The following is a 56398-nucleotide window of genomic DNA, read 5'->3' as shown; positions in this document are numbered from 1 at the left end:
TGTGCGAGTAGCCCTGGACGATTTCGGCACCGGTTATTCGTCGCTGAGCTTTCTGCAGCGGTTCCCCTTCGACAAGATCAAGATCGACCGCAGTTTCGTCAACGAGCTGTCCAGCGCGAGGGCAGATGCGCACCATCTCGCGCGAGCCGTCGTTCGTTTCGCAGTCAGTCTCGGCAAGACCACGACCGCCGAAGGCGTCGAAACGAAGGAGCAGCTCGACATTCTTCGCGAAGAGGGGTGCGTCGAAACGCAAGGCTACTACTTCAGCCGGCCGATGCCCGCATCCGATGTCGCCAGAATGCTGCGGCGAGGTGCCGGAGCAGTGGTCCGCGCCGCCTGAGCATTCGGACCCTCATTGCAGCGGCGGATCGCCGCTGGTGCGCTTCTTGGCGAGGTCCATCTCCGTGACGGCGATCAGAATCTCGGCGCGGGTCTTCAGGTCAGGCGCCTCCAGCATGGCCTGCTTCTCCGCGGGGCCATAGGGCGACATCATCGCCAGCGCATTGACGAGCGCTTCGTTGGGCGCGCTTTCGACGCCCTCCCAGTCGACCTTGAGATTATTGGCCTTCAGAAAGTCTGCCAGTACGGCCAGCAGCGCCTCGCGGTCGACCTGGTCCTCGCCCGTGCGCGCGGTGAAGTCGTCGACGAAGGCGAAGAAATCCACCTTGCACTGCCGGTAGGCGGTGAGCACTTCGAGCTCCTCGACCACCTTGAAGCGCGAGACGCCGGTGAGCTCGAGAATGTAGCGGCCGTCGCCGGATTCGGCGAGCTGGGTGATGCGGCCGACGCAGCCGACGCTGAACAGCGTCGGCTTGTCCGAATTTTTCGGCGAGTGCGCGACGTCAGGCTGGATCATGCCGATCAGGCGATGGCCGTCGCGGAAGGAATCATCGACCATCGCAAGGTAGCGCGGCTCGAAGATGTTGAGCGGCATCTGGCCGCGGGGCAGCAGCAGTGCGCCCGGCAGCGGAAAGACCGGAATGATCTCCGGGAGGTCGGCGGGTCCGCGATATTCGATGTTGATCGGCATCTGCCCGGTCCCCCTGGCCTTGCCAGCGCGGCTTACGAAAACAGGATCGTCGACAAACGCTTGCGTCCCTCGACGGTTGCATCATCCGTGCCGCCCCAGGCCTCGAAGAACTGCACCAGCTGCTTGCGGGCGCCGTCGTCGTTCCATTTGCGGTCACGCTTGACGATCTCGAGCAGCTGCGCGGTGGCTGCGGCGCGGTCGCCTTGCGCGTTGAGCGCGGTCGCCAGGTCGAATCGGGCCTGATGATCGAGCGGGTTTGCGGCGACTTTCTGTTCCAGCTCCGCGACCGGCCCGAGCGATTGGGCCTGCTCGGCGAGATCGATCGCGGTCTGCACGGCCTTCACCGCGGGATCGTTGCGCTTGGATTCCGGGACCATGGCCAGCGTCTGCTTGGCCTGCTCCATCGCGCCGGAGACGGCGTAGCACTTCGCAAGGCCGGCAAGCGCCGCGATGTTGGTCGAATCGTGCTGAAGGACCTCCGCATAGATCTGCGCGGCGGCTGCGGCGTCGCCCTCGGCGAGCACGGCCTCGGCCTCTTGCAGGATTTCAGCAATATTTGGCTCACCCGGCGCGGTCACGCCTTTGGTCAGCTTTTCGATGAAGGCGTTGAGCTGGCTCTCGGGCACCGCGCCCATGAAACCGTCGGCCGGCTGGCCGTTGACGAAGGCGATCACGGCCGGGATCGACTGGATGCCCATCTGGCCAGGGATCGCGGGGTGCTGGTCGATGTTCATCTTGACCAGCTTGACCTTGCCCTTGGCCGCCTTGACCGCCTTTTCCAGCAGGGGGGTGAGCTGCTTGCAGGGGCCGCACCACTCCGCCCAGAAATCGATCAGCACCGGCTGGCGCTTCGATTCCTCGATGACGTCCTTCACGAAGGTCTGGGTGGTGGTGTCCTTGATCAGGTCGGCCGCAGCCGGGCCCGCCGCTCCGTTACCCTGGTCGATGATCGTCACGGGATCCCCTCGTCTGATGTCCGGAATGGCGGGTCTTTAGCATGCCGCCACTTCCTGTGCTCGTTGTTGGCTCCTAAATTGGGCCGATTGGGCCGAATTTCAATCCACCGCGACCGATTCGGCAGTTCCGGCGCCTTTTTGGGTGATTTGGTCGCATCCGGGGCCCATATGGGGCCTCCAAATGCGAATTGATGCCGCCGGTAGCTGTTGCATTCCCCTCCCGCTTTTGGCATACGACAGCCGTTGCCGGCGCGTCACGCGACCGACACAGGATGCGGGTGTAGCTCAGTGGTAGAGCACGACCTTGCCAAGGTCGGGGTCGAGGGTTCGAGCCCCTTCGCCCGCTCCAATTTTTCCCAGAGCATCCAGCCGATCCGGACGGAAACGTGGTTTTCCACGCCGCTGGCGGCTCTCTTGGGTTCTCAATGACAATCCTGGTCACCGGTAGCGCGGGTCACCTCGGCGAGGCCATTCTGCGGACGTTGCGGCGAAGCGGGTCGCCCGCACGCGGGGTCGACCTGAAGCCCTCGCCCTACACCAATGCGGTCGGATCGATCGTCGATCCCGGCTTCGTGCGGCGCCAGATGGCTGGCGTCTCGGCCGTCATCCACACCGCGACGCTGCACAAGCCGCATGTGGCGACCCACGCCAAGCAGGATTTCGTCGACACCAACGTATCAGGCACGCTCCATTTGCTCGAGGCGGCAGTGGCCGCCGGCGTGACGAGCTTCGTCTTCACCAGCACCACCAGCGCGTTCGGCTCGCAGCTTCGCCCGGGGGCGGGACGGGCTGCCGTGTGGGTCACCGAGGACCTGCCGCCAGTGCCGAAGAACATTTACGGCACGACCAAGCTGATGGCCGAGACCCTCTGCGAGCTGTTCTCTCGCGAGCGCGGCCTGCCGGTCGTGGTCTTGCGGACCTCGCGCTTCTTTCCGGAAGCCGACGATGATCCCGCGATGCGGTCGGCCTACACGACCGAGAACGCTCAGGCCAATGAGCTGCTCTATCGCCGGCTGGATATCGCGGATGCGGTGAGCGCCCATCTGCTCGCCGCCGAACGCGCCCCGAAGATCGGCTTCGCCCACTACATTGTCTCCGCCACGAGTCCGTTCGAGCCGCGCCATGTCGCAGCACTCGCGCGCGATGCGGCCAGTGTCGTGCGTGAGCTCTATCCGGATTGCACGCAGCTCTATGCGGCGCGCGGCTGGAACCTCTTCCCCGAGATCGATCGTGTCTATGTCAACGAACGCGCACGGCGCGAGCTGGGCTGGCGGCCTGAATTCGACTTCGCGCATGTCCTGAGGAGCCTGCGCGGGGGCCGCGATTTTCGCAGCGCGCTGGCGCACGAGATCGGCTCGAAAGGCTATCATGACACGGTGTTCGATGACGGCCCCTACCCCGTCGCCGGTTGAGCGCCGCGTTTGCTAATTTACTCGACAGGTCAAATGCCTGCCGGGTCTCACCTCGAGCAGTGCGACCTGCGCCGTTCTACTGTGCATGGGGTTGTTTTCGCGTTTTGTGTTGCCCGCCCCCTCGATCCTGCCGCAAATGAGGCGCGCGCCGCTTTGATTCCGCGTTGCAGCGAGAGCGCTGTCGCCGCCGCGTCTGCCCTCGTTGACATTCCGTCTCAATTTTTATTGAGCGCAACCGCAGCGCAGGCGATGCCCTTCTCAGCGCTCGCAGATGTGCTAGCCTTTTTGCGTCTGCTTCTCGGCAGACCCAAACTTCGCCTCTCGACTAGCAAGATAAAATAATGCGCAGCCCTGACGGCTGCCTTAGGGGAGTGACGCGATGAAATTCCATCGATCCGTCTTTCAATCCGTCCTGGCGCTTGCAGCGGTTGCCTTTCTTGCAGGGACAAGCGCCGGCAACGCGCAGCAGCAGGACAAGAACAAGCCGCTGAAGAAATACGAATCCGGCACCAAGGAGTTCTGGACCCATCCGCCGGATGACTGGTTCCTCGGCGACGAGACCGAGGCGCAGAAGGGCCTCGCGCCGCCGTCGGGCCCGCCGACCGGCGCCTCCGATGCCGAGCTCGCCAACATCGTCAAGAAGATCAAGCTGCCGGCGGGCTTCAAGATCGAGGTCTATGCTTCGGGCGTGCTGGCGGCGCGGCAGATGGCCTGGGGTGACAAGGGCACGCTGTTCGTCGGCTCGTTCGGCCTCGGCAACGTCTATGCCATCAAGGACAATGGTGGGAAGAAAGAGGTCAAGACCGTTCTCAAGGGCCTCAACATGCCCACCGGTCTCGCCTTCAAGGACGGCGCGCTCTACGTCATCGCCGTCGACAAGCTGATCCGCTACGACAACGCGGAGGCCAATCTCGACAAGCTCGGCGACGGCAAGGTCGTCTATGACGACATGCCGTCCTATGCTGCGCATGGCTGGAAATACATCGCGGTCGACAAGGAAGGCTGGTTCTTCCTGCCGTTCGGGCCGCCCTTCAACATCGGCATTCCGCCGACCAGCGTGTCGCAGATCCGGCGCGTCGATCCCAAGACCGGCAATGCCGAAATCTGGGCGCTGGGCGTTCGCAACTCGGTCGGCGGTGACGTCGATCCGCGCACCGGCAAGCTCTGGTTCACCGAAAACGCCCGCGATTGGATCAGCGATGATCTGCCCTCGGACAAGCTGAACATGATCAACCGGATCGGCGAGCATTTCGGCTATCCCTATTGCCACCAGGGCAATTTGCCTGACGACAAGTTCGCCATGGGCCACAAATGCACCGAGTTCACGCCGCCGGTGCTGAACCTCGGCGCGCATGTCGCTCCGCTCGGCATGAAGTTCTACACGGGCAACCAATTCCCGACCGAGTACAAGAACAACATCTTGATCGCCGAGCACGGCTCCTGGAACAGGCACAAATATCAGGGCGCGCGCATCATGCGCGTGATCGTCGGGCCCGACGGCAAGAACGCCAAGCAGGAGGTGTTCGCCTCTGGCTGGCTCGAGGGTGACCAGGGCTATCTCGGCCGTCCCAATGACATCCTGCTCGACAAGGACGGCTCGATCCTCGTCGCCGACGACTGGGCCGGCGCGATCTACCGCATCAGCTACGGCAAGAAGTAGCGCGACGTAACGAAGAGGCTGCGAGCGGGCGACCGACGCAGCCTCTTTCATTTCAAAGCCAACGCGTCGTTCCAGATTGCGCGCCAGCGCAAGTCCGGAACCCATAACCCCGGATCGTGGTTATGTATTCTCAGATGTGCAAGTTGCGCATCTTAGCTCGTGCTCCGCACGCCCCGGAATGACGGGCTGGATAGATCGGAATCCCAATCATGCGCCGGCAGTTCATCTCTCACGCAATCAGCACGATTGCGCTCGTGGCGCTCGGAACCCTTCCGACAGGCGCTGCCGACAATTCTGCGATCAAGGAGAAAGCCTCCGTCTGCTCTGGTTGTCACGGCGAGAACGGCATTTCGCAGACGGAGAACATCCCCTCGCTCGCGGGCCAGCCCGATCAATTCACCCAGTGGCAGCTTGTGTTCTTCCGCGCGGGCTCGCGCAAGAACGACCAGATGCAGCCGATCGTCGAGGAGATCACCAACGAGGACATCCGCAACTTCGGCGCTTACTTCGCCTCGCTAACGCCGCCGAAGGGCCCGGACGACGACGATCCGGATCTGTCCAAGAAAGGCGCGCAAGTTGCCGCCGGCCGCCGCTGCGCCTCATGCCATGCCGATAACTTCGCCGGCACCAAGGGAGTTGCGCGACTTGCCGGCCAGCGCGAGGAATATCTGGTCAAGGCACTGCACGACTACAAGGCGGGCCAGCGGGTCGGCGGTGGCGTCGCCGCGATGGCCGATGTCGCCTATCACATGAGCGACGAGGAAATTACGGCCGTCTCGCACTATCTCGCGCATTTGAAGTAGCAGTGGTGCTGTCTCCACAAACCCCGCTGTCGTCCCGGACAAGCGAAGCGCCGATCCGGGACCCATAACCGCAGGACGTTGTTTTGCGACGACTCGGAGTGGGAGCATCGCGTCATAACCACTCCCTGTGGTTATGGGTCCCGGATCCGTGCTGCGCGCGCCCCGGGACGACAGCGGAATGTGGGGTTACTACCTACCCCGCCCGCTGCTTCTCATACGCCTTCAAATGCGTGTAGGCGATGCGCAGCTTCGGCACCGGCACCTTGGCAGCGTCAGCACGCGTGATGAGGTCGCCGATGACGTGATCGGCTTCGACCGGCAGGCCCGCCTTGATGTCGCGAAACATCGAGGCCGTCATCGGTGACCCCTCGGTGGTGAGATTGCCCTTCACCCGCTCGAAGAACGGCCCGCCCGGCGGATATCCCGACGCGGCGGCGATCGCGCTGGTCTCGTCCAACATGCCGAGCAGGAAATCCCGGCCACCGGGAGCTGCAAGGATGTTGCCGACAGAGGTGCGCATCAGGCTGGTCGACGCCGCGAGCGAAGAAAGGAACACCCACTTCTCCCACATGTCCTGCATGATGTTCTGGCTGGCGCTGGCGCCATTGATGCCGCTCTTGAAGGCCTCGTCGATGGCCTTGATGCGCTCCGAGAGCTTGCCGTCGCGCTCGCCATAACTGATCGACTGCATCGGCTGCAGCTGCACCACCTCGCGCTTCTCGTTCAAGGTCGCGGCGATGGCGCAGAGCCCGCCGAGCACGCGCTCCTTGCCGAACTCGGCATCCAGCGTGTCGAGATGGTGCATGCCGTTGAGCATCGGGATGATCGCCGTGTCAGGCCCGACCGCCGCGGCAAACGATCTGATGGCGTCCTCGAGGTCGAACGCCTTGCAGCTCAGAAGTACGACGTCGACTTTGTCCTTGAGCGCGGCGGCCTGCACGGTCGGCGGATTTTGCAGGGTCACATCGCCATTCGGACTCTTGATGACGAGGCCGCCGCTGGCGAGTTCACTGGCGCGGCGTGGCCGGACCAGGAAGGTGACGTCGCGGCCCGCTTGCAACAGCCTGCCACCAAAATAGCCGCCGATGGCGCCGGCGCCGACCACGAGGATACGCATGGGGTGCTCCACAGTTGTTGCTCTTCAAATAGACGCGAATGGCGAATAGGGAGTAGCGAATAGGATAGCACGCCATGAAACGCGAGTAACGTTTCCACTATTCGCTATTGGCCATTCACTATTCGCCCTTCTCCAACACCATTTCCTCGACCTCGCGCAACTGCTCCTTGCCGAAGAACATCTCGGTGCCGACGAAGAAGGTCGGCGAGCCGAACGCGCCGCGGGCCACAGCGTCCTCGGTGTTCTTGATCAGCTTGCCCTTCACCTCGGGTTCCCCGGCGCGGGCAAACAGCTTTTGCGCATCGAGGCCTGAGGACGCCAGCGCCTTCGCCGCGACTTCAGGGTCGTCCATCTTCTTCGGCTCGCGCCACATGTGATGGAAGGCGGCCTCGACATAGGGCTCGAACACACCCTCGAGCTGCGCGGCGATTGCCGTGCGCATCAGGTTCAGCGTATTGACCGGGAAGAAGGGGTTCATGACGTAAGGCTGGACCTTGAAGCGCTTGACGAAGCGCTCGGTCTCGACCGCGTGGAATTCGCGCTTGTTCTTGATCCCGGCGAGGGTCTCGGCCGGCGACTTGTTGTTGGTCGACTTGAAGATGCCGCCGAGCAGGATCGGGACGTATTCGAACTTGACGCCGATGCGCTGCTCGATCGCGGGAATCGCGAGATGGCTGAGATAGGCGTTCGGGCTGCCGAAATCGAACAGGAATTGCGGGGCAGTGCGGGTCAAATTCGGTCTCCCTGACTTCTCTTTCGCGCATTGTGGCGCAGCATACGCCACAGGTCCACCGTTTAATGACGATCGTAATACATAGACGGTCAGACCTGACGCCGGATCGCTCGCTTGCGCCACACCAGGAAGTAATAGCCCATCTGCAAAACGAACATGGCGCAGAACACGATGGGATAAGCGGCCCATACGCCCGCAAGGCCGATCGTGCGGCTCAGGATCACCGCGGCAGGCAGCTCGATCGCGACAATCGCGACGATCGAGAGCAGCATCGGCGTCAACGCGACGCCGGCCGCGCGCATGGCTCCGGAGAACACCGTGGCGAGGCCAAACGGCACCGAGCTCCACAGGGCGATGTCGAGCAGGCCTCTCGCCAGATCGAGCACGGCGGCGTCGGTGATGAAGATGCCGAGGATCGCGCGCGGGGCGAGATAGATGAGCGCCACGAGCCCGCCGGTCAGGACGAAGTTGAAAGCGAGCCCGACCCTCACGATGCCGTCGAGCCGGGCTCTGTCGCCGCTGCCGACCGCCTGCGCGCCGAGGATCGAGACCGCGATCGAAATCGACATCGCCGTGAACTGCGTGTAGCCCATCACCTGATTGACGGCGCCATAGGCAGCAGTGGCGTCCGACCCGAAGCCGTTGACGAGGCCGAGCAGGACCAGTTCCGCGATCGCCATCACCACCATGCCGACGGCGCTCGGCAATCCGATGCCGAGAATCTTTCCGAGCATGGCGCCGTTCGGCCGCAGGTGACGCAGCAGCGCCGCGTCCGGTGCGAGCGCGTGCTTCTTCCGCAGCAGATAGAGCGCCAGCGCGATCAACGTGACCGCGTTCGAGATCGCTGCCGCCCATGCCGGACTGGTGATGCCGGCCGCCGGCAATCCGAACGACCCGCGGATCAGAAGCGGTGTCAGGATCAGGCCGATCGCGGTCGACAACGCCAGCGCCAGCAGCGGCGTGAGCGCGTCGCCGACGCCGCGGACCATCGCCGTCATCAACAGGAAGACGAAGCCGAGCGGCATGGTGAGCAGCATGATCCGCGCATAGGCGCTGGCAGGAGCGAGAATGTCTGTGGGCGTGGCGAGTGCCATCATCAGTTGACGGCTGAAGAGTCCGCCGACCAGCGCAACCGAAATGGAGAGCAGGAGGCCGATCGCAAGCGTCGTACCCACGACGATTCTGATCTTGTCGTGCTCGCGCGCGCCAAAGGCCTGACCGATCAGCACGGTCGCGCCGGTGCTGAGGCCCATGACGAAGGCGAACAGGAAGAACATCACCGGGAAGAACACCGAGACGGCCGCCAGCGCGTCGACGCCGAGCATCTGGCCGAGATAGACGTTGCTGACGGTGCCGAACAGCGATTGCAGCGCGTTGCTCAGCATCAACGGTGCGAGGAAGCGGAGGAATGTCGTCCAGAGCGGCTTGGTGGGCATGGATGTGTCTTTCATCAGGGCGTGCGAAGCCGTTGCCGCGCGAGGTGCGCGGCCCGGCCGTCGATGGGGTTGAGCGAAAGTGCCGCGCGGCTTAAGCGCGGTCGCTGTAGGCGAGCTTGACGATGTGGTCGCGGATATCGGTCGGCCAGTCCGCGATCAGTCCGGCGAAGCGCCGCCTGTCATCCGCGAACAGCGCTCGCGAAGCTTCCTCGAACTGCGGCAGATTGCCTGCCATGATCGACATGAAGTGATAGGCCGCATCGCGCGCCTGCCGTTCGCGGTCCTTGTCGCCGCTGGCGCGCCTCGCCTCGTCGACGAGCTTGCGCAATGCGACGGAAGCGCCGCCTGGCTGCGCACCTAGCCATTCCCAGTGTCGCGGCAGCAGCGTCACCTCGCGTGCGACCACGCCGAGCTTCGGCCGGCCGCGGCCGCGCGGCTCGCTTGGTGGCGCGCTCTCCTCGACCGTGGGCGGGACGAGCTTCGCCAACCGCGCCAGCACTTCGCGATCCCCGCCGCGCAGATCGAAGTCGATGGATCGGCCGGTGCCGTCCTCGAAGATGATGATAGGCTCGTCCGGCCGTGACGCCATCCGCTTGACGATTAGCGCGACCTCGCCTGCCGGCCCGGACACCAGGCGACGCGGGCCTTGGAAAGCGGTGAAAATCTTCTGCATTGGAATCATTGCCATATTGACGATGCTGGGCCGTTTAATACCCGGGTAGATTTAAAACGTCAATATACCCGGGTGAAATTATCCGACCGGATGGCTCGACATTGCGTTCCCGGGCTGGCAGGTACGCGGCCGACCGACCACGCCTAGCCACCACGCCTAGCCTTGGGGACCTCGCCGATGCTGACCGTTCACCACCTCAACAATTCCCGCTCGCAGCGCGTGCTTTGGCTGCTCGAAGAGTTGGGCGTGCCCTACGAGATCGTGCGCTATCAGCGCCAGGCGGATATGCGCGCGCCGAAGGAGCTGCGCGCCATCCATCCGCTCGGCAAGTCGCCCGTCATCACCGACAACGGCAACACCATCGCCGAGTCGGGCGCGATCATCGAATATCTCATCGCGACCTACGGCAACGGCCGTCTGATTCCGCCGCCGAACACGCCGGAGCGGCTGCGCTTCACCTATTGGCTGCATTATGCCGAAGGATCCGCGATGCAGCCCTTGCTGCTGAAGCTGCTGTTCACGCTGATGCCGAAGCGCGCGCCCGCACTGCTTCGTCCGCTGGTGCGCAAGGTCTCGAACACGGCGCTGACGACGCTGGTCAACCCGCAGCTCAAGCAGCACATGGATTACTGGGAAGGCGAGCTCGCGAAGAGCGAGTGGTTCGCTGGCAACGACTTCACGGCTGCCGACATTCAGATGAGCTTTCCGCTGGAGGCGGCGCAAGCGCGCGGCGGGCTCGAGCAGGGCCATCCCAAGGCGATGGCATTCCTCGAACGCATCCACGCGCGGCCGGCCTATGCTCGTGCGTTGGAAAAGGGCGGACCGTATCAGGTGGGGCGGTAAGTTTTCCTCGCCGCCCCACACCGGGCGTTTAATCCGCGTGCAGGACGCGCCCGCGCGTCTCGGGCAGCGCAAAGGCGGCAATGAAGAACACAGCGTAAGCCACCACCGCGAAGATCGCGATCGCGTTCGCAAGCGACGTCGTCGCCGAGAGCGCGCCAACGAGGAACGGAAACAGCGCGCCGATGCCGCGGCCGAAATTGTAGCAAAAGCCCTGGCCGGAGCCGCGCAGCCGCGTCGGATAAAGCTCGGTCAGGAACGCGCCGATGCCGGAGAAATAGCCCGAGGCAAAGAAGCCGAGCGGGAAACCGAGCACCCAGAGGATTTCATTGGTGAGCGGCAGCTGCGTATAGAGCAGCACCACCGCCATGGCGCCGATCGAGAAGATCAGGAACAGATTGCGACGTCCGATGCGGTCGGCAAGCCAGGCGCCGACGAGATAGCCGATGAAGGAGCCGATGATCAGCGTCGAGAGATAGCCGGTCGAGCCGACGATCGACAGATGCCGCTCCTTGGTGAGGAATTGCGGCACCCAGAATGTGACGGCGTAGTAGCCGCCCTGGCAGCCCGTCGCCATCAGCGACGCCAGGATCGTGGTCTTCAGGATCGGGCCGGAGAAGATCTCCCAGAGCGCCGGGCGATCGCCGCTCGCGGCCTGCCTGGCGCGGGCCTGGGCCGAGATTTCCGGCTCGGTGACGGAGCGACGGATGTAGAACACGAGCAGCGCCGGCAGCGCGCCGATCACGAACATCCAGCGCCAGGCCGTCTCCGGCGGCAAGACCGAGAACAGGATCGCTTGCGACAGCACCGCGAGGCCCCAGCCGACCGCCCAGCCCGACTGCACGGAGCCCACGGCACGTCCGCGATATTGCGGCCGGATCGCTTCACCCATGAGCACGGCGCCCGCCGCCCATTCGCCACCGAAGCCGAGGCCGAGCACCGCACGTGCAATCAGGAGCTGGTCGAAGTTCTGCACGACGGCACAGACCAGCGAGAAGAACGAGAACCAGATGATGGTGATCTGGAGCGTTCTCACCCGCCCGATATGGTCCGAGAGATAACCGCCGAGCCAGCCGCCGATCGCCGAGGCGAGCAGCGTCACCGTTCCGGCAAGGCCAGCGGAAGCCGCATCGACCTTCCACAGCGCGATGATGGTGCCGATCACCAGCGGATAGATCATGAAGTCCATGCCGTCGAGCGCCCACCCGGCCGCGCAGGCCCAGAACGTCCGGCGCTCCGGCGTGCTCATGTCGCGATAGAACGCCAGCAGGCTGGTGTCCTCGATCTCGGCGCGTTCGATACGCTGGTTCGGATCGGTCGTCGTCATGTGCGTTTCCCCGGCAGTTTCTTGAAAGCTGCGCTTTGGTAGCACGCGTGGTCGCGGGAGCTAGCGGGCCCGCGCTCCCGTGCCATGCAAATGACCTGCCTACTGCCCCGCTGCCTCCGCACCGCGCGTGCGCAGATCGGGCGCGCCAAGCGGCCCGTTCGGAGTCACGAGGATCGAATTGGCCGACGTCTGCCCCATCGGCTCGACGACGAGATGGCCCATTGCCTTCAGGCTGAGCAGCACGTCGTCGGGAAAGCCTCGCTCGATGCGCACTTCGTCCGGCAGCCATTGATGGTGCAGCCGCGGCGTCGAAACGGCAGCGGCCACGTCCATCTTGTAGTCGAGGACGTTCACGATCACCTGGAGCACCGTCGAGATGATGCGGCTGCCACCGGGCGAGCCCGTCACCAGCACCGGCTTGCCGTCCCGCAGCACGATGGTCGGTGACATCGAGGACAGCGGCCGCTTGCCCGGTCCGGGCAGATTGGCCTCGAAGCCGACGAGGCCATAGGCATTGGAAGCGCCGATCGCGGCGGTGAAGTCGTCGAGTTCGTTGTTGAGCAGCACGCCGGTGCCGTCGGCAACGAGGCCGACGCCATAACTGAAGTTCAGCGTATAGGTGTTGCTGACGGCGTTGCCGCGGCCGTCGACGACGGAAAAATGCGTGGTGTTGCTGCCCTCGCGCGGTGAGGGAGCCGCCGAAACCAGCTCCTTCGACGGCGTGACGCGATCGGCGGAGATGCCTGCGCGCAACTTGGCGGCGTAGTCCTTGGCGGTCAGCGTCTCGATCGGTGCGTTGACGAAGGCGGGATCGCCGAGATAACGCGCGCGGTCCGCATAGGCGCGCTTCATGGCTTCGATCAAAAGATGCAGCGACGCCGGCGAACCCTGCTTCAAATCGGCGAGCTGGAAGCCTTCGAGAATGTTGAGGGTCTCCACCAGCACCACGCCGCCAGACGAAGGCAGCGGCATCGATACGATGTCGTAGCCGCGATAGGTGCCGCGCACCGGCGCGCGGACCACCGCCTGATAGGATTTCAGGTCGGCCGGCGTCATGATGCCGCCGGCGTCAGCCACCGCCTTGGCGAGCTTTTCCGCAACCGGCCCCTCATAGAAGCCGCGTGGCCCCTGTGCCGCGACGGCTGACAGCGTTTCAGCGAGATCGCCCTGCACCAGCCTGTCGCCTTCACTGATCGGCGTGCCATCCGGCCGCGAGAAGATTTTGGCCGAGGAAGGCCAGCGTGCCAGCCGCCGGTGCCAGCCCGGCAGCGTGTCTGCCATGTCGTCGCTGACGACAAAACCATCGCGGGCGAGCGCAATCGCAGGCTCGAGCAATTGCGCCAGCGTGAACTGGCCCGAGCCGTATTTTTCCAATGCGAGAGCGAGACCTGCGACGGTGCCGGGCACGCCAATGCCAAGCGCGGAATCCCGTGATTTTGCTACGTCCGGCTTGCCGTCGGGTCCGAGGAATATTTGTGGCGTGGTCGCCGCGGGCGCCGTCTCGCGGTAATCAATCGTGATGTCTTCATTGCGGTCGGCGGAATGGATCACCATAAAACCGCCGCCACCGATATTACCGGCGCGCGGATAGGTCACGGCCATCGCAAAACCGGTCGCGACGGCGGCATCGACCGCATTGCCGCCGCGCCGCAGGATGTCGGCACCGACCTGCGCAGATATCTTCTCCTGCGCGACCACCATGCCGTGTTCGGCGGCGACGGCGCGCACGTGGTCGCGGGCGGGCGGAACATAGCCCTGCCGCGCATCCTGTGCCGTCGCGGGCACAAGGCCCAGCGCCAGCGCGGCAATGACGGCCAAAAATGTCCGTCGTGTCGAATATGAGGACATCATCAAAATTTCCGTCGTGCCGTTGGGCCAGTTCACACCCGTCACGGCAATGCTATACGGTTTGCCCCAAGACAGGCAAAACTGTTCGTGATGAGGACTGCGTGATGACGACGATCGCCCCAGATGCGCGCATGGCCGGCGTGCCGCGGACCTATCCGCCGCGCGCCGCCGTCGTCAGCTGGATCTTCTTCGACTGGGCCGCGCAGCCCTATTTCACGCTGATCACGACCTTCGTGTTCGCGCCCTATTTCGCCACCAGCATCGCGCCGAATCCCGCCACCGGCCAATCATTGTGGGGATTTGCGATGGCGGCTGCGGGTCTCGCCATCGCGCTGCTGTCGCCCGTGCTCGGGGCCATCGCCGATGCGTCCGGCCGCAGGAAGCCCTGGATCGCAGGATTCGGTGTGGTGCTGGTGCTGGCGTCCTGCACGCTGTGGATCGGCAAGCCCGGCGATCCCTCGGTCATTCCGCCGCTGCTCACCGCGGTGGCGCTCGCCAGCGTCGGCGCGGAATTCGCCACACTCTTCAACAACGCGATGATGCCGACGCTGGTGCCGCCGGAGCGGATCGGTCGGCTTTCCGGCACCGGTTGGGCGACCGGCTATGTCGGTGGCATCGTCAGTCTGATCATCGTGCTCGGCCTCCTCGCCGCCAATCCCGAGACCGGCCGCACATTGCTCGGTCTTTCGCCGCTGTTCGGGCTCGACCCGGTCAGCCATCAGGGCGATCGCATCGTCGGGCCGCTGACCGGACTGTGGTTCGTGATCTTCGTGACGCCGCTGTTCCTGTTCACGCCCGACTATCCGGCGAAGCGCCCGCTGCGCGAGGCGTTACACGAAGGACTGTGGGAGCTGAAGCAGTCGATCAAGAGCCTGCCGAAGCAGCCGTCGCTCGCGGCCTTCCTGCTCGCCAACATGATCTACACCGACGGTCTGGTGTCGCTGTTCGCCTTCGGCGGCATCTATGCCGCGGGCACCTTCGGCTGGCACACGATTCAGATCGGCACCTTCGGCATCATGCTCGCGATCGCCGGCGCGTTCGGCGCCTGGCTTGGCGGCAAGTTGGATGATCGTCTCGGGCCGAAGCGCGTCATTGCTGGCAGCCTGCTGGTCCTGTTGTTGTCGGTGGCGGCAATCCTTCTGGTCGACAAGGACAGCGTGTTGTTCGTCAAGGTCGCACCGCCGCAATCAGGCGCTCCCTTGTTCTCGAGCGCCGCGGAACGCGCTTATCTGGTGCTAGGCTGCCTCATCGGCGCGGCCGGTGGTCCACTCCAGGCGGCGTCACGCACGCTGCTGATCCGCCTCGCACCGAAAGACCGCATCGCCCAGTATTTCGGCCTGTTCGCACTGACCGGGAAGGTGACGTCCTTCATCGGACCGCTTCTGATCGGCATGATCACAGCAGTGACCGCAAGCCAGAAGGCCGGCATGGCCGTGCTGGTGGTGTTCTTCGTCACGGGATTGGCGCTGTTGATGCGGGTGCGGGAGTAGCCGCGCTACGCGATCTCACCTCCGTCATTGCGAGGAGCGAAGCGACGAAGCAATCCAGGCTATCTCTGCGGAAAGATTCTGGATTGCTTCGCTGCGCTCGCAATGACGGTCTCGATAGAGGGCCGTGTTCGCTCTTGCGGCCGGCTCAATGCCTGAAATGCCGCGTTCCCGTGAACACCATGGCAATGCCGTGCTCGTCGGCGGCCTTGATCACTTCGTCGTCGCGCATGGAGCCGCCGGGCTGCACCACGGCGGTGGCGCCGGCCTCGATGCAGGCGAGCATGCCGTCGGCGAACGGGAAGAACGCATCCGAGGCCACCACCGAGCCCTTGGTGAGCGGCTCGGCGAGCTTCAGCTCGTTCGCCGCATCCTGGGCCTTGCGCGCCGCGATCCGCGCTGAATCCACCCGGCTCATCTGGCCCGCGCCGATGCCGACGGTGGCCAGATCCCTAGCGTAGATGATGGTGTTGGACTTGACGTGCTTTGCCACGCGGAACGCAAACTTCAGGTCGCGCATCTCGCCGTCAGTTGGTGCACGCTTGGTCACGACCTTGAAGGTCATATCGTCGACCACGGCATTGTCGCGGCTCTGTACCAGCAGGCCGCCGGCAACCGTCTTGGCGGTGAGACCCAGCGTGCGCGGGTCGGGCAGGCTGCCGGCGAGCAGCAGGCGCAGGTTCTTCTTCCCGCCGATGATGGCGATCGCCTCCTCGCTGGCATCGGGCGCGATGATCACCTCGGTGAAGATTTTCGTGATCTCGCGGGCGGTATCGGCGTCGAGCGCGCGGTTCATCGCGATGATGCCGCCGAAGGCGGAGGTGGAATCGCAGGCCAGCGCCTTGCGATAGGCGCTGACGAGGTCGGAGCCTTCCGCGACGCCGCAGGGATTGGCGTGCTTGACGATGACGCAGGCCGCGGTGCGCTTGGCGTCGAACTCGCCGATGCATTCATAGGCCGCGTCGGTGTCGTTGATGTTGTTGTACGAGAGCTCCTTGCCCTGGAGCTGGCGCGCGGTCGAGACTCCCGGGCGCTTGTCCGGCGTCGCATAAAACGCCGCGGTCTGGTGCGGGTTCTCGCCATAGCGCAGCGACTGGATCAGACGGCCGCCGAAGGCGCGGAAGTCGGGCGCGTCGATCTCGAGCTGGCGGCTGAACCAGTTCGAGATCGCGGCATCGTAAGCGCCGGTGCGCGCATAGGCCTTTGCGGCAAGCCGCCGCCGCAGCTTCAGCGTTGTCGCTCCGTTGTTGGCGGCGAGCTCGTCGAGCACGGCCTTGTAATCCTCGGCCTCGACCACGACCGCGACGTCGTCATGGTTCTTGGCGGCGGCGCGGATCATCGCGGGGCCGCCGATGTCGATGTTCTCGATGCAATCCTCGAAGCCCGCGCCTTTGTCGACGGTCGCCTCGAACGGGTAGAGGTTGACGACGAGGAGGTCGATCGGCGCGATGCCATGCGCCTTCATCGCCTCTGCGTGCTCCTTGTTGTCGCGGATCGCGAGCAGGCCGCCATGCACCTTCGGATGCAGCGTCTTGACGCGGCCGTCCATCATCTCGGGGAAGCCGGTCAGGTCGGAGACGTCTTTCACCTTGAGACCGGCCGCGGCAATCGCTTTCGCGGTGCCGCCCGTCGAGACCAGCTCGACGTCGTGCGCAGCAAGCGCCTTGGCGAACTCGATCAGGCCGGTCTTGTCGGAAACGGAAAGCAGGGCGCGGGTGACGCGGCGGGGATGGTCAGTCATGAGCAAGATCCTCTGCTAAGGGAGTGTCTATGCCCAGGCGCGCGGCGTCTATGTCCCGCGCTTCCCGATGGTGCTCCATCCAAGGTCGCCAGTTGCGCGAGCGAGGGCTCGATAGCAGTTTTCAGCGGGCTTCACAACGATCAGATTGAGTTGAAATACGCGCGTCTATAGCGGTAGTTCCGGCTCCCGCCGTGCATTTCTTCGGGCATTGGTGACGGCCGGCGAAGCGGTGGAACGCACAAAACTCCAGCGGATCGAGGGCGCCTGCCGCGCGTCCTGCCGGATCACGATCTGGGCGGTGCGGCGCGGGCCGTCATTACCGGCCAGGAACACGCTGTCCTCGAGGTCGACCTTGTCGTCGAGCGCCTCGAAGGTCCAGACGTCGCGGTTCGGCAGCACCAGCATGACGCCGCGCGCATCCGACAGCCGGCTCGCCTTCACCGCCGGATGCAGATGGAAGCGCAGCGCGAAATCGGCATCCGCACCCTTGAAACGTCCGCCCTGCGGCGGCGACAGCGTGTCCTCGCCGTCGATGCGCGCGCCGTCATTGGCGATCATCAGCACCCGGCGATGGATCGCGCCGAATTTGCCGAGATAGCCGTCATGCGAGGTCGTGAGCAGCGTGCCGTTCTGCACGATCTCGCGATAGCTCTCCACCTCGACGGGCCCGCTGGTGACCGGCGAGCCGTGCAGGAGCCGCTTCATTGCCGACATCTCCACGAACTGGCATGACGAGGCGTCGTGATAGGTCAGCGTCGAATGCGCCGCCGTGCCGCGTGCGAACGGCCGCCAATTGTCGCGGCCCGTGGTCGGCATGCCGCAATTGGTGACGATGCGGCTGATCCCGGAGGACAGCTCGAACGACAGACAGCCGGCATGGGCGTCGTGACTGACGCCGGCGGGCGGCGGCGGGCCGGTGTCGATGATCACAGTGGTCTGGCCGGCATCGAGGCGCTGAAAGCCGGTATGCGGCATGTTCGCCATCGGCACACCGTGGGTGTCGTCATAGGCGAGCAGCGTCGCGAGCAGGTCGGAAGATGTCGCGCTCATGCCGTTGAACAGCGCGAAATTTCCGTCGCCATGCCGGAAGAAACGCAGCATCGGCATCATGCGGTCGATCGCGTTGAGCAGTGCCGGCGGTGGCGCGATGTTGCGCGCGGCAAAGGTCTGCCGCAGCGGCAGCAGGTCGATCAAGAGTTCGATCAGCGCGCCCGGGTTGCGGGAGATGTGTCCGCCGTCGGGCAGGATCTGCCGCTGCAATTCGTCGGAAAGTTTTTTCGAGGCGTTGCGGATGTGGCTCGCCTGGTTGGCGAGGCACAAGGCCGCATAGCACAGCGCGATCAGCACCTGGAGTTTCGGCACCCCGTCCGGAATGTTGACCATGGTGTAGCGCAGGAAGCGGATCTCGCGGGCCAAGGCGCGCAGATAGCGACGGTAGAATTTGTTGTCGGTCTCGTTGAGCACCAGCGGCGCCTGCGACAGCAGCGAGATCACGCGTCGGGCCAGCACGTCGGCGCGGCGCGCGACCGGGCGACGCTTGTTGGCGGGGTTGGCGATCCAGTCTTCGATCAGCGCGCGCGCATTCGCTCGTGTCAGCGCAGTGTCGGCGGCGCGCAAATGACGCAGCCAACCGAAGCCGAGCAGCGCAACCTCCCAATCCTCCGACGGCGGCTCGAGATCGAAGATCGAGCGGCCGTGGCAATTGACGATCTTGCCGGCAAAGACAAAGCGGCCGGCATAGATTTCGGCGGCGCGGGTCGCATCCGCGGTGCGCAGGTCGTGCGGCGCGATGATCAGCCGGTCGGTGCGGCCGGGCCAGACCCGCGACAGCGCAACGGAACCGCCGCTCGCGCGCGCGAGCATGTTCCGCGCGAAGCGGTTCATGACCAGCGTCGAGATACGTCTGCGTTGAGCGACCGACACGCCTTGCCTTGAAGGGGGAGAGGATTCCGACGAATCCCTATTAATCCCAAAATCGGCCGTCTGACACCACCTTGAACGTGTGAGAATCAGCGTCGGGGTCGCAAAATCCAGTGCAAAATCAGGATTTAACGAGCCGGGCTGCGAAAAATCCGTCAAGCCCGCCGCGCTTGGGATCGGCGTTCGGCAGATGGCTGGGCAAAGTGCGCAGATCGCCTTCGGCGGTGATGAGTTCGTCGAGGCCCGCGACCTCCGACGCCTCGATTGGCACGCGGCGAAGTGCAGGCTCTGCGGCCAGCAGCGTCGCCACCGCCTGCTCGCCTTCTTCAGGTTCCAGCGAGCAGGTGCAATAGACCAGCATCCCGCCCGGCTTGAGCAACGATACCGATTTTCGCAGCAGCCGCTGCTGAAGCGCGGTCATGGCGGTGACATCGGATTCCTGCCGCAGCCACGCCACGTCGGGATGACGGCGGATTGTGCCGGTCGAGGTGCAGGGCGCATCGATCAAAATACCGTCGAAGCCCTCGGTGGGGCCGGCCCATTCCACGGCGTCAGCAACGACAGTCTCTGCCTGGAGCGACAGCCGCGCCAGGTTTTCGCGCAGCCGCGCCACCCGGGCCGGCGAGCGGTCGATCGCCGTGACATGCGCGCCTGATAGCGCCAGCTGCGCGGTCTTGCCGCCCGGGGCGGCGCAGAGATCGGCGATGGATTTGCCTTTGATGTCGCCGAACAGCCGGGCGGGCAGCGCGGCGGCGGCATCCTGCACCCACCATTGTCCCTCGGCGAAGCCGGGCAGCATGGTCACCGAGCCGTGCAGCAGCATCCGCACCGTCCCGGTCGGCAGCGTCTCGCCATGCAGGCGGCTCGCCCATTGCTCGGCATCCGACTTCACGGTGAGATCGAGCGAGGGCTCGTGGCCGAGCGCCAGCGCCATGTCTCGTGCGGTCGCCTCGCCATAATGCGCGCTCCAGCGCGCGAGCAGCCATGGCGGCAGGTCCAACGACTGCGCGGTAACTTCCTCGACCAGCGCCTTGCCCTCGCGCGCGCAGCGGCGCAGCACGGCATTGACGAGCCCCGCATAGCGCGCGGCGCGCCTGTCGGATTGCACCAGGCGAACGGAGAGGTCGACGGCGGCGTGATCGGGCACGTCCATCCAGAGGATCTGCGCCGCGCCGATCAGGAGCGCGCTCTGCGCGCGCGGTGCCTCGGAGGGAATGCCCTTATCGAGCAGGCGGGACAGCACATGGCCGAGCGTGCCCAGCCGGCGCAGCACGGTGGCGACCAGGCGCCGCATCAGCGCGCGGTCGCGGTCGGCCAGCGTCTTCAGTCCGGGATGAGCGCCGCTGCCGTCGAGCTGGTCGTCTAGCGTGCGATGCTTGTGAAGCACGCCGTCGACGATGTCGGCGGCAATCCGTCGCGCCGCAAGACCGGGCACTTCGGACGGAGGGGCGAAACGTTGAGATGGCATGCGGAAGCAAGGTTCTGAGCGAGCGGCAGTTCCGCCGCAATGGGCGCATGCCTTGAGAACCCAATCTCTGGCACGCGAATATGCCAAATGTAAGAATCGCTTCCGGCTTTTTCAGCCCTTCCGGGCTGATTTCAGGAATGCGTTATTGGACGTCGCGTTGCGGGCCGTCCTGCGCTAGAAAGCCCAGCGATGAGTGACCGGCCTCCCCTTCCCGACCGCAAGCCGTTATCGCCGGCCGCCCAGCGCGCGCTGGCCGAAGCCGAGGCGCGCCGGCAGGCTGCCGCGGCCAAGGATGAGGCCAAGGCCAAAGAGTTGCAGGGACCAAAGGGACCTGAGCCTACTCGCTACGGCGACTGGGAGCGCAAGGGCATCGCTTCCGACTTCTGAGTCGCTCTTGCGGGCTCGGCCGACTCAGCCATAGCGTTGCGCGATGTCGCGCTTTGACCCCAGCCATCCCTCTCGGACGTCATACAGCGGCTCGCCGTTCGGTCGGCACTTCTCCGGATTGTTGCCGTGGATGTTCGTGGTCGGCGTCGTGCTGGCCGTCGTCCTCACCTTCCGCCATGGAATGGACTGGCTTGTTCCGCACACGGACGGCGACCGCACACGGGATGCCGAGATCGTTCTGCAGCAGGCGGATCATCCCGATGCTCGCGAGCCCGTCGATGTCATTCGCACAATCGACGGCGACACCTTCCTTGCGCGTGTTCGTCAGCGTGACGGCCGCGATCTCGTCGTGCGCGTTCGGCTGCGCGGCATCGATGCGCCCGAATTGAAGGCATCCTGCCAGGAGGAGTTGGACAAGGCGGAAGCGGCGGCCCGCGCATTGCGCGATCTGCTCGGCCAGGGCGGCGTGACCATCACCAATCTCGGCCCCGACAAATACGGCCGCGTTCTCGCCGACGTCGCGACCCGGCGGACCGCGAACGTTTCGGCGGCGTTGCTCGCGGGCGGTTTTGCGCGGAGCTACAATGGCGGCCATCGCGGCGGCTGGTGCACACGCAGCTGGCGCTTCTGGTAACAAAAAAGCCGCGTCCCAAGACGCGGCCCATTCTTGTCTTGCTCGCTCCCGGCGATCAGCGCGTCACGACCACCGTCGTGCCGACTGAGACGCGGCCGTAGAGATCGGTGATGTCGTCGTTGAGCATGCGGATGCAGCCGTAGGAGACGAAGCCGCCGACCGAACCCGGCACGTTGGTGCCGTGGATGGCGTATTCGCCGCCGGCCAGCGTCATCGCCGCAACGCCCATCGGGTTGCGCGGCGAGCCGCCGGGAATGACGTCCGGAATGCTCGGTTTGTCGCGCTTCACCTCTGCCGGCGGCGACCAGGCCGGATTTCGGTACTTCCCGTCGATGCGAGTGGTGCCGGCCCACTGCTTGCCGGACTTGCCGACGCCGACCGGATAGCGCACGGCGTGGCCGTTATCGAGGATGAGATAGAGCCGCCGCTCGCTGGTTTTGACTACGATGGTGCCCGGCGAATAGTCGGCCACGTGCGCTCCCACCATCTCCGGCCGCGCCTCTGCCGCCGTCGACATCAAGACCCCCGCCCCGATGGTGGCAGCCAGCGCCACCGCAATCCTCATCGACATCGATTTTCCCTTTACCTCAAACGCATCGCCAAAATTACGCAGAACCGGCAATCGCCGCCGCGCCAAGTCCTTCAGGGACATTCTTAACCGCGCCCGTTAACCGGATGGTTTCCAAACGCGGCCACGGAGGGCCAGCCAGCAGGGGGAACAAAGGAAATGTTCGAAATAAAGTAAATGACCTGAAAACAACACTCGACGGGAAAGATGCGGGCGCGACGCCGCGTGCTCTGACAAGCGCGTGAGGATGTGAACGGCTGTTGTTTTGAGGGCGTTGGCGCGGAGGCAGCCCCGTGTCCCGGAAGCGCTGCAGCGCTCTTACGCTGCTGCGCAGAGCCGGGACCCAGGAGCCACGCGTGCCGTCGCTGCATGGGGCTCCGGCTCTGCAGCGCACCGCGCAAGTACGCGCTGCGCTGCGTCCGGGGCACGAGAGTTTTCTTACGCCGACTTCTTGTTCTGCCGGTTCTTGACGAGGTCGTCGACCACGGCGGGATCGGCCAGCGTCGAGGTGTCGCCCAGGCTGCCCGGCTCGTCCTCGGCGATCTTGCGCAGGATGCGGCGCATGATCTTGCCGGAGCGGGTCTTGGGCAGGCCCGGCGCGAACTGGATCTGGTCCGGTGATGCGATCGGGCCGATCTCCTTGCGCACCCAGGTCACGAGCTCCTTGCGCAGATCGTCGGTCGGCTCGACGCCGGCCATCAGGGTCACATAGGCGTAGATGCCCTGGCCCTTGATGTCGTGCGGGAAGCCGACCACGGCGGCTTCCGACACCTTCTCATGCGCGACCAGCGCGCTCTCGACTTCAGCCGTGCCCATGCGATGGCCCGAGACGTTGATGACGTCGTCGACGCGGCCGGTGATCCAGTAATAGCCGTCGGCGTCGCGCCGGCAGCCGTCGCCGGTGAAGTACTTGCCCTTGTAGGTGGAGAAATAGGTCTGCTCGAAGCGGGCATGATCGCCATAGACCGTGCGCATCTGGCCCGGCCATGAGCGGGTGAGGCAGAGATTGCCTGATGTCTCGCCCTCCAGCACCTTGCCGTCGGCATCGACGATCTCGGGTACGACGCCGAAGAACGGTTGCGTCGCCGAGCCGGGCTTGAGTTTTGTCGCGCCTGGCAGCGGCGTGATCAAAATGCCGCCGGTCTCGGTCTGCCACCAGGTGTCGACGATTGGGCAGCGGTCGTCGCCGACGACGCGGTGATACCACTCCCAGGCTTCCGGATTGATGGGCTCGCCGACCGAGCCGAGCAGGCGGAGCGAAGCGCGCGAAGTCTTCGTCACCGGCTCGTCGCCACTCTGCATCAAGGCGCGGATCGCCGTCGGCGCGGTGTAGAAGATGTTGACCTTGTGCTTGTCGATGACGTTCCAGAACCGCGAATTATCCGGGTAATTCGGCACCCCTTCGAACATCAGCGTGGTTGCGCCGTTCGCCAGCGGGCCATAGAGGATGTAGCTGTGGCCGGTGACCCAGCCGACGTCGGCGGTGCACCAGTAGATGTCGCCGTCGTGGTAGTCGAAGACGTATTGATGCGTCATCGAGGCGAATACGAGATAGCCGGCGGAGGTGTGCAGCACGCCCTTGGGCTGGCCGGTCGAGCCCGAAGTGTAGAGGATGAATAGCGGATCCTCGGCATGCATGTGCTCGACCGGACATTCGGTCGTCACCATCGCAGCCGCCTCGTGATACCAGAGGTCGCGCGTCGGGTTCATGTCGATCTTGCCGCCGGTGCGCTTGACCACGACGACCCAGTCGACGCCGTCGGCCTTGGCGAGCGCCGCGTCCACATTGGCCTTCAGCGGCACCTTCTTGCCGCCGCGCAGGCCTTCGTCCGCGGTGATGATCACCTTGGACTGGCAGTCATTGATGCGCTGGGCGAGGCTGTCCGGCGAGAAGCCGGCGAACACCACGGAGTGAACTGCGCCGATGCGTGCGCAGGCGAGCATCGCATAGGCCGCTTCCGGGATCATCGGCAGGTAGATGGTGACGCGGTCGCCCTTCTTGACGTTGCGGGTGCGCAGGATGTTGGCCATCCGGCAGACTTCGTCGTGCAACTCCTTGTAGGTGATGTGCTTCGACTGCGAGGGATCGTCGCCTTCCCAGATGATCGCGGTCTTGTTGCCGCGCGTGTGCAGGTGCCGGTCGATGCAATTATGGGCGACGTTGAGGACGCCGTCCTCGAACCATTTGATCGAGATGTTGCCGGGCGCGAAGGAGACGTTCTCTATTTTCGTCGGCGCCTTCATCCAGTCGATGCGCTTGGCCTGTTCCGCCCAGAACGCGTTCGGGTCTGAGATCGAGCGGGCGTACATGTCCTTGTACTTGGCCTGGTCGACCCAGGCGCGCTTGGTCCATTCCGCGGGGACGTCGTAGATCTTCTCGGACATGCTTTCCCTCCACATACGGCAGGCCGAACGCTAGCGAACTGGCGAGCCGACTTGATCATTGACTGATTATGCGTCGGGCTAACCGGACCCGACAAGGAGCACAAGCTGGACCTTCGGCGGGCCGCCGGCCATGCGGAGGATCAAGGCCACCTGCTGCGATTGTCGCAAATCTGAAACAGGCCCGACGGTGGCTTTCGGGTCCCTTTACCCAGATCCGCGGAACAGGCCTGCGCAGAGCCTCATGCATCAATAGAGGTATTTAGAAACCATCTCTCAATGATTCGGGACTCGCAATACGGTTCGGAACACCCTAAATGGCCAACCCGGGTCCAAAGAGACCCCTCGGAACAAAAATCAGAACAACGGCATTGACCGATAACAGACAGGGCTAAGGCATAAGACTATGATGGATCAGCAGAATCTCGGGACGATACGGCCCGCTTCAGCCGATCCCGCGGCTATTGCACTGGCCAAAGCTCTCGGACAATGGCCGAAACCGGCCTCTTTCAGGCGTCCCAGCCCGAAGAAGGTCTTCGACACGGCGCCTGCGGCGACGGTCGAGGCGCTCGCCAAGGAGCTGGGCCTGCGCCTCGGCGACCAGAACGAGCTGACCATCCGCCGCATTAAGCGCGGCAAGGGCTATTCCTTCGTCCGCCCGAACGGCGCACACATCCGCGACGCACGCACCATCCGGCGGCTGCACGCCATGGCGGTGCCGCCGGCCTATCGTGAGGTCCGCTATTCCGCCGATCCGAGCTCGCATCTCCAGGCCGTCGGACGCGATGCCGCGGGCCGGCTGCAATATCGCTATCACGCCGATTGGGAGAAGGTCCGCGAGCATCGCAAGGCGCATCGCCTGGAAAAGCTCGTCGGCGCGCTGCCAAAGATCCGGCGCAAGGTCTCGGCGTTCCTGTCGGGCGACGAGCCGACGCGTGAATTTGCGCTCTCGGCCGTGATCGAGCTGATCGCGCGCACCGCGATCCGCCCCGGCAATGAATCCTATGCCCGCCTCAACGGCACTCGCGGCGCCACCACGCTGCTGAAGTCCAACGTGACGCTGGAAGACGATTGCTTCGTGCTGACCTTCAAGGCCAAGGGCGGCAAGGCGGTGCGCAAGGAGTGCGACGCCGCCAAGCTGGTGCGCGCCATCGGCATTTTGCAGGGCGTCCCGGGCAAGCGCATGTTCCAGTATCGCGATGCCTACGGCATCGTACGTGCGGTCAGCACCACGCAGGTGAACGCGTTCTTGCGGGAAATCGCCGGCATCAAGATCTCGTTGAAGGACTTTCGTACGCTGATGGCGTCTGCCGTCGTCGTGGAATCCTTGTCGCGGATCACGCCGGCGACCAGCCAGCGTGGCCGCAAGAAGCAGGTGCTGGACGCGATCCGCTCCGCTGCGGACAAGCTCTCGAACACGCCGGCGATCTGCCGCAAGAGCTACGTTCACGACACCATCGTCACCGCGTTCGAGGAGGGCATCCTCGAACGCTTTGCCGCGACCATGAAGGGCCAGCGCTCGCAGGCGCGACGCGAGCAGCTTCTGGCGCAGGTAGTCGCGACCGCCGCGGTGTAGCGACACTGCCGTAGGGTGGGCAAAGGCGCCCTTGCGCCCGTGCCCACCATCTCTCTCGATCGCGAAAAATGCGTGGGCACGCTGCGCTTTGCCCACCCTACAAGAGCTACGACTCGCCCGAGACTCCCTTATCCGGACCGGGATCGTTGCCAGCCGCTGCGATCGTGAGCCGCTCCAGATAATGCGCCCAGCCCGTCGCGTGCGCGGCGGCCTGTTCTGCGGTCGGCAGGCCGCTATGGGTCATGCGCAGCAGCGTGCCGCCATCGCGTTCGATCAGATCAATCTCGATCAGGCTCGAGCCTGGCGGCACTTCCTGGCCGCCGTCCCAGCCGAACGTGTAGGCAAGGCGGTGCACCGGCACGACCTCACGAAAGGCTCCGCGAGCGACGCCGCCGCGCGGGCCCACACCCTTGAGCAGATAGAGCCCGCCGGGATGTGGCTCGGTGGTCACATCCGAGCCCATCCAGCTCAAGATCTTCTCGGGGTCGGTCAGGTAAGCGAAAACGGTGGCGCGTGGAGCTGGGATCTGGGTCTCGCGTCGCACGACGAACGGTTCGGTCATCGGGGATCATCCCTTCGCTAACACTGGCACATGGCGGCGCCAAAGCGGCTCGTCAAGGATTGCCCGTGACAAACCCGGCCCGCCGTCGTCATGATCGAACCATGCAGCTCTCCCCGACCCTCGCTTGGCTCGTCGATGCCGCCTCGGATAGTGCCGGAGCTGATCGCCTGCTCGCGGAACTCGGTGCCCGTCTGGTCGCCGACGGCGTGCCGCTCGCGGCGGGCGCCCTGACGCTGGAGGTGCCTCATCCGCTGATCGCGAAGCGGACTTGGCTGTGGCGTGCCGACAGCGGCCAGGTGATCGAAGCACTCGGCTTCGCGCCTGGCGGCCTCGCACCGGATCCGCCGAACGATGCCGGTCGCCGCTGGTTGCGCGACATCGCGCGCGGCGAGGTGCACGAAGACATCGTCGGACGGCAAGACGGGCCGCTGCTGGGCTGGATCGCGCCGCGTCCGTTCACTGCGGAAGAAATCGGGCAATTGCGCCAGGCCGCGCGTTTTGCCGCGACGCCCCTCGCCGTGCTCGCCGCGCGCGCCACCTTGCGGGCAACGCTGGATGCCTATCTCGGCAAGCGCAGCGCGGAGCGGGTGCTGGCGGCGCCGTTGCGGCGCGATCTCGGCGAGACCATTCAGGCCGCGCTGCTCTATGCGGACCTGCGCAATTTCACGATCCTGTCGGAGGCCTCGCCGCCTGGAGAGGTCATCGCGGCGCTCGACGCCTGGTTCGATCGCATCGCCGGCGCCGTCCACGCCTTCGGCGGCGAGGTGCTGAAATTCATCGGCGACGGCGTGCTCGCGATCTTTCCGGTGGTCGAGGCGTCGCCGCGACACGCCTGCGAGGCAGCTTTGCGTGCTGCAGGCGCAGCCGAGGCGGGCATGGCCTATCTCAACGCGGAGCGCAGCGGCAAGGGCCTGCCGCCGCTGGCGTTCGGGGCCGCGCTTCATCTTGGTGAGATGCTCTGGGGCAATATCGGCGCGGCCAACCGGCTCGATTTCACGGCGATCGGTCCCGCCGTCAATCTCGCCAGCCGCCTCGAAGGATTGTGCAAGCCGCTCGGCAAGGCCGTACTGGTGTCAGGCGCGCTGGCCGCGGAGACGGACATGCCGCTGGTCGCGCTCGGATCGCATTCACTGCGTGGCATTGCCGCACCATGTGAGGTGTTTGGGTTGCCGGAGGCATAGGCCTGGGCATCGTAGCCCGGACGGAGCGAAGCGTAATCCGGGATCGTGCCACATGGAGAGTTTCCCGGATTTCGCTTCGCTCCATCCGGGCTACGGCAGCTACTACATCCCACCCATCTTGCAGACGAGCTTCCACTCCTCCGCCGTCACCGGCTGCACCGAGAGGCGCGAATATTTCACCAGCGCCATGTCGGCGAGCTTCTTCTCGGCCTTGATTGCCGCCATCGTCACCGGATTCTTCAGCGGCTTGTCGGCCTTGATATCGACGCAGACGAATTTCTCGGTCTTGTCGGTTGGGTCCGGATAGGCTTCCTTGATGATCTCAGCGATGCCGACGATCTCCTTGCCCTCGTTGGAATGATAGAAGAACGCCTTGTCGCCCTTCTTCATCGCGACGAGGTTCTGGCGCGCGGTGTAATTGCGCACACCGGTCCAGGCCTCGCCCTTGGCGCCCTTCGCCACCTGCTGGTCCCAGGACCACACCGATGGTTCGGATTTCACCAGCCAGTACGCCATGCTCATTCCTCTGCCTTGAAGGGGCGCGTCAATAGTCCCGAGATTGCGGCGTCGATCGTGCTCCGGCCGTTCAGGATCGACGCGACCGCTTGCGATACTGGCATCTCGATGTTTTGCGAAGCTGCGAGTTCGATCAGCACCGGTGCGGTGAATTCGCCTTCGGCAAGCTTGCCGGCAGGCGGCTGCTCGCCGCGGCCGAGTGCGAGGCCAAGGGCGAAGTTGCGTGATTGCGGGCTCGAGCAGGTCAGAATGAGATCGCCGAGGCCGGACAGGCCCGTGAGCGTCTCGCCACGCGCGCCCATCGCGCGGCCGAGACGCGTGAGCTCGGCAAAGCCGCGGGTCGTCAGCGCAGCCTGGGCAGACGCGCCGAGCTTGCGCCCGACCGCGATGCCGACCGCGATCGCCAGCACGTTCTTGGCCGCTCCGCCGATCTCGACGCCACGAATGTCGGTGGAATGATAGGGACGGAACGTCGGCGAGCCCAGCGCCTGCACGAGCGCGCTTGCCAGGGTCTCATCGCCTGCCGCCAGCGTCACCGCCGTCGGCAGGCTGCGCGCGACATCGTCGGCAAAGCTCGGGCCCGACAGAATGGCCGGCTTGGCGTGGGGCGCGGCTTCCGCGATCACGTCGGTCATGAATTTGTGGGTGCCGTGCTCGATGCCCTTGGCGCAGGCAATGATCGGTGCCGGCCTTGGCAGATGCGACGCCAGCATGTTGACCGCGCCGCGGACATGCTGCGCCGGTGTTGCGATCATCAGCATGTCCGCGCGCGCGGCGAGCGCCAGATCGTTTGTGACGACGATCTCCGGAGCGATCTGTACACCGGGGAGCCGCGGGTTGTCGCGGGTCGAGGCAATCCGCGCGGCATGCTCGGCATTCCGTGCCCACAATGTCACGGTGCGCCCCGCCCGTGCTGCGACAGTCGCCAGCGCCGTGCCCCAGGCGCCCGCGCCGATCACCGCGACGGTTTGGAACGCTGACATCGCTAGTATCCCGCCCGTGTCTTGCCGTAGCCTGCCGGCGCTGTTGCGTTCGCATCGAGCAGCCACCGCGCTCGCGGCTCGGCTTCCATCGTGTCGGTCATGCCGAGCGCGAGGCGCTCGGCGCCGGCCCAGGCGATCATCGCGCCGTTGTCGGTGCAGAGCGCCGGCGGCGGCATGATCAATTGCGTCCCGGCTTGCCTCGCAACCTCATCGAGGGCGCCGCGGATCGCCTGATTGGCGGCGACACCGCCGGCCGCGACCAGGGCGCGGGGCGCGCCGAACTGCTCGCGGAAAAGCCTGAGACCGACGCTCAAACGATCGGCGGTCGAATCGAGCACGGCGGCCTGAAAACTCGCGCAAAGATCGCTGATGTCCTGCGGCGTGATCTCAGCGAGCCGGCTCGCTTCGCTGCGCACCGCCGTCTTCAATCCCGACAGCGAGAAATTGGCGTCAGGGCGTCCCTGCATCGGCCGCGGAAACGCAAAGCGCGTGGCATCGCCGCTCGCCGCCTCGCGCTCGACCTGCGGGCCGCCGGGATAGGGCAGGCCCAGCATCTTCGCAACCTTGTCGAAGGCCTCGCCGATCGCGTCGTCGACGGTGGTGCCGAGCCGCACATATTGTCCGACGCCGGTGACTGCGACGATCTGGGTGTGGCCGCCGGAGGCAAGGAACAGGCAATAGGGAAACTCGATTCCGTCGGTGAGGCGTGGTGTCAGCGCATGCGCCTCCAGATGGTTCACCGCGACCAGCGGCGTGTCGTGCACCATCGCGATCGCTTTCGCGGTGGTGAGTCCGACGATGACGCCGCCGATCAGGCCCGGCCCCGCGGCGGCCGCGACGCCGTTGAGCTGGGCAAATCCGATGCCGGCCTCGCGCATGGCGCGATCGATAATGCCGTCGAGCAGGTCGACATGGGCGCGGGCGGCAATCTCCGGCACCACGCCGCCGAAGCGGGCGTGCTCCTCGACCTGCGACCGCACGATGTTGGAGAGGATCCTGCCGCCGCCGTCGTCCGCGCGCTCGATCACCGCCGCGGCGGTCTCGTCGCAGGTGGTTTCGATGCCCAGTACCAGCATTCGCGGATTGTTATCCAATTTGCGCCTTGCGCTCATCCGTAAAGCAGAGTTCTGGTACGTCCGGTAGCATTCCGGGGCCAGATTGCGCAATCGTCACGAAGCAAGCCGTCCTCGTCATGCGTCACCGCCAAGTGGTTCGGGAACACCAGCGATGTCCATTCTTGTCACACGGCCGCATCCCGACAATGAGGCGACGGCGGAAAGTCTGCGCGCGCGGGGGCATGCGGTGCTGCTCGCGCCGGCGCTCAAGTTCGAGCCGGTCGCCTTTCGCGACGAAAGTGAAGCACCCTACGGCGCCATCCTCGTCACATCGGCCAACGCGATCCGCGCCGTCGCACCACAATTGCGGGACCTTGGCCTGCTGGAGCTGCCGCTGTTTGCGGTCGGCGAGCACACGGCTGCTGCGGCGCGCGACGCCGGCTTTGCCGAGGTGATCGTCGCCGGCGGCGATGCCGCATCCTTGCGGGACAAGGTGATCCAGAGTGCGCGCGACAAGGTGCTGAAGAAAAAGAACACGCTGCTGTACCTCGCGGGCGCGGATTTGTCGCACGACCTCGGCGGCGAGCTCGGTGCGGAGGGTTTTTCCGTGGTCACGCGGACGACTTATCGCATGACGCCGGTCAAGCATCTGCCGCGCGAGGTCTGCGAGGGCTTTGCCGCGCATGGGGTCGAGGCGGTGCTGCATTATTCCAGGCGCAGCGCCCGCGCGTTCCTGGATGCGGCGCGGGACGAAGGCGTCGAAATTTCGGCGCTGGCGATCCCCCAATGCTGCCTGTCTGAGGCGGTCGCAAGCGCGCTCCGCGAGGCCGGCGCGTCGCAGGTTCTGGTCGCTGCGACACCGGACGAAAGTGCCCTATTTGCCACCTTGGAGCGTGCGTTGCGCACCCGTTTGGCGTAAGAGGTCGAGCCGAAACCGACGCAATTGAGTCCGTCCTGGTATGGAAGTGTGAGGAACCGTCACGATGGCCGACGACAAGCCTGAAGATGCAGGATTGGCGCCCGACAGTGGTCGTGCCAAGCGCACGCCGCCCACCATCGACCTCGAAGCCACCGACGTTTCGACCCAGCCGCAGGAGGCGGCGGTCGAGCCCGAGGTTCAGCCGGCGCCGGAACACGCCGAGGCCGAGCAGGCCAAATCCGACCAGGTTGACGCAGAGCCGGAACGCATCGAAGCGCAGGCTCCCGCGTCGTCGATTTCGCCCTGGGTCGTTGCGCCGTTCTCCGGCGTCGTTGCGGCGGCGGCCGTGATCGCGGTCGGCTGGATGCTGGGCTGGCCCGCCGTGCAGGCGCCGCTGGCCACCCCGCAAGTCACCAGCGCGGCGGTCGATGCGCTGAGCGGCCGCGTTGCGGCGGTCGAAGCCAGGGCCGGCAAGCCCGTCGCCGATCCGGCCATGGCCGCGCGGATTGACGCGCTGGAAAAGTCCGCAACCAGCTTGCGCAGCGACGTCGCCAATCTGCGCGCGCAGTCCGACAAGACCGCGAACGCGCTGAACGATGCGAAATCCGCGCCGAGTACCTCTGCGCCCGATATCGCCGCTCTCAACGATCGCATCGCGCAGCTCGAGCGCGCCAGCAAATCCGAACGTGCCGAGCTTGCGCAGCAGGGCGAGAAGATCGCCGACGCAAAAGCGAAGGATGACAAGCCGCTGCGCTTTGTGGTCGCGGCGGCCCTGCTCGACGTCGCCGTTCGCCATGGCGACCCCTATCAGTCGCAGCTGTCCGCGGCGCGTTCGCTCGCCGCCAAGCCCGACATGCTGAAGCCGCTCGATACGTTTGCATCGTCGGGCATCCCGACCCCGGTCGCGCTGAGCCGCGAGCTCCTCAACATCGTGCCGAAACTGTCACCGCCGGCGGAAGTTCAGACCGGCGGCACGGGCATTGTCGAGCGTCTCCAAGCAGGAGCCTCAAAACTCGTGCGCATCGAGCGCACCGACGGCGTCGGTAACGATCGCGGCGCCATCGTCACGCGAGTGACGGCCGCGGCACTCCGCAATGATTTCGTGGAAGCGCGGCGCGAGCTCAAGACGCTGCCGGAGGCCGATCGCGCGCCCGCACAGGCCTGGCTCGACAAGGCCGATGCCCGCGACGCCGCGCTCGCCGCCTCCCGCAAATTCGCCGACGATGCCATGGCGGATCTCGCCAAATCTGCTCAGTAAGATTCGCGCAACAATCGGCGCGTAATAGGGATCGCCATGCTTCGCATCGTCCTCTTCCTCGTCCTGATCGCGCTGGCGGCGGCCGGCGCGGCCTGGGTTGCCGATCAGCCCGGCGAAGTCGTCATGACCTGGGGCGGCTGGCGCGCCTCGCCGACCATTCCGGTGTTCGTGCTCCTTCTCGGCGTCTTCGCCGTTGCGATCGTCCTGCTCTGGAGCATCCTGACCGCGACATGGCGATTGCCGGGCCGCATGCGCCGCCGCCGCCACGACAAGCGCCACGCCCGCGGCCGTCAGGCCATCACCCACGGTCTGCTCGCGATCGGTCATGGCGACACCGCGCTCGCGCGCCGTCACGCTGTGGCGGCGCGTCGGCATGCCCCGAATGATCCGCTCGCGCTGCTGCTGCATGCGCAGTCGGCGCAGCTCGAAGGCAATCGCGACGAGGCGCAGCGCGTTTTCCGCGCCATGGCCGAGCGCGAGGATACGCGCCTGCTCGGCCTGCGCGGCCTGTTCATCGAGGCGCAGCGCGCCGACGATGCGGTTGGCGCCGTGATGATCGCGGAGGAAGCGATCAAGCTGTCGCCGTCCTCGACCTGGGCCTCGCAGGCGGTGCTCGGCTTCCGCTGCGCGCGCGGCGACTGGAGCGGCGCGCTTGCGATTCTCGATTCGAATCTGTCCGCAGGATTGATCGACAAGCCGGCCTATCGCCGCCAGCGCGGCGTGCTGCTCACGGCACGGGCGCTGGAACTGCAAACCATGGACCGCGACGTCGCGCGCGAGAGTGTGATGGAAGCGATCAAGCTTGCGCCGACCCTGGTGCCGGCCGCGGTGCTTGCCGCAAAATTCGAGAGCGAGGCGCATCAGGTGCGCCGTGCTATGAAGCTGGTCGAGGCCGCCTGGCTTGCCAACCCGCATCCCGATCTCGCCGATGCCTATGCGCATGTGAAGCTCGGCGATACCGCCTGGCACCGCTTGCAGCGCGTCGAGACGCTTGCGGCCAAGACGCCTGCCGACAGGGCCGGCCATATCGAAGGCCAGCTCGCGATCGCGCGTGCCGCGATCGATGCCTCCGAGTTCGCCCGCGCGCGCGAGGTGCTCGCGCCGTACGTCAGCGATCCGACCCAGCGCGTCGCGCTGCTCATGGCCGAGATCGAGCGCACCGAGCACGGCGACGGCGGCCGCGCCCGCGCCTGGACCTTGCGCGCGGTCCGCGCCCGCCACGATCCGGCCTGGACTGCGGACGGCTATGTCAGCGACCGCTGGCGCCCGGTCTCTCCGGTCACCGGCCGGCTCGATGCGTTCCAGTGGCAGACGCCGGTCGCGAGCCTGCCTTCGGACAGGGGCGCCACGATCGAATCCTCCGCCTTCGAGGAGGCCATGCTGGCGGCCCCGCCGCCGAAGCGGGTGACGGCGGCCCCAAGCGAAAGCCAAGTGGAACCGACGGTGACAGCTCCAGCTCCAGCGCCGGCCGCCCAGGACAATTCACCCCTGATTGCCAAAGAAGAGCCGGCAGTCGCGCCTGCTGAACCGGTCCAACCGGCCCCCGAGCCCGCCGAATCAACGCCCCCAGCGGCAACACCGGTGTTCAGGGCCCGCGCTGACCTCGGTAAACCCGCAGCAGCGCCGATACCCGCGGTCATCCCGATCGTCCGGGCGCCCGACGATCCCGGGATCGACGACGAGGGTCCGAGCGATGAATTTACGGAACAAATCGGCACACCCAAGGCTCAGGCCGGGGGTTGGCGCGGATTCTGGTCCCGCTGGGGCGCGTGAGCCGCATTTCGAACCCGGCTTGTCCTTGCCAATTCGGGCCATGCCCGATATCAGGAGCGCGCGTATCGGGGCCGGCTTCGCCTTGGCCCCGGCAGGGTTCGCCGCAATAGCTCAGTTGGTAGAGCACGTCATTCGTAATGACGGGGTCGGGGGTTCGAATCCCTCTTGCGGCACCAGCGCCTCGATCCTGGGCCAGGTCCACTTCCCGCTGTTTGCGATCGCGATTCCCGCCGGCAATGACGGCTGCTTCCTGTCGGAAGCCGAGCTGCGTCCGAATTGACAGGGGAGGCGTTCACCGCAACTACTTCCGGTCAGGGGGCAGTCGCAGTGATGCACGATATCCTGGTGGTCGGGCTCTTCGTATCGATGTGCGGAGCCATCGGCCTTCCGTTCTCCCTGCTTCTGCCGTCGCCAGGTTTTGCCGTTCGCTGGGCGCTCGCGCCACCCCTTGGCTTCGGCCTGCTCGCGGCCGGGACCGCCCTCCTGTACCTGTCCGGCGTTGCGCCATGGGTTACGCTGCTGGCGATGGCGGCTACCGGTCTCGTCGTTGCGGCCGCAATGATCGTTCGGAGCGGACCATGGCGGCGGAGGATATCGACCGGGGTCTGGTCGGCCATGGCCGTTGCGGCCGTTGCAATCCTCTGTCTTGCGCCCGGCTGGACCGGAGGTCCACGCTTCCGCGTCTTCCAGGCGAATGTCTACGATCACCTGCTTTATGTCGGCGCGTCGATTTCCTACCGAACGCTCGACTACGCAACGCTGGTCGTCCAGGGCGTAGAGAGCGCGCAGGCCGATCCCCTGGCTGTGGCGGCGTTGTGGTTCATCGATTGGCGCAGCGCCGTGTCGATGATGCATGCGGCCTTCGCCGTCGTGAGCCGCGGCGATGTCGTCGATTGCGCCTATCCGTACATGGTCGGCATGCAGCTCAACATGCTGTTTGCGGCGCTGTTCGTTTTCGTCAACGCGCTCGCGATGCGGCGCTCGTTGGCATGGATCTGCGCGTCGGCGCTTACGGTCGGATTCTTCGAGCAATACGTCTTCGACATCAATGCGTGGTCTCAGCTTGCTGCGCAGCCCATCTTCCTGCTCCTTCTCGCCTTTGTCGCGTTGGCCTTCGACAAGGATCGTTTCGGGCAGGTGCCGGGTTCGATCACCCGGCTGGCAGCCGTCTTTGCGGCGCTGATGACGGGCGCGTTCTTTCTCTATCCGGAATCACTGACGGTCTACGGACTTGCCGCCGCAGTCATCGTCGTGGCGGCAATCGGTCAGCGGGCATCGCGGCAGACCCTGCCTGTAGCTGCAACCGGCCTGGTGGCAGGCATCGGACTATCGCTGCTCGCTTGCATTCCACACTGGTCCGGCACGGCCGCCTATGTCGTTCGCCAGCTGAGCCATGCAGCGGCCTATCCGCCGGACTGGTGGAAGTATTTTCAACGTTATTTGTTCGGCGGCGAAGCGAATTTCCTCGAGATCATTGCCAATCCCGATAGCCGCCTCGGAGAATTGGCAGATGCGTGGTTCTCGCTGCCGGTCGAAGCTGCGGTCGGCGGCCTCGGCGCATATGCCGTGCTCCCGTCCGCAAGTTGGCCCGTCGCCGTCGCGTTCATGTGGAAGCTGCTGCTCTACGGTTTCCTGTTCGTGCTGTTGAGGGGCGTTGCCAAGGCGGTCTGGACGATCTGGCGTACTGAGCCTGACGGTAGCGCCGCCCGTCTTCTGGCCGGCAGCCTGGCAGGTTGCCTCGTGCCGATCGCCATTCTCGCAGCTGGTCACGCCTGGGCGGCAGGCAAGGGACTGGCAATGGCGGCGCCGATGCTCTTCACCCTCCTCGTTGCCCCCATCGCGGCAAAGCGCGGGGAGCCGGGTGCCGTCGTTGCCAGCGCCATCGTGGTGGTTGCTCACCTGATCCTTGGTGCGTTGCGACCGCTGCTGGTCATGCAAGGGTTAGGTGCAGACATTCCTGGTCTTCCGACGGCTGCCGTACATGTCAACGCGCAGAAGGCGTCGCTCGATTGGAATTACGATCGCGTGTCCGCCGAGTTCGCAAGCTGCAATGGCGTCGTCATCGATGTCGCTCATCCCATGATGAATCACGTGCTGCGCAGTCTTGCGGCCGATCGCGGCATAGCCTGGGCATCGCCAAACATCTTCTCGTGGTCCGGCAAGACCGGGCGCGCCTATTTGCCGACCGGTTGGGACAAGTTCGACTGCCTCGTGTCGGCCGAACGGCTCACCGCCAATCCGGGACAGCGGTTGATATCCGTAGCGACGGATCGCTCGTCACGGGAGTATCTGGAGGGCCGCCGCGACGTTCTCGAGATCGGCACCGAAGCTCCGCCGGGAATCGCGACACGTGGCCTGTTCGGCAAGGAATCGACGCCTGGTGGAGCGCTTCAGTGGGCGTCTCCCAGCGCGCATTTCGATGTTCCGAACAAGCCTTCGGCGCCGGCGCGAACATTGCGCCTCGCGTTGTGGCCCATGCCGATCTCGGGCAGCGAATTCATCGTCAAGATCAATGGCCGCGAGATCTATCGAGGAAGCGTGCCGGCGGAACCCCTGTCGTTAACGCTCGACGGGTTCGCAGGCGCGGAGACTCTGGCCGTCGAGCTGGCGACGAACGCTGTCACCCGCTTTCCCGGCGATCCCCGTGATCTTGGATTTGCGATCAGGGAGCTGAGCGTTCGGCGGTAGCGAAGCGGCGAAAGACAGCGCAGGGCGACCTGCGTGATCTCAGTCACATCGAGTGGCGCACGCCTTCCGTAAGGTCCCGGTCATGCCAACACGGGGAGATTTCACATGCGCAAGATCATTCTGGTTTGCCGCCATGGTCCTGGCTTCTGCATCTGCCCAGGCCGACGGTTCGCGCAGCCTGTCGCTGTCGGCGGCAGGCGCTCAGACCGCCGCTCCACTGACCACGCCGACGTCGGCGACCACCACCACGGCGCAGGTGAGTGAAACTGCGCCGGCCACCGAGGCGCCGAAATATTCCGACCGTCCGCCGGCGGTGTCGCTCTCTGCCCCGGCCGCGCCGGCCACCACGGCCGCTCCGGCGGTGACCACGCCCGTAACGGCTGCAGCGCCGGTCACGACGACCAAGCCCGCCACCAAGTCCACGGCGAGGGCAGACAAGCCGAAGCCCAAGCGCAACTGGACCGAGCGCCGCATCATCAGCGAGCTGCACCGCCACGGCATCTATTGGTAGGAGCCGGCTCGCCCGAAAAGCAGATGGCCGGGCAAGAGCCCGGCCATGCGCGTATTGAGGAAGCTTTCGGAAGCTTACTGCGAAACCGTCTGCACCACGCTTGCGATCGGACGCGTGGTCGTGCTTGCGGTCGGCACCTTCATGTCCTTCATCAGCGCCTCGTCATATTCCGGCAGCGTCTGGAAGGTCGTCTTGGCCTTCATCTGCACGACCTTGTAGCCGCCGGCCTTGAGCCGCGCGAGCAGCGTCGGCATGGCCAGGCCGGTATTCTTCTGGAAATCGTGCATCAGGATGATGCCCTTGCCGAGCTTGTCGAGGCGCGTCATCACCGTCTCGACGATCTTCTCCGGCGTCGCACCCTTCCTGAAATCGAAGGAGTCGATTTCGGTCGAGAACATCGCGACGTTGCGGGTGCCGAAATAGGCCACCATCGCGGGATTGTGCTGAAGCTGCGGGAAGCGGAAGAACGGCGCCGGGTTGGTGCCGAGCGCAAATCTCACTGCGCTGAAGCCCTTCTCGACTTCGTCCTTGACCTGCTGCTCCGTCAGCTTCTTGCTGTTCAGGTTGACATGCGACCAGGTGTGCGTGCCGACCGTGTGGCCCTGGGCCAGCACCTGTTTCAGGATTTCCGGATGATAGGTCGCGTGCTTGCCGACCGAGAAGAACAGGCCCTTTGTGCATTCGTCCGCGAGTGCCTTCAGAACCGTGGGCGTATTGACCGGCCACGGACCGTCGTCGAAAGTCAGCACGACTTCCTTCTCGGTGAGAAAGTCGAACTGCTTGAAGTGCTCGAAGCCGAAGCCTGGACCGCCGGTGGTGTCGATCTCGACGACGCGGGAGACGCCCAGCGCGTTCGGATTGGCGCAGGCTTGTCTCGGCTGGACGGGCATAGCGGGGGCGGGAGCCGGGGCAGCCGCCGGCTTGGCCGCGACCGTCGCGGTGGTCTCGACGTCATCCCTGGCGGCGAGCTTCGCCGGTGCCGGCAATTGGTCGGCGGCACGGGCGGCAACTGTCTTGGGAGCGGCCTGATCGGCGCGCGAGGAATAATAAAACCAACCGCCGGCGGCAATCACGACCGCCGCAACTACACTGGCCAGCATCAGGCCCAACGCATTACGCATCGCTATTCTTTCCAATTACGCAACCAACACGGCGGAATTTCCCGCGCGACGAGCCATTAATGCGAAGTAACAGTTAACGTGACACCAACACGACGACGGTTGTGGAGGAATTTCAGGGAGGTGCGCCAAAGTGACCGAGGTCACAGTCGGGGTGCGGCCCGTGACCATCATCACAGTGGAAACTGTTTTGCTGGAGCATCGTAGTTCCCATCAACAACGGGCGCCGTTGCGAAGGCGCCAATGGGAGCTTCAAATGACCAAATCCTTCTCTGCCAGTATCCGCGACTTCAGCCTGGCTCTGGGCTTTGCCGGCATCGTCTCGATCGCTTCGACGAGCGCGAGCTTCGCCTTCTCGGCCGAGGCGCAGCAGATGTGCACCGGCGACGCCTTCCGCCTGTGCTCGTCGGAAATCCCCAACATCCCGAAGATCACGGCGTGCATGATGAAGCATCGCTCGGATCTGAGCGCCGGCTGCCGCGCGGTGATGGACAAGGATCTGGCCAAGGGCGCGTCGCGCAAGGTCGCTGACGCCCAGAACAGTCAATAAGAGGCGCGCGCAACAACGATCGTCGCGCCGGTCAGCTCCCCTCGCGATGCGCCCCGGCATCAAGCCGGGGCCACGCGGCGGCACTCTCCCGCTCGGCAATAAAGCCGTTGCAGCCCCGGGATCGTCGCACTAGCTTCCCCGCACATCTTTCCGGGTAAGAGGCATTACGCGATGACCAGATTCCTTTTCATCATTCCTTTGCTCCTGTGCGCCTCAGTCGCAGCAGCGCAGCAGCAGCCCGGCCACGATGCCTGCGCGCGCGATGTCAGCCGCTTCTGCCGCGCCGTGATGAACAATGGCGACGGGGCCGTGCTCGCCTGCCTGAAGCAGAACCGCACGAAGCTGAGCAAAGGCTGCGACAAGATGCTGACCGAGCACGGGCAGTAAATAGCTCTGGTAGCCCGGATGGAGCGAAGCGTAATCCGGCGCAATCCTACCGCGGACAGAATCCCGGATTGCGCTTCGCTCCATCCGGGCTACGGATCACAACCCTACGTGCTGCTTCCCGCCGCGGTCGCGACCACTGGCAGCACCTCTTCGCTCGCACGATCCGGCGTCTCTTCCTTCCAGCGCACCGAGCCGAACGGACGCTCCAGCATGCGGCGGATGCGCACCGGCTCAGGGCCGACGTGGAAGGCGATCGCCTCCTGGTGCAGCGCGCGTTCGGACTGGGTCGAGCGGTTGCGCTGGCGTAAGTAATCGAACCAGGTCGGGCAGTGATAGCGCTCGGTCCACAATTCAGGATCGGCGATGTCGCGAGCGATCGACCAGCCATAGGCGCCGTTGCGCTGCCGGGAGAGCTGCACGTCCTGCATCACGTTGTGGAACGCGCGCGCGTTCTCCTGCGCGACGCGGTATTCGATTTCGACCACCAGAGGTCCGCTGCGCCCCGTCAGGGACAGCTTCACCTCGGGATCGGCCAGCACATCGGCATCCTCGTTGCGGGCACCGACGCGCGGCATCGTCAGCCAGATCCCGAGCAGCGGCGAGATCAGCATCAGGCCGGCGGCGGTCAGCAGCGCGACCTCGACACCGGCAGAGTCGGTGAGATGGCCCCAGCCCCAGGCGCCGATCGCGATGCCGCCGGAAATCGAGGCCTGGAACGCCGCGAGCGAGCGGCCGGCGACCCAGCGCGGCGCCGAGAGCTGCACGCCGATATTGAACAGCGCGATGGCGGCCATCCACACCGCGCCTGCCAGCACCAGCGCGGTCGCGGTCAGCACCGGCTCCGTGCTCAGGGCGAGCGCGGCCATCGCGAATGCCATCGAGATGGTGCAGGCGCGGATGGCGGCCTCGCCGCTCATGCGCTTGCGCAATTCGTGGATGTTGAGCGCGCCGATCACGGCGCCCATGCCAAAGGCGCCCAGCATGATGCCGTAGGTCTGCGCGCCGCCATGCAATAGGTCGCGCGCGACCAGCGGCATCAGAGCCATGATGGCGCCGCCGATCAGGCCCATCACCAGCGTGCGCAACAGCACGATCTTGATCGGCGGCGAATTGGTGATGTAGCGGAAGCCGGAGACCATGGCGCGGTTGAGTTTTTCCCGCGGCAGGCGGGAGGGCTCGGTGCTGCGCCGCCAGAGCAGCAGCACCGCCAGCAGCGGCAGATAGAGGATCGCGTTGCAGGCAAACGCGGCCACCGCGCCGAGCGCGGCGACGATGACGCCGCCGACCGCGGGACCGAAGCTGCGCGCGATGTTGTAGCTGATGCCGTTCAGCGCGACCGCCGAAGGCAGCGCATCGGGCGGCACCTGCTCGCTGACCGAGGACTGCCACGCCGGACCGAACAGCGCGTTGCCGCTGCCCACCACGAAGCAGAACGCAAGCAGCAATTCCGGCGTGATGAGATTGAGCCCGGCCAGCACGGTCAGCACCGTCGCGCCGATCAGTGCGATCGACAACGAAATCACGCTGACGATGCGGCGGTCATACATGTCGGCGATGGCGCCGGCCGGCATCGAGATCAGCATGATCGGCAGCATCAAGGCGGTCTGCACCAGCGCCACCTTGTCCGCCGAGGCCGCCATCTGTGTCATCGCCCAGGCCGCGCCGACGCCCTGGATCAGGAGGCCGAGATTGGAGAGCAGGCTGGCGAGCCAGATGCGCCGGAATACGGTGTACCGCAGCGGCGCGGTGATGCCGTCGGCGGCCATTTTCTGGCGGTTCGGCTGCTCGGTCATATCCCCTTCCATATGGGCTGGCAGAAGTGGTCCTGGCGATTCCGGTGAGTTCAGTGATGCCCGCGAAAGTCCTTCGCTGTCCAGTGATTAGGCCGCTATAAGCGGTGCAAAGAGACGGTTTGCCGGGGAGGAACAAATGAAGCTGTCGCGACGGACGATCCTGCTGGGGACGGGCAGCTTGCCTTTCGCGGTTGCGAGCTTGCGAACGGGCGCATGGGCCCAAGCCGCACCCAGCGCGGCGCCCGGCGCCGAGGTGCCGCCGATCCTGTTCGTCCACGGCAATGGCGACTATGACGCGCTCTGGATGACCACGATGTGGCGGATGGAATCCAACGGCATTACGCGTGACCGCATGGCGGCAATCAATTTCACCGATCCGCTGGCCCGCAGCGACGACAAGGTCGAGCAGGCAAACCGATCCTCGACCGAGGACCAACGCCGGGAGCTCACGGCTGCCATCGTCGAGCTGAAGCGCCGTACCGGGGCGTCTCGTGTAGCGCTGGTCGGCAGCTCGCGCGGCGGCAATGCGATCCGCAACGTCATCAAGAATGGCGGTGCCGGCGATGTCAGCCACGCCGTCCTGTGCGGCACGCCCAATCACGGCCTGTTCGCGACCGACGACCAGCCCAACAACGAGTTCAACGGCCGCGGCCCGTTCCTGCGCGGCCTGAACGAGGGCGAGAGCGAGGTGACGCCGGGCGTTGCCTTTCTCACGCTGCGCAGCGACGGCATGGACAAATACGCCCAGGCTGACGGCCGCTTCATCGGCAAGCCCGGCACGCCGACCGGCGTCACCAATGAAGGGCCGGAGCTGAAAGGCGCGACCAATCTCGTGCTCGGTGCGCTCGACCACCGGGAGGTGGCGTTCCACCCGCGCGCCTTCCGCGAAATCTACAAATTCATCGCGGGGCGCGAGCCCGCGCGCATCGCGATTTCGCCGGAGCCAAGCGTCCGCCTGAGCGGCCTCGTCACCGGCACGCCGGGCGGCGTGTCGACCAACCGTCCGGTCGCAGGTGCAACCGTCGATATCTTCCGCGTTGACCCTGATACCGGTGAGCGCAAGGGCAGTGCGCTGCACAGCGCAACGACCGGCGCCGACGGTCGCTGGGGTCCCGCGCAGGTCGACCAGTCCTGGCCGCTGGAATTCGTCCTGACCTCGCCGGGTGCGCCGATCACACACATCTATCGCTCGCCGTTCCCGCGCTCGTCCGACGTCGTGCATTTGCGCGCAGCACGGCCGCTCGGGCCAGCCGACAAGGACGCCGGAGCGGTCGTGATCATGTCGCGGCCGAGGGGCTATTTTGGCTTGCCGCGAGACGTGGTGCTGTTCGACGGCAAGGAGCCGGCAGACGTCAAGCCGGGCGTGCCGACGGATTCGGCCGCAACCCTGCGGCTACCCGCTAGCGAGGTTGGGCGTAACATTGTGGCCGAGTTCGGCGAAGAACGAATTGTGGCACGCGCCTGGCCCGCCCTCGAGAACAGGATTGCGATTGCCGAGCTGACTTACTAGCTGTTTGCCTGCGTCCCATCGGGAGAGAGCCATGAACATCGCCAGCGTGCGTCGGCCCATCATCCCTCCGGCTCCCCCGCGTGCGCCCGACGACATGTCATTTTTTGGTCGTCTCGCGGTGATCCGCCAGAACATGATCGCAACCTGGGGACAGCGCGCCTATGAGGAAGACGTCGTCCAGGGCCGCTTCTTCTTCCGCAACAGCTTCATCCTCAACCAGCCGGACGCGATCCGGCACGTCCTGCTCACCAATTACGAGAATTATACGCGCACGCCGGCGGGAATCCGCATGCTGCGTCCCGTGCTCGGGGACGGTCTTCTGATCGCGGAAGGTCACTCCTGGACGTTTCAGCGCCGCACCCTTGCGCCGGCCTTCACGCCGCGCGCCACCGCCAATCTCGTTCCGCACATGACGGCGGTGCTCGACGAGACCATCGCAAAACTGGATGCGCGCTCGGGTGAAGAGGTCGATCTGCGCGAGATCATGCAGCGCATGACACTGGAGATCGCCGGGCGCACGATGTTTTCGTTCGGCATGGACCAGCATGGCGCGACCCTGCGCAATTTCATCATGGAATATGCCGCGCGGTTGGGACGCCCGTATCTCCTCGACATGGTGCTGCCGGTGTCATGGCCGAGCCCGATGGATTTTGCACGGGCGCGCTTCCGCAAACGCTGGACCGAGTTCGTGGCCATGCTGATCGCCGAACGGCGAGCGGCCGGCAAGAAGGAGGGCGCACCGCCGCGCGATCTGTTCGATCTCATGGACGAGGCGCGTGATCCGGAAACGGGCAAGGGCTTCTCCGACGAACAGCTCGTCGACGAGGTCGCGACCATGATCCTCGCCGGTCACGAGACCACGGCGACGGCGCTGTTCTGGGCGCTCTATCTGCTCGCGCTCGACCCTGATACGCAGGAGGAGGTGGCATCGGAGGCGCGCGGCGAACATCTCGACAGCATCGCCGACATCGACCGCCAGAAGTTCACCCGCGCCGTGATCGAGGAGACGATGCGGCTCTATCCGCCGGCCTTCCTCGTGGCACGCGCCGCACGCGAGAAGGATAATGCGGCCGGCGTCGAGATCGGCAAGGGCGACATCATCATGATCGCGCCCTGGCTGCTGCACCGGCACGAGAAGCTGTGGGATCAGCCGAATGCGTTCATTCCCAAGCGCTTCATGTCGACGGAGGCGCCCGATCGTTTCGCCTATCTGCCGTTCGGCGCGGGTCCTCGCGTCTGCATCGGCGCGCCGTTCGCGCAAGCCGAATCCGTGTTGGCGCTGGCCCGGCTGATCGGCGCATTCCGTGTCGAGCTCGCCGATACGACGAAACCCGTGATCCCGCTCGGTGTCGTCACGACCCAGCCGGACCACTCACCCATGTTCCGCATCACGCGTCGGTGACAGGCAATTTGCCTGGCCGATGGCGTGATCCACCCTAGATAGAGTCCCGCCATGAGCGACATCCAGGCCCAGTTTTCCGTTCTGAAGCAGACCGCCGACGAGAAGGTGGTCGATGCCATTGCGCGTCTCATCGAGGATGGCGAGGATCACGAGCTCAACCGCGTCAACGTTCTCGATTTTTCCAGGGAGCATGGCCTCGATGAAGAGCATGCGATCTCTGCCTTCCTGCATGCGGCGCGGCTCGGCCTGTTCGATCTCGGGTGGAACGTGTTATGCCCGGGCTGCGGCGGCGTGCTGGGGGCGCATTCGACCCTGAAGGCGCTCAAGCCGGATGAGTATCACTGTGCGCTCTGCGCCTGCGGCTACAAGACCTCGGTCGACGATCAGGTCGAGGTCTCCTTCACCGTCAATTCACGTGTCCGGCGCATCGCAGCGCACGACCCCGATACGCTTCCAGTCTGGGAGTATTTCAAGCAAATGTTCTGGAGTTCCGGCGTCGACTTCAACAAGGAATCGTTCGCGGCGCTCGCCAATGAAGTAACGCTGGACACGATGGAGCTGCCGGCCGGTGAGAAGGCGACCATGTCGCTGCAACTGCCGAGTGACTTCGTCATCATCTTCGAGCCGGTGACGCACGCCGCCCATTTCATCGACGTCCAGGGCGAGCCGACCAAGGACCGTCAGCAGCTCGCCATCATGTACAACAAGGTGCAGGCCCCGACGGGTACCACGACCATGCGGCCCGGTCCGCTGCGGCTGTCGCTGGAGAACCAGGCCGGCGTGCGCGTGCTGCCTTCGGTGTTCATCGCGGCCGACGCGCTTCATCATCTCATCGGCAAGCGCAAGCCGTTTCTCACCGCCAAGCGGATGCTGTCGAACCAGACCTTTCGCGATGTGTTCAAGGCGGACAATCTCAGTCTCGACCAGCGGCTCCAGATCACCTCGCTGACCTTCCTGTTCACCGACCTGAAGGGATCGACCGCGCTGTACGAGCGCGTCGGCGATCTCGCCGCCTTCGATCTGGTGCGCGCGCATTTCCATGCGCTGCTCGAGATCATCTCATCCGAGAAGGGCGCCGTGGTGAAAACGATCGGCGATGCCGTGATGGCGACCTTTATCCGTCCCGAACATGCCATCGTCGCAGGCCTGCGGATGCGCGCGGCGATGGACGAGCTCAACAAGCAGCGTGGCACCGACGATCTCATCGTCAAGATCGGCATCCACGAAGGCCCCTGCCTCGCGGTCATGCTCAACGAGCGGCAGGACTATTTCGGCCAGACGGTCAACATCGCCGCCCGTGTGCAAAGCCTGTCGACCGCGCAGGAAATTCACATCACCGGCCCGGTGCTCGATGCGCCCGCGGTCGCCGAGGTGCTGGAGCAGCGTGCGATCAAGCCGATCCAGAAACAGGCGGCGCTGCGCGGCATCGCCGACAAGATGGTGGTGTACGAGATTCCGTGAGGGAATGGGCGGCTGCTCCAAGCCGTCATTGCGAGGAGCCCTTGCGACGAAGCAATCCAAGAATCCCTCTGCAGAAAGACTCTGGATTGCTTCGCTGCGCTCGCAATGACGTTGCGGAGGCGGATGCGCCACATCCTCCGTCGTCATGCCCGGGCTTGACCCGGGCATCCACGTCCTAATTCGTGGTGGCGCGTGGATGGCCGGGACAAGCCCGGCCATGACTCCGAAGGAGACAGTTCAGATTGCCGAAACGTAATGCGGCGCGCGGAACTGACGCATGTTGCGTTGGTTGAGTTTCCTCCTCATATAATGCTGGTAACAGCCGCGCCTCGCGGCGCATCGATTTCGGTAGGACCTTATGCTCGACGGCCTGCGCCAATTCATCACCGACATTGTCGCCCCTCATGACCAGAACCGGACGTTCGGCGACAGCGATTATCGGTTGGCCGCGACCGCGCTGCTGGTCCACGTGGTCTCGCTGGACGGCCAGCCGACAGCGGCTGAGCAGCGCAAGCTGCACAGCCTGATCGAGAGCCACTTTGGGCTCGATCACGGCACTGCGGATCGCCTGATCGCGGATGCCACCCAGGTCGAGGGCGAGGCGGTGGATCTCTATCACTTCACCAGTGTCATCATGCGTTCGCTCGACGAAGAGGGGCGCAAGCGCATCGTCCGGATGATGTGGGAGCTGGTCTATGCCGACGGCCAGGTCACCGAATTCGAAGACAATGTCGTCTGGCGGGCCTCCGACTTGCTCGGGATTGCCCAGCGCGACCGGATCGAGCTGAAGCACGCTGTTGCGGACCGTGCCGGCGGCCAGCTGAAGGACAGCGCCGTCAGTGGCTGACCCGTGCCAACTGCGCGGATGTCGGTTGTGCGGATCACATGACGAAACTTTAATGTAGCTGCCGGCCGCCTCGCGTCCGGATTCGTCCGCAAATCTGCGGTTTTCGTGCTCTCCCTGATCTCCTTTCAAGCGGCCATTCTGCCAACGCCGCTTGCCTGTCGCGCACGGCCTATGCTCTGGTTCCACCATTGCGGGGCCAAATCTTCACTTCATGAGACTGCGATCGTGACAGAGCGGGTAACGTTGATCACCGGTGCCTCGGCGGGCATAGGCACGGAGCTGGCGCGCGTATTTGCCGCCAACGGACATCGCCTGGCATTGACGGCGCGGCGCGCGGACCGACTTGAGGCGCTCGCGAACGAGCTCGCCGCCAAGGGCGGCAAGAAGCCGATCGTGATCGCATGCGATCTCGAGGACAAGGACGCCGGCGAAACGATCGCAGCAGCGCTCGCCGCCGAAGGCGTCGAGCTCGATCACCTCGTCAACAATGCCGGCTTCGGCGTGTTCGGCGATGCCATCGAGCGCGATCGCAACGAGCAGGTCAGGATTGTCGATGTCAACGTGCGGGCCCTGACGGACCTGTCGCTGCGCTTTGCCGATCAGCTCATCAAGAACAAGGGCGGTCTTCTCAATGTCGGCTCGGTCGCAGGTTTCCTGCCCGGCCCCGGCATGGCCGTCTATTATGCGTCCAAGGCCTACGTGATTTCCTTCACCGAAGCGTTGCGGGCGGAGCTCGCGCCGCGCGGTGTTCGCGTCACCGTCCTTTGCCCGGGTCCCGTGCCCACCGAATTCCAGGCGCGCGCCGGGGTCGGCTCCGGACATGATACGGCTCTTCTCAATGTTTCTGCCGCCGATGTCGCCCGGGACGCCTATCGCGGGCTGATGGCCAATAAAAGAGCAGTGCTGCCTGGTCTGGGCATCAAGATTGTGCCATTTGCGCTGCGCTTTTTCCCGCGCGGCTTCATCCTGGCCGCCACCAGTCGGTTCCAGAGGCAGAGGCACTAAGGAAAGCTCGAGGGTCCGTATTGGCCCGGAGCTTGCTTCGGTTTCGATGTGTGCGCGAACTCACACGAAATTAACGATCGCTTAGTTATGCTGGCGGTCTGAACCAATAGCTTTCGCAAGGACAATGTCGTTCCGGACGGACAGGTTTGGCAGTGCAGAGGTGGTGCCCTTCCCGCGAAGGACGCCCGGCGCGCCTGCCTCTGATTCGGCAAGCGGCCTGCCGGTTCTCATTGTCCTGCACCAGGAATGCTCGACCCCCGGCCGCGTCGGCAATGCCTTGCGCGCGCTCGGCCATCGCCTCGACATCCGCCGTCCGCGCTTCGGCGATCCCCTGCCCGACACGCTCGATCAGCATGCCGGCGCCGTGGTCTTTGGCGGTCCAATGAGCGCCAATGATTCCGATGACTATGTTCGCCGCGAGATCGACTGGATCGAAATTCCGCTGCGCGAGCAGCGGCCGTTCCTCGGCATCTGCCTTGGGGCCCAGATGCTCGCGATGCAGCTCGGTGCGCGTGTCGCGCCGCATGCCGATGCGCTGACCCAGATCGGTTATTACCCGATCCGTCCGACCGCAGCGGGCCACGCGCTCTGCCCGGCCTGGCCGGCTCAGGTCTATCACTGGCATCGCGAGGGATTCGAGCTGCCCGTCGGCGCCGAGCTGCTCGCAGAAGGTGACGATTTTCCAGTGCAGGCATTCCGTGCCGGCAATGCTTTCGGCGTGCAATTTCATCCAGACGTGACCTACGCGATGATGCATCGCTGGACCACGCGAGGCTATGACGGCTTCAGCGCGCCCGGTGCGCGGCAGCGACACCATCATTTCGCAGATCGTGCCGTGTACGATGCCGCGGAACGCGCCTGGCTCGATCACTTCATCAACGGCTGGCTGGCGCGCCGGCCCGTGCTGGCGCAAGCCGCCGAGTGATCGCGCGTTCGCGCAGATCCTTGGCGCAGATCCTTGGCGCAAGTCCTTGCCTCTGCCCCTGATATGCTAGGCTCTCTGCCAACGAGCGCGCACCAATGCGTGCCGGCAAACAAGGGAGAGCGCCGTGGCCTACGAACACATTCTCTACGAGGTGAGCGACAAGATCGCGACCATCACGCTCAATCGTCCTGACCGCATGAATGCGTGGACGCCGACCATGGAGCGCGACGTGCGTCATGCGATGGAAGCATCAAGCGCCGACGACAATGTCCGCGTCATCATCCTCACCGGCGCGGGCCGCGCCTTCTGCGCCGGCGCCGACATGGATGCGCTCAAGGGGCTCGACCCCGATGACGTCAGGCGTGCCTCGAACCTGCCGCCGTTCGACATGAATCGCCGGCCGGACTGGCAGACGCGCTACGGCTTCTACCCGTCGATCGGAAAGCCTGTGATCGCCATGCTCAACGGCGCCACCGCCGGCATAGGCCTCGTGCATGCGCTCTATTGCGACCTTCGCTTTGCCGCCGACAACACCGTGTTCACGACAGCCTTCGCGCGGCGCGGCCTGATTGCCGAGCACGGCATCAGCTGGATGCTGCCGCGCATCGTCGGTCATGCCAATGCGATGGATCTGCTGCTCTCGGCGCGGCGGGTGTCGAGCGAGGAAGCGCTGCGGATCGGGCTGGTCAACCGCCTCTGCTCGCCTGAAAAGCTCCGCGAGGAGACCTATGCCTATGCGCGCGATCTCGCCGATTTCGTCTCACCGAGTGCGATGGCCGTGATCAAGCGCCAGCTCTACGAGGTGCCGTTCCAGACGCTGGCCGAGGCGACGATCGAGGCCAACCGGGAGATGATGGTGGCATTGGGCGGTAGCGATTTTCGGGAAGGCGTGGCGAGCTTTATGGAGAAGAGGCCGCCGCGGTTTACGGGGAGGTAGGGGAATTCGGAGAGAGCCCGCCGTCGCCCTTCGGGCTATGGCGCGGCAGCCTTCGCTACGAAACGGCCTGCCGAGCCGAAGCAGGCGCAGCCTGTGAAGGCTGGTGGAGCCAGGCGGGATCGAACCGCCGACCTCGTCATTGCGAACGACGCGCTCTCCCAGCTGAGCTATGGCCCCGTTTGCTGGCCGCTCTGGTAAACGCGGCCGACAACCGGGCGCCATTTAAGTCCCCGCCAAGGTCAAGTCAAGGACGGCTGTAACCCGCTTTTAGCCATTCGGGACGCGACTTCCCTTGTTTGGGCGGGGGGGAACCGATATCTAGCGAAAGGCGTCACTTCCGACCGCAGCCAGTCTTCAAAAGCCAGAGTCTTCAAAAGCCAGAGCCCTGAAAAATCATGCGTGCCGTTCTCGACATCGTCATCATCGTGCTCGACCTCTACGTCTGGCTGCTGATCGCCTCCGCGATCCTGTCCTGGCTGATCGCCTTCAACGTTGTGAACACCCGCAACCAGTTCGTGTCAGCAGTGGCAGAGTTCCTGTACCGGATCACCGAGCCGGTGCTGGCGCCGATTCGCAATTTCCTGCCCAGCCTCGGCGGCCTCGACATCTCGCCGATCATCCTGATCCTGCTCATCATGTTCATCGAGCGGGTGATCCTGTACTACATCTACCCGAACGTGGTCTGAGCGGGCTGGAGCGCCTTGGTCGCGAAAGAGGCCTCTAGGGAACCCTGGCGCTACTCGGCCGCAGGAATCAGCATTGCGCTGCGGGTGACGCCGCGCGGCGGCCGCGACGACATCGACGGGATCGAGCAACTGGCCGATGGCCGCAGCGTGCTCAAGGTGCGGGTGCGAGCGATCGCCGATGGCGGCGAGGCCAACAAGGCCGTTTTGGTGCTGCTGGCGAAATCGCTTGGTGTCCCCAAGGCCAGCGTGAGGCTCCTGTCCGGAGCCACCTCGCGGCTGAAGCAGATCGCGGTCGGCGGCGATCCGGCACGGCTGGGCGAAGCCCTGCGCCAGCTCGTCCGAGCCAAATCTGCAGACGCCAAATCGACAGACTGAGGAACTGACATGACCGCCAAAATCATCGACGGAAAAGTCATCGCCGCGGAGCTTCGGGCCCGCGTCACCGAGGAGGTTGCCCGGGTCAAGCGGGAGCACAATCTGGTGCCGGGGCTGGCGGTCGTCCTGGTCGGCAGCGACCCCGCCAGCGAGGTTTATGTTCGTTCCAAGCACACCCAGACCCAGGCCGCCGGCATGGCCTCGTTCGAGCACAAGCTACCGGCCGACGTTGCGCAGGCGGACCTTCTGGCGCTCGTCGCAAAGCTCAATCGTGATCCGGCCGTGCACGGCATTCTGGTGCAGCTGCCGCTGCCGAAGGGGTTGAACACGGAGGCCGTCATCAACGCTATCGACCCCGCCAAGGACGTCGACGGGCTGCATCCGAACAATGCCGGCCGGCTCGCCGGCGGCTTCGAGGCGCTGTCGCCCTGCACGCCCCTCGGCTGCATCATCCTGACCAAGAGCGTGCACGCCTCCCTGGAGGGCATGAACGCCATCGTCATCGGCCGCTCCAACCTGGTCGGTCGCCCGCTGGTGCAATTGCTGTTGAACGAGAACGCCACGGTGACGATCGCGCATTCGCGCTCGCGCGACTTGCCTGGGCTCGTGAAGAAGGCCGATCTCGTTTATGCCGCGGTCGGAAGGCCCGAGATGGTGCGCGGCGATTGGCTGAAGCCGGGCGCGACTGTGATCGATGTCGGCATCAACCGGATTCCGAAAGATGATGGCAAGACGCGCCTCGTCGGCGACGTCGCCTATCAGGAAACGCTTGAGGTTGCAGGCGCCATCACGCCGGTGCCGGGCGGCGTCGGTCAGATGACGGTGGCGTGCCTGCTGGTGAACACCCTGCGCGCGGCCTGCGCGATCGCCGGGCTGCCGAAGCCGGCGGTGTAGCTGAACTCTCGTGCCCCGGGCGCAGCGCAACGCTTCCCTGGCGATGCGGAGCATCGTCCAGTAGCGGTGCGCTGCTGAGCCGGAGCCCAGTGGCGGCATGGGTCCCGGCCCAGCGTCGCGTCACACCGGACGATGCTTCGCATCGCCGGGACGTGCCGCGCCGCGTCCGGGACACAGAAGCTCAGCCCTTCTTCTTCTTCTCGCGATCCATGCCTTCGAGGATCAGCTTGTGCGCATCCTCGGGGCCGCCCCAGCGCAGGATCTTCACCCATTTGCCCTTCTCGAGATCCTTGTAGTGCTCGAAGAAGTGCTGGATCTGCTGCAGCGTGATGTCGGGCAGGTCGGAGTACGACTTCACCTTGTCATAGCGCTGGGTGAGCTTCGACGACGGCACCGCCAGGATCTTCTCGTCGCCGCCGGCTTCGTCCTCCATGAACAGCACGCCAACCGGGCGCACGCTCATGACGGCGCCGGGAATGATGGCGCGGGTATTGACGATCAGGACGTCGCAGGGGTCGCCGTCATCCGACAAAGTGTGCGGGATGAAGCCATAATTACCGGGGTAACGCATCGGCGTGTAGAGGAAGCGGTCGACCACCAGCGTGCCGGCCTCCTTGTCCATCTCGTATTTGATCGGTTCGCCGCCCACGGGGACTTCGATGACGACGTTGACTTCGTGAGGCGTGTTTTTCCCGATCGAGATCGCATCGATACGCATTCAAGGCTCCGTTGTTGCCGAGGTGAAATCGCGCCCGGCAGCGATTTTGGGCTGTCATACGCGGGCTTGGCCCGCTGATCCATCGCGTTTTTGTGAAATAATGAATCCGGAAATCACCGGCTCAAAGGCAACGGTATCGACGGAAGGGAAACGCTGCCGATTCAGCTTTCAGCAGCTCAATTGGTCCAAGCGAAGGCAACCTTGTCGAGCGACTTCGGCCCGAACCGCTCCGACGAGCGCGCCACCATACGGCCCCCCAGCGCCCGGTAGAATTCGGTCGCCGGGTCGTTGTCCGAGAGCGCCCACACCACCATGCTCTTCAACCCGCTCTGCATCAGGTCGCGGCGGGCGGCGGCGAACAGGCGACGGCCGAAGCCGAGCCCCTGGAATTCCGGACGCAGATAAAGCTCGTAGACCTCGCCGTCGAAATGCAGACTGCGGGCGCGGTTGCGGCCGTAATTGGCGTAGCCGGCGATCTTGTCGCCGAACACGAGCACGCTGACGCGGCTGCCCTTGCGGATTGCGCTATCCCACCATTGTGGGCCACGGCGGTTGATGAGCTTTTCCAGCTCGGCACCGGGAATGATGCCCTGATAGGCGGAGCGCCAAGCTTCGTCATGAGTGGACGCCACCGCAGTTGCATCTGCAGCTTTGGCCGGCCGGACCTCGATCAGGGTTGTGCTCATGGACGCAATCAAACCAAGTCGCCGCGTCGGCGGCAAGACCTATCGTTAATTATCGGTTAACGTGTGGACTTTGTGCATCAGTATCCTAGCCATGCTGTACCGAAAAAAGACAAGACGCCAATCAAATGGCACCGGCGTGCCCTGCGTCGGTGCAAAACTCCTGTTGCGGCAACGAATGAATGACAATGGCAACGCAGAAAGTCCGCCCATGCTGATTCGTTCCTACTAGTGTGGCCGTCGCTGTTCGTCCGCCCTCGGCCATTGATGCGGCTCCTCAACACCATCGCGCTCCTGTCTCTGCTGGCCTTGCTGACTGCGCCGCCTTTGTGCGCTCAGGTCGCGTTTGGCCCATCGGGAGAGGAGGGCGAACCGCTTCGCCGACAGGAATGGCTTGTGCCTTCGCCGGATACCGGCATTGCCGCGCATGCCCTGCTGTTTCGCCCCGCAGGCGCAGGTCCGTTCCGGCTTGCGGTGATCGCACACGCCTCGACGCAGAATGGCTTGCGTCGTGCGCAGATGCCGCAGCCGGAATACCGTCCGCTCGCCACCTATCTCGTCGCGCGCGGTTTTGCCGTGCTGGTGCCGGAGCGGCTCGGCCATGGTGCAACCGGCGGGCGTTATGTCGAGGACCAGGGTGGATGTGACGAGGCCGACTATGCGCGTTCGGGCCGTGCAACGGCCGAGCAAATCTGGCTCGCGCTGGATCATTTGCGGAAGCAGGATTTCATTCGCAAGGAGGCCGCCATCGTGATCGGCCATTCCGCCGGCGGCTGGGGCGTGCTGGCACTCGCCAATGCCGATCCGAAAGCGATCTCCGCGATCACGGTGTTCGCGCCGGGCCGCGGCGGCCATGCCAATGACGAGCCGAACCGCATCTGCGCGCCACACTCGCTTCGTGCCGCCGCTGCGGAGTTCGGAAGGGGCGCACGCATTCCTGTCACGTGGCTCGTCGCGGATAACGACAGTTATTTCTCGCCGGCATTTTCGAGAGCGTTGGTCGATGCGTTTCGCAGCAGCGGCGGCAAGGCCGATTTTCGCGCCTTGCCGGCCGTCGGCAGCGAGGGGCATTGGTTGATCGAGAGCGAAGCCGGGGTCAAAGCCGCAAGCGACGCGCTCGGGCGTGCGCTGAACCCGGCAATGCCAATGGCGACGAAGAAGCCGCGGGACGATCGCTGATGCGCAAATGGCCCGATGACGACGTCATCCTGTTCGACGGCGTCTGCATCTTCTGCTCGCGCTGGGTGCGCTTCGTCGCGAAGCGCGACACGGCGAAGCTGTTTCGGTTCACGCCGATCCAGTCGGATTATGGGACCCGCCTCGCGCGGACATTTGGTATCGATCCGGAGGATCCCGACACCAATGCGGTGGTTCATGGCGGCGAGGTATTCATGAAGTCCGACGCCGCGCTGACGGTGCTGTCGCAGCTGCCGGGCTGGAGCTGGGTGCGCGCGCTATTCGCGGTGCCAAAGCCGCTGCGTGATTTCATCTACAGCCTCGTCGCACGCAATCGCTATCGCATCTTCGGGAAGTATGATTCGTGCTTCGTGCCCGATGCTGATTTGCGGGCGCAGGTGATTGAGTAGCCCGTCATTGTGAGCGAAGGGACCTGTCCGCCGAAGCCTTGGCAAAGGCGGAAAGCAATCCAGACCGTTACCGCGGAGGGATCCTGGATTGCTTCGTCGCAAGAGCTCCTCGCAATGACGGAGATCGCGGCTACGGCTTGCCTCGAGCCGCCAGCACTTCCCGCGCCGCCCGCTCCCCACTGTCCCGCGCGCCATGCGCCGTCGTGAAGAAAGTCGGCGACGTCGCCTCGCCCGCAAAGAACAGCCGCCCATCCACCGGCGCAGCCAGCACCGCGCGGTCGCCGGCGTGGCCGGGCAGCGCGTGCGAATACGATCCCCGCGCAAACGGATCGTGGGCCCAGCGCGACTCATACAGCGGCTTCAGCTTGCGGCGGATGTCGTTGCCGAGGAAGCCGGCGATCTCGTCGATGCCATGCGCGGCAATGGCGCCTTCGCCGGAATCCTCCAGCGCGCGCGCAAAGCTGCCGCCGAAGAAACCTTCGATGCAGGGCTGGCCGAACGGGCGGATGTGGTAGGTGCCCATCTCGGTGCGCATGGTTGCGCCGCGCAAATTGCCTTCCTTCGGGAAGGCTTCGGCGTCTTCGAGCGCCAGCGTCACCTTGTCGTCGACGCCGAGCGGCAGGCCGGCTGCTGCGTCGACCTTGGACGGCAAGGGCGGTGAGAAGCGGATCGCCTCATCGGCAATCAGGTTGGTCGGGACGGTGACGATCACCTTGTCGGCAGTCAGCGTGCCCTGAGATGTCTCGATCCGGATGCGCTTGTCCGAATGATCGATCAGCCCGACCTTGCAGTTCAACGCCACCGGGCAGGAGGCGCCATAGGCGGCAATCAGCGCGCCATAGCCGCGCCGGACGCGCCAGTTGAGATCACTGTCCTCATAGGTATCCCAGTCCAGCGTCGACATGTCTTTCAATTCGCAGCCGTTGATGTAGGTCGAGACCGCGTCGATCATCGGATTCCAGCGATTGCCGGGCTCCAGGCTCAGGCTCGCGGGCTCGTCCTTGCCCTTTTGCGCGGCCTGCCAGAGGCGCTCGTAGAACGTATCCATCGCGCGCAGGAAATCGTCGCGCTCGCTTTGCGGAAACGCGTTGCCATAAGCGCGCTCGCGCCAGGGCGGCAGGTCCTTGTTGAGCTCGAAACCCAGCTGTTTCGCGATTGTGACGAAGGAGTTCTTGTCCGCCGAGTGCAGCCAGCCGCAGCCGACGTCGAAGGTCACTTCAGGCGAGGCCTGCACGGTCCAGGCCCGGCCGCCGAGCCTGTTACGCGCCTCCAGCACGATCACGACGAGGCCGCGGCCCGCCAGCGCATGCGCCGCGCCGAGGCCGGCGGCGCCAGCGCCGATGATCGCGACGTCGACGGAGGAGGGGAGGGACATGGGTGGGCTCTAGCACGTTCGCTGGGTGTGCTGAAGCCGCTACGCGAATAGCCGTCATCACCCGCCCATGTGCGCAACAGCGCTTCGGAGCGGGTGATTCAATATTCCAGAGACGGTCTCGTAGGGTGGGCAAAGGCGCTCTTGCGCCGTGCCCACCATTCTCAAGTGGTGGGCACGCTTGCGCTTTGCCCACCCTACGGCACTGCGGAGTGCGGCGGCTTACGCCACAGCTTCCTTGGCCTTCTCCGCGCGCTTGCGCTCGTTCGGGTCGAGGTGCTTTTTGCGCAGGCGGATCGACTTCGGCGTGACCTCGACGAGCTCGTCGTCCTCGATATAGGCGAGCGCCTTTTCCAGCGTCATGCGGATCGGCGGGGTCAGGCGCACGGCTTCGTCCTTGGAGGTCGTGCGGATGTTGGTGAGCTGCTTGCCCTTGAGCACGTTGATCTCGAGGTCGTTGTCGCGGGTGTGCTCGCCGACGATCATGCCCTTGTAGACCTTCCAGCCCGGCTCGATCATCATCGGGCCGCGGTCCTCCAGCTTGAACATGGCGTAAGCCACCGCTTCGCCCTGGTCGTTGGAGATCAAGACGCCGTTGCGACGACCCTGGATCTCGCCCTTGTACGGCGCATAGCCGTGGAACAGGCGGTTCATGATCGCGGTGCCGCGGGTGTCGGTGAGCAGTTCGCCCTGATAGCCAATCAG

The 56398-nt window shown here is 65.0% G+C and carries 51 protein-coding genes, 3 tRNA genes, 1 pseudogene and 1 riboswitch (2 of these 56 running past the window's edge); of the genes and pseudogenes, 31 read left to right on the top strand and 24 right to left on the bottom strand.

All coding sequences use genetic code 11. The annotated features are described in order from the left end of the window. Positions 1-340, top strand: partial view of a bifunctional diguanylate cyclase/phosphodiesterase gene (locus tag IVB26_RS38535; RefSeq protein WP_247970038.1) — the 3' portion only. Its footprint begins 2162 nt before the window's first position; the window shows 340 of its 2502 coding nt (coding positions 2163-2502); its start codon lies off the left edge, out of view; the stop codon is at positions 338-340. Between the two features lie 12 nt (positions 341-352). On the opposite strand, the gene IVB26_RS38530 is transcribed toward IVB26_RS38535, so the two are convergent. Both IVB26_RS38530 and trxA read right to left on the bottom strand, forming a co-directional pair. Further along, on the bottom strand, positions 353-1030 hold the full coding sequence (locus IVB26_RS38530) for an LON peptidase substrate-binding domain-containing protein (RefSeq protein WP_246922232.1): 678 nt from the start codon (positions 1028-1030) through the stop codon (positions 353-355). A 32-nt stretch (positions 1031-1062) separates the two neighbouring features. Continuing rightward, positions 1063-1986 (bottom strand): thioredoxin, encoded by a 924-nt coding sequence (gene trxA / locus IVB26_RS38525; protein ID WP_246922231.1) that lies wholly within the window; start codon positions 1984-1986, stop codon positions 1063-1065. Between the two features lie 274 nt (positions 1987-2260). Here trxA and IVB26_RS38520 point away from each other — a divergent pair. From IVB26_RS38520 to IVB26_RS38505, 4 genes are all read left to right on the top strand, one after another. Further along, positions 2261-2335: transfer RNA gene (locus IVB26_RS38520), tRNA-Gly, on the top strand. Between the two features lie 76 nt (positions 2336-2411). Then, positions 2412-3398: an NAD-dependent epimerase/dehydratase family protein gene (locus tag IVB26_RS38515; RefSeq protein ID WP_247970037.1), complete on the top strand. Its 987-nt coding sequence runs from the start codon at positions 2412-2414 to the stop codon at positions 3396-3398. 379 nt (positions 3399-3777) lie between these two features. Continuing rightward, positions 3778-5058 carry a PQQ-dependent sugar dehydrogenase gene (locus IVB26_RS38510; RefSeq protein ID WP_247970036.1) on the top strand — a complete coding sequence of 427 codons (1281 nt, stop codon included), beginning with the start codon at positions 3778-3780 and terminating at the stop codon, positions 5056-5058. A 209-nt stretch (positions 5059-5267) separates the two neighbouring features. Next, positions 5268-5861: a c-type cytochrome gene (locus tag IVB26_RS38505; RefSeq protein ID WP_247970035.1), complete on the top strand. Its 594-nt coding sequence runs from the start codon at positions 5268-5270 to the stop codon at positions 5859-5861. 193 nt (positions 5862-6054) lie between these two features. Here the strand turns inward: IVB26_RS38505 and panE are convergent, their stop codons facing one another. The 4 genes from panE to IVB26_RS38485 form a co-directional block, all read right to left on the bottom strand. Next, positions 6055-6978, bottom strand: a complete 924-nt coding sequence (gene panE / locus IVB26_RS38500; RefSeq protein WP_247970034.1) for a 2-dehydropantoate 2-reductase — start codon at positions 6976-6978, stop codon at positions 6055-6057. A gap of 118 nt (positions 6979-7096) precedes the next feature. Then, the gene (locus IVB26_RS38495) at positions 7097-7711 is read right to left on the bottom strand and encodes a 2-hydroxychromene-2-carboxylate isomerase (protein WP_247970033.1); all 615 of its coding nucleotides are present in this window, start codon (positions 7709-7711) and stop codon (positions 7097-7099) included. Between the two features lie 89 nt (positions 7712-7800). Beyond that, positions 7801-9147 carry an MATE family efflux transporter gene (locus tag IVB26_RS38490; protein ID WP_247970032.1) on the bottom strand — a complete coding sequence of 449 codons (1347 nt, stop codon included), beginning with the start codon at positions 9145-9147 and terminating at the stop codon, positions 7801-7803. Positions 9148-9238: 91 nt separating this feature from the next. Further along, positions 9239-9835: a DUF2239 family protein gene (locus IVB26_RS38485; protein ID WP_247970031.1), complete on the bottom strand. Its 597-nt coding sequence runs from the start codon at positions 9833-9835 to the stop codon at positions 9239-9241. 162 nt (positions 9836-9997) lie between these two features. Between IVB26_RS38485 and IVB26_RS38480 the strand changes: the two genes are divergently transcribed. Next, on the top strand, positions 9998-10663 hold the full coding sequence (locus tag IVB26_RS38480; protein ID WP_246931108.1) for a glutathione S-transferase family protein: 666 nt from the start codon (positions 9998-10000) through the stop codon (positions 10661-10663). A 28-nt stretch (positions 10664-10691) separates the two neighbouring features. Here the strand turns inward: IVB26_RS38480 and IVB26_RS38475 are convergent, their stop codons facing one another. Further along, on the bottom strand, positions 10692-11987 hold the full coding sequence (locus IVB26_RS38475) for an MFS transporter (RefSeq protein WP_247970030.1): 1296 nt from the start codon (positions 11985-11987) through the stop codon (positions 10692-10694). 99 nt (positions 11988-12086) lie between these two features. After that, positions 12087-13838 carry a gamma-glutamyltransferase gene (gene ggt, locus IVB26_RS38470; protein WP_247970029.1) on the bottom strand — a complete coding sequence of 584 codons (1752 nt, stop codon included), beginning with the start codon at positions 13836-13838 and terminating at the stop codon, positions 12087-12089. Between the two features lie 101 nt (positions 13839-13939). Here ggt and IVB26_RS38465 point away from each other — a divergent pair, with 101 nt between their 5' ends. After that, a complete protein-coding gene (locus tag IVB26_RS38465; RefSeq protein ID WP_247970028.1) occupies positions 13940-15325 on the top strand; it encodes an MFS transporter in 1386 nt (461 codons plus the stop codon). Positions 15326-15470: 145 nt separating this feature from the next. Here the strand turns inward: IVB26_RS38465 and purH are convergent, their stop codons facing one another. From purH to IVB26_RS38450, 3 genes are all read right to left on the bottom strand, one after another. After that, positions 15471-17063, bottom strand: coding sequence for a bifunctional phosphoribosylaminoimidazolecarboxamide formyltransferase/IMP cyclohydrolase (gene purH / locus IVB26_RS38460; RefSeq protein ID WP_247970027.1), 1593 nt, complete (start codon positions 17061-17063; stop codon positions 15471-15473). Between the two features lie 24 nt (positions 17064-17087). Further along, a riboswitch (ZMP/ZTP riboswitch) is annotated at positions 17088-17169 on the bottom strand. A gap of 59 nt (positions 17170-17228) precedes the next feature. Beyond that, positions 17229-18947, bottom strand: coding sequence for a heparinase II/III family protein (locus tag IVB26_RS38455; protein WP_247320725.1), 1719 nt, complete (start codon positions 18945-18947; stop codon positions 17229-17231). A 157-nt stretch (positions 18948-19104) separates the two neighbouring features. Beyond that, entirely contained in the window at positions 19105-20451 is a 1347-nt protein-coding gene (locus tag IVB26_RS38450; RefSeq protein ID WP_247970026.1) for an RsmB/NOP family class I SAM-dependent RNA methyltransferase, read from the bottom strand. Positions 20452-20640: 189 nt separating this feature from the next. On the opposite strand from IVB26_RS38450, the gene IVB26_RS38445 reads away from it, so the two are divergent. Then, complete coding sequence (locus IVB26_RS38445) at positions 20641-20838, top strand: DUF1674 domain-containing protein (protein WP_247970025.1); 198 nt, start codon at positions 20641-20643, stop codon at positions 20836-20838. A gap of 43 nt (positions 20839-20881) precedes the next feature. Further along, positions 20882-21472: a thermonuclease family protein gene (locus IVB26_RS38440; protein ID WP_247970024.1), complete on the top strand. Its 591-nt coding sequence runs from the start codon at positions 20882-20884 to the stop codon at positions 21470-21472. A 55-nt stretch (positions 21473-21527) separates the two neighbouring features. On the opposite strand, the gene IVB26_RS38435 is transcribed toward IVB26_RS38440, so the two are convergent. Next, positions 21528-22043, bottom strand: a complete 516-nt coding sequence (locus tag IVB26_RS38435; RefSeq protein WP_247970023.1) for a L,D-transpeptidase — start codon at positions 22041-22043, stop codon at positions 21528-21530. 435 nt (positions 22044-22478) lie between these two features. Continuing rightward, positions 22479-24425 (bottom strand): acetate--CoA ligase, encoded by a 1947-nt coding sequence (gene acs, locus IVB26_RS38430; RefSeq protein WP_247970022.1) that lies wholly within the window; start codon positions 24423-24425, stop codon positions 22479-22481. A 403-nt stretch (positions 24426-24828) separates the two neighbouring features. Between acs and IVB26_RS38425 the strand changes: the two genes are divergently transcribed. Then, positions 24829-25998: a DNA topoisomerase IB gene (locus IVB26_RS38425; protein ID WP_247970021.1), complete on the top strand. Its 1170-nt coding sequence runs from the start codon at positions 24829-24831 to the stop codon at positions 25996-25998. Between the two features lie 106 nt (positions 25999-26104). Here the strand turns inward: IVB26_RS38425 and IVB26_RS38420 are convergent, their stop codons facing one another. Next, positions 26105-26560, bottom strand: coding sequence for an SRPBCC family protein (locus IVB26_RS38420; protein ID WP_247970020.1), 456 nt, complete (start codon positions 26558-26560; stop codon positions 26105-26107). A gap of 101 nt (positions 26561-26661) precedes the next feature. On the opposite strand from IVB26_RS38420, the gene IVB26_RS38415 reads away from it, so the two are divergent. Further along, positions 26662-27741 carry an adenylate/guanylate cyclase domain-containing protein gene (locus tag IVB26_RS38415; protein ID WP_247970019.1) on the top strand — a complete coding sequence of 360 codons (1080 nt, stop codon included), beginning with the start codon at positions 26662-26664 and terminating at the stop codon, positions 27739-27741. A 102-nt stretch (positions 27742-27843) separates the two neighbouring features. Here the strand turns inward: IVB26_RS38415 and IVB26_RS38410 are convergent, their stop codons facing one another. From IVB26_RS38410 to tsaD, 3 genes are read right to left on the bottom strand one after another with little or no spacing between them, the layout of a single operon-like run. Beyond that, positions 27844-28257: an EVE domain-containing protein gene (locus IVB26_RS38410; protein ID WP_246932410.1), complete on the bottom strand. Its 414-nt coding sequence runs from the start codon at positions 28255-28257 to the stop codon at positions 27844-27846. Positions 28258-28259: 2 nt separating this feature from the next. Further along, positions 28260-29240 carry an NAD(P)H-dependent glycerol-3-phosphate dehydrogenase gene (locus IVB26_RS38405; protein WP_247970018.1) on the bottom strand — a complete coding sequence of 327 codons (981 nt, stop codon included), beginning with the start codon at positions 29238-29240 and terminating at the stop codon, positions 28260-28262. Between the two features lie 2 nt (positions 29241-29242). Further along, positions 29243-30316, bottom strand: a complete 1074-nt coding sequence (tsaD, locus tag IVB26_RS38400) for a tRNA (adenosine(37)-N6)-threonylcarbamoyltransferase complex transferase subunit TsaD (protein WP_247970017.1) — start codon at positions 30314-30316, stop codon at positions 29243-29245. 151 nt (positions 30317-30467) lie between these two features. On the opposite strand from tsaD, the gene IVB26_RS38395 reads away from it, so the two are divergent. From IVB26_RS38395 to IVB26_RS38370, 6 genes and pseudogenes are all read left to right on the top strand, one after another. After that, a complete protein-coding gene (locus IVB26_RS38395; RefSeq protein WP_247970016.1) occupies positions 30468-31214 on the top strand; it encodes a uroporphyrinogen-III synthase in 747 nt (248 codons plus the stop codon). Positions 31215-31278: 64 nt separating this feature from the next. Next, positions 31279-32472: a hypothetical protein gene (locus tag IVB26_RS38390; protein ID WP_247970015.1), complete on the top strand. Its 1194-nt coding sequence runs from the start codon at positions 31279-31281 to the stop codon at positions 32470-32472. Between the two features lie 36 nt (positions 32473-32508). Then, positions 32509-34245, top strand: a complete 1737-nt coding sequence (locus IVB26_RS38385) for a heme biosynthesis protein HemY (RefSeq protein ID WP_247970014.1) — start codon at positions 32509-32511, stop codon at positions 34243-34245. A gap of 100 nt (positions 34246-34345) precedes the next feature. Beyond that, positions 34346-34421, top strand: a tRNA-Thr gene (locus IVB26_RS38380). Positions 34422-34575: 154 nt separating this feature from the next. Further along, positions 34576-36933 (top strand): hypothetical protein, encoded by a 2358-nt coding sequence (locus IVB26_RS38375; protein ID WP_247970013.1) that lies wholly within the window; start codon positions 34576-34578, stop codon positions 36931-36933. 105 nt (positions 36934-37038) lie between these two features. Next, a pseudogene (locus IVB26_RS38370) lies at positions 37039-37444 on the top strand (hypothetical protein). 74 nt (positions 37445-37518) lie between these two features. Here the strand turns inward: IVB26_RS38370 and IVB26_RS38365 are convergent. Then, positions 37519-38565 carry a polysaccharide deacetylase family protein gene (locus IVB26_RS38365; RefSeq protein WP_247970012.1) on the bottom strand — a complete coding sequence of 349 codons (1047 nt, stop codon included), beginning with the start codon at positions 38563-38565 and terminating at the stop codon, positions 37519-37521. 253 nt (positions 38566-38818) lie between these two features. Between IVB26_RS38365 and IVB26_RS38360 the strand changes: the two genes are divergently transcribed. After that, positions 38819-39112, top strand: coding sequence for a hypothetical protein (locus IVB26_RS38360; protein ID WP_247973376.1), 294 nt, complete (start codon positions 38819-38821; stop codon positions 39110-39112). Between the two features lie 171 nt (positions 39113-39283). Next, a complete protein-coding gene (locus IVB26_RS38355) occupies positions 39284-39499 on the top strand; it encodes a cysteine rich repeat-containing protein (protein ID WP_247970011.1) in 216 nt (71 codons plus the stop codon). 104 nt (positions 39500-39603) lie between these two features. On the opposite strand, the gene IVB26_RS38350 is transcribed toward IVB26_RS38355, so the two are convergent. Continuing rightward, positions 39604-41292, bottom strand: a complete 1689-nt coding sequence (locus IVB26_RS38350; protein WP_247970010.1) for an MFS transporter — start codon at positions 41290-41292, stop codon at positions 39604-39606. A gap of 136 nt (positions 41293-41428) precedes the next feature. Here IVB26_RS38350 and IVB26_RS38345 point away from each other — a divergent pair, with 136 nt between their 5' ends. The 7 genes from IVB26_RS38345 (at position 41429) to IVB26_RS38315 (ending at position 49379) form a co-directional block, all read left to right on the top strand. Then, entirely contained in the window at positions 41429-42802 is a 1374-nt protein-coding gene (locus IVB26_RS38345) for a hydrolase (protein ID WP_247970009.1), read from the top strand. Positions 42803-42833: 31 nt separating this feature from the next. Next, positions 42834-44204 carry a cytochrome P450 gene (locus IVB26_RS38340; protein WP_247970008.1) on the top strand — a complete coding sequence of 457 codons (1371 nt, stop codon included), beginning with the start codon at positions 42834-42836 and terminating at the stop codon, positions 44202-44204. Positions 44205-44255: 51 nt separating this feature from the next. Next, positions 44256-45665, top strand: a complete 1410-nt coding sequence (locus IVB26_RS38335) for an adenylate/guanylate cyclase domain-containing protein (RefSeq protein ID WP_247970007.1) — start codon at positions 44256-44258, stop codon at positions 45663-45665. A 358-nt stretch (positions 45666-46023) separates the two neighbouring features. After that, positions 46024-46512: a tellurite resistance TerB family protein gene (locus IVB26_RS38330; RefSeq protein ID WP_247970006.1), complete on the top strand. Its 489-nt coding sequence runs from the start codon at positions 46024-46026 to the stop codon at positions 46510-46512. Positions 46513-46737: 225 nt separating this feature from the next. Continuing rightward, positions 46738-47517: an SDR family NAD(P)-dependent oxidoreductase gene (locus tag IVB26_RS38325; protein WP_247970005.1), complete on the top strand. Its 780-nt coding sequence runs from the start codon at positions 46738-46740 to the stop codon at positions 47515-47517. Positions 47518-47641: 124 nt separating this feature from the next. Next, positions 47642-48442: a glutamine amidotransferase gene (locus IVB26_RS38320; protein WP_247970004.1), complete on the top strand. Its 801-nt coding sequence runs from the start codon at positions 47642-47644 to the stop codon at positions 48440-48442. Between the two features lie 124 nt (positions 48443-48566). Continuing rightward, positions 48567-49379: an enoyl-CoA hydratase gene (locus tag IVB26_RS38315; protein WP_247970003.1), complete on the top strand. Its 813-nt coding sequence runs from the start codon at positions 48567-48569 to the stop codon at positions 49377-49379. A 101-nt stretch (positions 49380-49480) separates the two neighbouring features. Here IVB26_RS38315 and IVB26_RS38310 read toward each other — a convergent pair. Further along, positions 49481-49556: transfer RNA gene (locus tag IVB26_RS38310), tRNA-Ala, on the bottom strand. Positions 49557-49774: 218 nt separating this feature from the next. Here IVB26_RS38310 and IVB26_RS38305 point away from each other — a divergent pair. From IVB26_RS38305 to folD, 3 genes are read left to right on the top strand one after another with little or no spacing between them, the layout of a single operon-like run. Continuing rightward, complete coding sequence (locus IVB26_RS38305) at positions 49775-50065, top strand: YggT family protein (RefSeq protein WP_094975914.1); 291 nt, start codon at positions 49775-49777, stop codon at positions 50063-50065. 15 nt (positions 50066-50080) lie between these two features. Continuing rightward, positions 50081-50440, top strand: a complete 360-nt coding sequence (locus IVB26_RS38300; protein ID WP_247970002.1) for a DUF167 domain-containing protein — start codon at positions 50081-50083, stop codon at positions 50438-50440. Between the two features lie 9 nt (positions 50441-50449). Next, on the top strand, positions 50450-51334 hold the full coding sequence (gene folD, locus IVB26_RS38295) for a bifunctional methylenetetrahydrofolate dehydrogenase/methenyltetrahydrofolate cyclohydrolase FolD (protein WP_247970001.1): 885 nt from the start codon (positions 50450-50452) through the stop codon (positions 51332-51334). Positions 51335-51515: 181 nt separating this feature from the next. On the opposite strand, the gene ppa is transcribed toward folD, so the two are convergent. After that, on the bottom strand, positions 51516-52052 hold the full coding sequence (ppa, locus tag IVB26_RS38290) for an inorganic diphosphatase (RefSeq protein WP_247970000.1): 537 nt from the start codon (positions 52050-52052) through the stop codon (positions 51516-51518). Positions 52053-52228: 176 nt separating this feature from the next. Continuing rightward, positions 52229-52738 (bottom strand): GNAT family N-acetyltransferase, encoded by a 510-nt coding sequence (locus IVB26_RS38285; protein WP_246923601.1) that lies wholly within the window; start codon positions 52736-52738, stop codon positions 52229-52231. Between the two features lie 264 nt (positions 52739-53002). Here IVB26_RS38285 and IVB26_RS38280 point away from each other — a divergent pair, with 264 nt between their 5' ends. Together IVB26_RS38280 and IVB26_RS38275 are read left to right on the top strand one after the other, a co-directional pair. Next, positions 53003-53914, top strand: a complete 912-nt coding sequence (locus IVB26_RS38280; RefSeq protein WP_247969999.1) for an alpha/beta hydrolase family protein — start codon at positions 53003-53005, stop codon at positions 53912-53914. Further along, positions 53914-54321 carry a thiol-disulfide oxidoreductase DCC family protein gene (locus tag IVB26_RS38275; RefSeq protein WP_247969998.1) on the top strand — a complete coding sequence of 136 codons (408 nt, stop codon included), beginning with the start codon at positions 53914-53916 and terminating at the stop codon, positions 54319-54321. Before IVB26_RS38280 ends, IVB26_RS38275 begins: the two co-directional genes overlap by 1 nt. Positions 54322-54451: 130 nt before the next feature. Here IVB26_RS38275 and IVB26_RS38270 read toward each other — a convergent pair whose 3' ends face one another. Further along, positions 54452-55696, bottom strand: coding sequence for a flavin monoamine oxidase family protein (locus tag IVB26_RS38270; protein ID WP_247969997.1), 1245 nt, complete (start codon positions 55694-55696; stop codon positions 54452-54454). A gap of 219 nt (positions 55697-55915) precedes the next feature. Further along, positions 55916-56398 carry the final stretch of a translational GTPase TypA gene (typA, locus tag IVB26_RS38265; RefSeq protein WP_247969996.1) on the bottom strand. It continues 1344 nt past the right edge of the window, so 483 of the gene's 1827 nt are visible here — the last part of the coding sequence; its start codon lies off the right edge, out of view — the gene reads right to left on this strand; the stop codon is at positions 55916-55918.

The sequence above is a fragment of the Bradyrhizobium sp. 195 genome, assembly GCF_023101665.1.
In the GTDB taxonomy this organism is placed as follows: domain Bacteria; phylum Pseudomonadota; class Alphaproteobacteria; order Rhizobiales; family Xanthobacteraceae; genus Bradyrhizobium.
The sequence above is the reverse complement of the archived record's forward strand: the minus strand, read 5'-3'. Positions and strand labels throughout refer to the sequence as shown.

Bases quoted from the DNA above. Each gene is read 5' to 3' on its own strand.
- IVB26_RS38530 (WP_246922232.1), bottom strand. From the start codon at position 1,030: ATGCCGATCAACATCGAATATCGCGGACCCGCCGACCTCCCGGAGATC.
- IVB26_RS38515 (WP_247970037.1), top strand. From the start codon at position 2,412: ATGACAATCCTGGTCACCGGTAGCGCGGGTCACCTCGGCGAGGCCATT.
- IVB26_RS38510 (WP_247970036.1), top strand. From the start codon at position 3,778: ATGAAATTCCATCGATCCGTCTTTCAATCCGTCCTGGCGCTTGCAGCG.
- IVB26_RS38505 (WP_247970035.1), top strand. From the start codon at position 5,268: ATGCGCCGGCAGTTCATCTCTCACGCAATCAGCACGATTGCGCTCGTG.
- panE (WP_247970034.1), bottom strand. From the start codon at position 6,978: ATGCGTATCCTCGTGGTCGGCGCCGGCGCCATCGGCGGCTATTTTGGT.
- IVB26_RS38490 (WP_247970032.1), bottom strand. From the start codon at position 9,147: ATGCCCACCAAGCCGCTCTGGACGACATTCCTCCGCTTCCTCGCACCG.
- IVB26_RS38485 (WP_247970031.1), bottom strand. From the start codon at position 9,835: ATGGCAATGATTCCAATGCAGAAGATTTTCACCGCTTTCCAAGGCCCG.
- IVB26_RS38480 (WP_246931108.1), top strand. From the start codon at position 9,998: ATGCTGACCGTTCACCACCTCAACAATTCCCGCTCGCAGCGCGTGCTT.
- IVB26_RS38475 (WP_247970030.1), bottom strand. From the start codon at position 11,987: ATGACGACGACCGATCCGAACCAGCGTATCGAACGCGCCGAGATCGAG.
- ggt (WP_247970029.1), bottom strand. From the start codon at position 13,838: ATGATGTCCTCATATTCGACACGACGGACATTTTTGGCCGTCATTGCC.
- IVB26_RS38465 (WP_247970028.1), top strand. From the start codon at position 13,940: ATGACGACGATCGCCCCAGATGCGCGCATGGCCGGCGTGCCGCGGACC.
- purH (WP_247970027.1), bottom strand. From the start codon at position 17,063: ATGACTGACCATCCCCGCCGCGTCACCCGCGCCCTGCTTTCCGTTTCC.
- IVB26_RS38455 (WP_247320725.1), bottom strand. From the start codon at position 18,947: ATGAACCGCTTCGCGCGGAACATGCTCGCGCGCGCGAGCGGCGGTTCC.
- IVB26_RS38450 (WP_247970026.1), bottom strand. From the start codon at position 20,451: ATGCCATCTCAACGTTTCGCCCCTCCGTCCGAAGTGCCCGGTCTTGCG.
- IVB26_RS38445 (WP_247970025.1), top strand. From the start codon at position 20,641: ATGAGTGACCGGCCTCCCCTTCCCGACCGCAAGCCGTTATCGCCGGCC.
- IVB26_RS38440 (WP_247970024.1), top strand. From the start codon at position 20,882: ATGTCGCGCTTTGACCCCAGCCATCCCTCTCGGACGTCATACAGCGGC.
- IVB26_RS38435 (WP_247970023.1), bottom strand. From the start codon at position 22,043: ATGTCGATGAGGATTGCGGTGGCGCTGGCTGCCACCATCGGGGCGGGG.
- acs (WP_247970022.1), bottom strand. From the start codon at position 24,425: ATGTCCGAGAAGATCTACGACGTCCCCGCGGAATGGACCAAGCGCGCC.
- IVB26_RS38425 (WP_247970021.1), top strand. From the start codon at position 24,829: ATGATGGATCAGCAGAATCTCGGGACGATACGGCCCGCTTCAGCCGAT.
- IVB26_RS38420 (WP_247970020.1), bottom strand. From the start codon at position 26,560: ATGACCGAACCGTTCGTCGTGCGACGCGAGACCCAGATCCCAGCTCCA.
- IVB26_RS38415 (WP_247970019.1), top strand. From the start codon at position 26,662: ATGCAGCTCTCCCCGACCCTCGCTTGGCTCGTCGATGCCGCCTCGGAT.
- IVB26_RS38410 (WP_246932410.1), bottom strand. From the start codon at position 28,257: ATGGCGTACTGGCTGGTGAAATCCGAACCATCGGTGTGGTCCTGGGAC.
- IVB26_RS38405 (WP_247970018.1), bottom strand. From the start codon at position 29,240: ATGTCAGCGTTCCAAACCGTCGCGGTGATCGGCGCGGGCGCCTGGGGC.
- tsaD (WP_247970017.1), bottom strand. From the start codon at position 30,316: ATGCTGGTACTGGGCATCGAAACCACCTGCGACGAGACCGCCGCGGCG.
- IVB26_RS38395 (WP_247970016.1), top strand. From the start codon at position 30,468: ATGTCCATTCTTGTCACACGGCCGCATCCCGACAATGAGGCGACGGCG.
- IVB26_RS38390 (WP_247970015.1), top strand. From the start codon at position 31,279: ATGGCCGACGACAAGCCTGAAGATGCAGGATTGGCGCCCGACAGTGGT.
- IVB26_RS38385 (WP_247970014.1), top strand. From the start codon at position 32,509: ATGCTTCGCATCGTCCTCTTCCTCGTCCTGATCGCGCTGGCGGCGGCC.
- IVB26_RS38375 (WP_247970013.1), top strand. From the start codon at position 34,576: ATGCACGATATCCTGGTGGTCGGGCTCTTCGTATCGATGTGCGGAGCC.
- IVB26_RS38365 (WP_247970012.1), bottom strand. From the start codon at position 38,565: ATGCGTAATGCGTTGGGCCTGATGCTGGCCAGTGTAGTTGCGGCGGTC.
- IVB26_RS38360 (WP_247973376.1), top strand. From the start codon at position 38,819: ATGACCAAATCCTTCTCTGCCAGTATCCGCGACTTCAGCCTGGCTCTG.
- IVB26_RS38355 (WP_247970011.1), top strand. From the start codon at position 39,284: ATGACCAGATTCCTTTTCATCATTCCTTTGCTCCTGTGCGCCTCAGTC.
- IVB26_RS38350 (WP_247970010.1), bottom strand. From the start codon at position 41,292: ATGACCGAGCAGCCGAACCGCCAGAAAATGGCCGCCGACGGCATCACC.
- IVB26_RS38345 (WP_247970009.1), top strand. From the start codon at position 41,429: ATGAAGCTGTCGCGACGGACGATCCTGCTGGGGACGGGCAGCTTGCCT.
- IVB26_RS38340 (WP_247970008.1), top strand. From the start codon at position 42,834: ATGAACATCGCCAGCGTGCGTCGGCCCATCATCCCTCCGGCTCCCCCG.
- IVB26_RS38335 (WP_247970007.1), top strand. From the start codon at position 44,256: ATGAGCGACATCCAGGCCCAGTTTTCCGTTCTGAAGCAGACCGCCGAC.
- IVB26_RS38330 (WP_247970006.1), top strand. From the start codon at position 46,024: ATGCTCGACGGCCTGCGCCAATTCATCACCGACATTGTCGCCCCTCAT.
- IVB26_RS38320 (WP_247970004.1), top strand. From the start codon at position 47,642: ATGTCGTTCCGGACGGACAGGTTTGGCAGTGCAGAGGTGGTGCCCTTC.
- IVB26_RS38305 (WP_094975914.1), top strand. From the start codon at position 49,775: ATGCGTGCCGTTCTCGACATCGTCATCATCGTGCTCGACCTCTACGTC.
- folD (WP_247970001.1), top strand. From the start codon at position 50,450: ATGACCGCCAAAATCATCGACGGAAAAGTCATCGCCGCGGAGCTTCGG.
- ppa (WP_247970000.1), bottom strand. From the start codon at position 52,052: ATGCGTATCGATGCGATCTCGATCGGGAAAAACACGCCTCACGAAGTC.
- IVB26_RS38285 (WP_246923601.1), bottom strand. From the start codon at position 52,738: ATGAGCACAACCCTGATCGAGGTCCGGCCGGCCAAAGCTGCAGATGCA.
- IVB26_RS38280 (WP_247969999.1), top strand. From the start codon at position 53,003: ATGCGGCTCCTCAACACCATCGCGCTCCTGTCTCTGCTGGCCTTGCTG.
- IVB26_RS38275 (WP_247969998.1), top strand. From the start codon at position 53,914: ATGCGCAAATGGCCCGATGACGACGTCATCCTGTTCGACGGCGTCTGC.
- IVB26_RS38270 (WP_247969997.1), bottom strand. From the start codon at position 55,696: ATGTCCCTCCCCTCCTCCGTCGACGTCGCGATCATCGGCGCTGGCGCC.